Origin of the sequence: Corynebacterium sp. H113, assembly GCF_037572315.1 — a bacterium.
GTDB lineage: Bacteria > Actinomycetota > Actinomycetes > Mycobacteriales > Mycobacteriaceae > Corynebacterium.
Genome location: NZ_JBBHKZ010000002.1, coordinates 1,095,761 through 1,153,431 on the forward strand (window position 1 = coordinate 1,095,761; position 57,671 = coordinate 1,153,431).

A 57,671-nucleotide genomic window follows, 5' to 3' on the forward strand; every position below is an offset into this window, starting at 1 on the left:
ATGAAGGTGATGTCGTGGGTCGCGAGTCGGCCAAAACTGGCAAGTCGGTTCGAGACATTGTCCTGGAACGCAAGTTGCTGGACGAAGCAGAGTTGGATCAGATTCTGTCCGCTCACAACCTCATGCATCCCGAGTACAGAGGCAAGCGCTACATCGATGGCGAGACCCGACTTGGTGCACTCGGCATTGAAGCACCAAACAAAACCACGTAAATCCGTGTGACAGCATGAGCGCAGCGAAGGGCCTTCCCAGGGTAAACAACCCGGGGGAGGCCCTTTAGCGTTGGTGCATTCCCCACCAAAAGTAAATATAGATTCATAATCACCAATTCCCCAGAGAGGAACTGACATGTTGCTTACCCTGCAGATTGTCATCGTTCTAGCAGCCATCATCATTGGCGCACGTCTCGGGTCGATTGCGATCGGCCTCGCAGGCGGTCTCGGAGTCTTACTGTTGGGCCTCACCGGCATCCCAGTAACCCGAGAAGACATCCCATTCGACGTTATCGGCATCATCATGTCGGTCATCGCAGCGATCGCCGCTATGCAAAAAGCTGGCGGTATGGACTATTTGGTCCACGTCGCGGAGAAACTACTACGCAAGAACCCACGCCACATCACGTACTGGGCGCCCATCGTGACCTACTTGATGACTTTGCTCGCAGGCACCGGCCACACCGCCTTTTCCACGCTGCCGGTCATCGCAGAAGTCGCAAAGGAAGGCAAGGTCCGCCCATCACGACCACTATCGATCGCAGTTGTCGCCTCCCAAATGGCCATCACTGCTTCACCTATTTCAGCGGCCGTTGTGTTCATGGCGAGCCTGCTGGAGCCGAAAGGCGTCGGCTATCTGTCCCTGCTTGCCGTTGTCATCCCTTCAACATTCCTCGCGATTCTGCCCACCGCACTCATCACGAATCATTTGGGCAAAGAGCTTGCCGACGACGAGGTCTACCAAGATCGCCTCGCACGAGGTTTGGTCAAGCCCCCGCAAGGCCAGCTCGCAGAATATGTCGCCCCAAAGGGCAGCAAGCTGTCGGTTGGCATTTTCCTTGGTGCGATTCTCCTCGTCATGGCATACGCCACCATCAGTGCGGAACAGGTAGGTCTGATCACCGATCCAACGTTGCCTCGTAACGAGGCAATCATGACCATCATGTTGAGTGCTGCGACATTCATCGTCTTGGCCTGCAAGATCGATGCCGCAGAAATTCTGAATACTCCAGTGTTCAAGTCTGGTATGTCCGCCAGCGTCTGTGTCCTGGGTGTGGCATGGCTCGGAACAACCATCATCAACGAGCACATCGATGCAATCAAGAGTGGCTCCGGAGAACTGCTGAAGGAATCCCCGTGGATGCTCGCCATTATTCTCTTCTTCGCCGCAGCGCTTCTGTACTCGCAGGCTGCCACGTCGAAGGCTCTGATGCCGGCCGCTCTGGCGGTAGGCGTATCGCCTTTAACAGCCGTCGCATCGTTTGCAGCGGTTTCAGCACTCTTTATCTTGCCGACATACCCAACATTGCTTGCCGCAGTCGAAATGGATGACACTGGCACGACTCGCATTGGCAAGTACGTATTCAACCATTCGTTCATCATTCCGGGCACAGTGTGCATCGTGCTTGCCGTGATGTTCGGCTTCGCCATCGGCAGTGTGGTGCTCTAGCAACAAGGACGAACTGGATGCCGATCAGTCGCCGAAGGAACCAGGCCAGCCTGGATACTCCGGAGTAACCCCTCCGAATGCTGGGCACAATTCCTGGAATGAGCACCAACCACATAGTTTGGATTTCTTCGGAACAAAGTCACCGAATTCGCCATCCCTAACAATGTTTTCCCACAACGTCGCGAGCTCAGCCTCAAACTGGATGAGCTCCGATGTTGTTGGACTATGTACCAGGTCATCTGCAACCTTCAGGTACATCAACCTAAGTTGCGTTGGCACCCGACCCGTCAGGCGCCACCACACGAGCGCATAAAAGCGCATTTGGAAGAGCGCATCATCCTGGAAACGGGGATGTGGCTTCTTTCCCGTCTTGTAGTCAACGATTCGAACTTCACCTGTTGGCGCGATATCTACGCGGTCAATGAAACCGCGAACGGGCACGGTGGTGCCCACCGACTCGTCGCCAAGAATGAGCTGCACGAATTTCTCGGTCTCTGACGCATCGAAACCGGCTGGGTTTTCCATGAAGAAATACCCCTTGAGAAGGGCACGACACTCGACCAAAAACTCCATCAAGTCGTCTTCTGGCACCAGCTCATGCAGCGACTCATCCTTCGCTTTCATCTCAGCCCAATGTGGCTTCAGGCGCAGGACTGCGCCTGGATAGGTGCGCTCCTCACGCGGCCAACTATGCATTTCCTCCAAGACAGCGTGAACCAGCGTGCCCTTGACCTGAGCAACCGTGGACGGCTCCGGCAACTTATCAATGGCACGAAATCGATACTTCAGCGGGCATTGCTGGTAGTCATTTGCACGCGACGGCGATAACGCAAGCTTGCTTACCTTGCGCTTCGGAGCGGACTCAGCGCCGGCGCTAGCTTCAGTTCCAGAATATCCACTTACCTCAGGCATACTGTCTACGTTAAAGCACGACCCGGATTGCCTCCGCGTAGCCCGGCATCTCAACTCACAAGGAGCTTGTATTCCACATGGCAGATAGCGGACCATTTCAGGTAGGCGACAGGGTTCAACTGACAGACTCGAAGAACCGCCATTTCACAATCATTCTTGAAGAAGGCGGCCAATTCTTCACCCACCGTGGTGCCATTGCACACGACGATCTCATCGGCGCTGCCGAAGGCACCACGGTGACATCAGCGGAAGGCACCATCTACCTGGCGCTTCGCCACCTCATGGTCGACTATGTCCTGTCGATGCCGCGAGGCGCAGCCGTCATCTACCCAAAGGATGCAGCTCAGATCGTCATTGAGGGAGACATCTTCCCAGGTGCCCGCGTCCTGGAAGCCGGTGCCGGCTCCGGTGCGCTGAGCCTCAGCTTGCTCCGCGCTATTGGCCCAGAGGGACAGCTCATTTCGTACGAGGTTCGCGAGGATCACATCGAGCATGCCGAGCGCAATGTCGTCGACTTCATGGGCGAGAAGCCTGCAAACTGGGATCTACGGCTCGGTGATCTGAATGAGGCGACCGTCGAAAAGCTCGGAGGCCCAGTTGACCGCATTATTTTGGACATGTTGTCGCCATGGGAATGCCTCGATACCGTCAGCTCGGTACTGCAGCCAGGTGGTGTGCTGATGGTGTACGTGGCGACGGTGCCACAGCTCATGAAGGTTATGGAAGGTATCCGTGAGCAGAAGTGTTTCACGGAGCCTCGCGCGTGGGAGTCATTGGTCCGGGATTGGAACGTCAAGGATCTGTCGGTTCGCCCAGCACACCGCATGCAAGCGCATACTGCTTTTCTCGTGTGGGCGCGTCGCTTGGCTGATGGCACGGTTCCGCCACGTCCGCAACGCCGTAACCAGCGGTAGTTACGTGACTCACACCCGGGTGACGGTAACCTAAGTGTATGACCAACCCCGCAGAACAAATCCGTGACTTAGAGCACAAGAATCATACGTTGGGGATCCGCAATAACCGGCTTGTCCAGTTGCTGCGGGACTCTCGAAATCAGCTCGAACTGCTGCGCCAGGACATCGAGCAGATGATGGAGCCGCCCTCGACGTATGGCATTTTCTTGGAGCCCGGCGCGCAAGATGGCTCTGCAGAAGTTTTTGCTGGTAATCGACGGATGCGCCTGCAGGTGCTGGCATCGATCGATGTGAAGTCTCTTGTTCCGGGAAGCCTGGTTCGGCTTAACGACGGCTCGTTAGTGGTCGAGGACTGTGGTTATCCAGATCATGGTGATTTGGCGCTTGTGCGTGAGGTCCTCGCGGATAGGCAGCGTGTTCTTGCGACGGATCATCACGGGGAAGAGTTTGTGCTCCGGTTGGCGGGGAATCTGAACGCCAAGGTCGGTGACACGGTCTTGATTGACCGTAAATCAGGTCACGCCTTTGAGGTCATTCCGAAGGCCGAAGTTGAGAACCTGGTGCTGGAGGAAGTCCCTGATGTCGAGTACACCGACATTGGCGGTTTGGATAAGCAGATCGGCCAGATTCACGACGCCGTCGAGATGCCATTTTTGCACCCTGAGCTTTTTACTCGGTATGACCTGCGCCCGCCTAAGGGTGTCCTGCTGTATGGCCCTCCAGGCAACGGTAAGACACTGATTGCGAAGGCCGTGGCGAATTCGCTAGCTCGCAAGATTGCATTGAAGAGCGGCAAGAGCGAGAAGGAAGCAGCCCGCGCACAGTCGTACTTCCTTAATGTCAAGGGCCCGGAGCTGTTGAACAAGTTCGTGGGCGAGACCGAGCGTCAGATTCGATTGATCTTTGACCGTGCCCGCGACATCGCGGAAGATGGTCGCCCGGTCATTGTCTTCTTCGACGAGATGGATTCCATTTTCCGCACCCGTGGCTCCGGTGTGAGCTCCGACATGGAAAATACTGTGGTGCCGCAGCTGCTCGCTGAGCTCGATGGTGTCGAGGGACTGGAAAATGTCATCGTCATCGGCGCCTCGAACCGCGAAGAGATGATCGACCCGGCCATCCTGCGCCCTGGTCGTCTCGACGTCAAAATCCGCATTGAGCGCCCGGACATCGACGGCGCTCGCGACATTTTCGGCAAGTACCTCACTCAGGAGCTCCCGTACCGCGAGGACGATATTGCCCGCCACGGTGGAGTAGAGCAGAACATCGCTTCGCTTATCGACGCCGTCGTGGAGCGTATGTACCGAGCAACGCCAGATAACGAGTACGTGCGTATTCGCTACGTCGATGGTTCGGCGGAAACGTTGTACTTCCGTGATTTCAACTCGGGCGCCATGATTGCCAACATTGTGGATCGCGCAAAGAAGTCCGCAATTAAGAGTGTCATTGCTGGTGGACCTGACGGTATTTGCGAGCAGCATTTGATGGACGCTGTCGCTGAAGAGTTCATGCAGAACGAAGATCTCCCGAATACGTCGAACCCAGACGAATGGGCGCGTATTTCCGGTCGTCCTTCCGGCAAGGTAGCCGCTGTGGAGGTCGTTCACCATGACCACTAATGCTCAGCAGACCAACGGGGGCGAGCGCCGTATTTTTGGCACCGAGGTCGAGTACGGCATCTTGTCGCCGGAGGATCCCACGGCGAGCCCTATCGTGACCTCAACGCAAGCGGTGCTGGCATACGCCAAGGCACATGAGGGGGGCTTGGATCGGCGCACCCGGTGGGACTACGCACCAGAGTCGCCTCTGCGAGATAGCCGTGGCTTTGATCTGCGTCGCTATCACCAGACTCCGATCATTGCCCCCAATGCAGTGGGTGCTGCCAACCTTTTGCTGCGCAATGGTGCGCGTTTCTATGTTGACCATGCGCACCCTGAATACTCCGCACCAGAGACAACATCAGCGTGGGATGCTGTTATTGCTGACCGCGCAGGTGACCACATCATGCTGGAAGCCGCAAAGCTTGCAGCGCAAGAAATCGATGACGAGGGCAATCCAGGCCCAGTACTGAAGATCTACCGCAATAATGTAGACGGCAAGGGCGCAAGCTACGGCACACACGAGAACTACTTGTTCCGTCGCGAGACAGATTTCGCCAACATCGTTGTCGGTCTCACTCCGTTTTTCGTGACTCGCCAAATCTTCACTGGTGCTGGACGAGTAGGTCTTGGCCAGCGTGGCCAAGAAGCTGGTTTCCAGATTTCCCAGCGCGCCGACTACATCGAGACGGAAGTTTCTCTGGAGACGACCCTGAACCGTGGCATCATCAACACCCGCGATGAACCACACGCGAATCCAGACAAGTGGCGTCGCCTGCACGTCATCATTGGCGATGCGAACATGAGCGAGTACGCAACGTTTTTGAAGCTCGGCACCACTGCGTTGGTTCTCGACGCTATCGAAGACGGCGTTGACTTCTCCGACCTCGCACTGCGAGAACCCGTAGCAGAAGTACACCGCGTCTCACATGACCTGACGTGTACGCACAAACTGGAACTAGCCGATCACACGACTCACCTCACCGCCATCGACATTCAGCGCGAGTATCTCCGCCGAGTGAGCGTGTACGACACCGAGGGGACCGTCGTAAAGCTGTGGGCACAAGTTCTTGATCTACTTGCCGACGATCCGGTGAAGACTTCACACCTGTTGGACTGGACTGCGAAGTTGAAGCTCATGGAAGGGCTGCGCAGTCGCGCCGGTCTTGGTTGGGATCATCCGAAGTTGGCATTGATTGATTTCCAGTATTCGGATATTGATCCGGCGCGTGGTTTGTATCATGCACTGGTTCGTCGTGGGGCAATGCAGACGCTGGTTCCGGAAGAGGACGTACTCCATGCTGTGACGCACGCGCCGACCACTACTCGTGCGTATCTACGCGGTGGGTTGTTGCGCAGGTTCTCGGATGACATCGTGGCGGCGAGCTGGGAAAGCGCAGTCGTCGATCGATCGGGCACGTACAAGCAATCCGGTGACATCAATGACGCGGATCTTGTGCGCCTGAGTTTCAGTGAAGTGGATGGACTGCATGAGGATGAAGTCGGCGACATTATGGAATCCGCATCGGGCATCAGTGATCTTGTCGATGTCCTCTCTGAGCGAGGGCTCGCAGGGCTCGGCGCGCAGGAGTAACGCGACCATCGCGCACTGCGCCGTGCTCACGCAAGTAGCAGCACCTGCGAACTAGCATATGAATAACAAACATAATTTTTGAGGAGTGAAGAATATGGCTGATATGAAGGGCACCCAGATTTCCGGTGGCGGTTCCGGCGGTGGCGACGACGATGTCCTCGGCGACGTCTCCGGTGGCGGTCAGGCGCAGGCTCATGTGAGCTCGACTGACGATCTTCTCGACGAGATCGACGGCCTGCTGGAAAGCAACGCTGAGGAGTTCGTCCGTTCGTACGTTCAGAAGGGCGGCGAATAGGCCGTGACCGGGGACGCTTCTACCGTGCCCGCTGCCACCGCGCCTGCTGCTGCTCTTGTCCGTCGTATCAACGGCATCGAAACCGAGTATGGAATCACCTGCACAGTCGATGGTTCACGGCGGCTAAGCCCGGATGAGATTGCTCGCTACATGTTCCGCCCAGTGATTGAGGAATATGGCGCGACCAATATCTTCACCGCGAATTCCGGTCGCCTGTACCTCGACGTGGGTAGCCATCCTGAGTTCGCGACCGCTGAGTGCGACTCGGTGAGCCAGCTCATTGCGCATGACAGGGCAGGAGAGAAGCTTCTCGACGATCTCGCCGTCACAGCGGAAGATGCCCTGGCGAAAGAGAACATCGGCGGCAAGGTGTTCTTGTTCAAGAACAACGTCGACTTCGCCGGCAATTCCTACGGTTGCCACGAGAATTATCTCGTTGGTCGCGACATGGGGCTGAAGGCACTGTCAAAGTTGCTGCTGCCGTTCCTGGTTACGCGCCAGTTGATTTGTGGTGCCGGACGTATTTGGCATCCGTACCCGAATTCTCCGCATGCTGATGATCCTGTCCAGTACTGCTTCTCGCAGCGCGCAGATCACGTGTGGGATGGTGTCTCATCTGCGACGACGCGTTCGCGGCCAATTATTAATACCCGCGATGAGCCACACGCGGACTCGACTCGTTTCCGTCGTCTGCACGTCATCGTCGGCGATTCCAACATGAGCGAGACGACGACTGCCCTCAAGGTCGGCTCGACCCAGCTGGTGTTGGAAATGATTGAGGCAGGCTTTGCACTGCCGGATCTGGAAGTCGCAAACGAAATCAAGGCGATTCGCGCAGTGAGTCGCGACCTGACAGGCACCACCCCGATTGCGCTGCGCAACGGGGAAGAAGCGACAGCGCTGGAGATCCAGCTTGCATTCTTGAACGCGGCGAAACAGTGGTTGCAGCAGCGTCCAGAGTTCAGCCGCGTTGAAGGCATTCCAGGTCGAGGCACACCGAACGTGGATATGGCTCGCATTATCGAGCTGTGGGGACGAGTACTGGATGCTATCGAGTCGGGCGATTACTCAACCATCGACAAAGACATCGACTGGGCTATCAAATGGTCTTTGATCAAGCGCTATCTTGATCGTGGCCTGGCCATCGATGATGCCAAGCTCGCACAGATCGATCTCGCGTATCACGATATCCGCCCTGGTCGCGGTATTTTCCGAATGCTCGAAGCAAAGGCCGCCGTAACCCGGTGGATTGACGATGCTGCTATCGAAAGTGCCGTCGCAAAGCCTCCGCAGACTACGCGAGCAAAGTTGCGCGGTGAGTTCCTCGCCGCGGCGCGTGCATCGAAGGCGCAAACCGTTGTGGACTGGACGCATTTGAAAGTCAGCGGCGATGAGCCAGAGACCGTCGTTGTCGATGACCCATTTGAGGTCGACAACGCTAAGGTCGCAGCTCTTATCGAGACGATGGTCGGACGCGAAACCTAAGACCGGAAGACAACACCGAACTCTCACTCGCGAGAAGGAGATCTTTTATGGCGACGGAAGTCACAGACGCAGCTCGCTCCCGTATGGCCTCATTGGTCATTGCACTTGCCGACGATCCCGGCTGGATCTCCACCGACTGGATCGGCCACAACGTCGACGGGTATACAGGTATCAAGCGGGAGAGTGTCGAACGATATTTGCGTACCGACGTCGCCATGCTGCAGGACTACGGTGTGCCCATTCAAGAATCTGGTGGTCGTTTCCGTCTTGACGATGCCATGTGGCGTCTGAGCGACCCTGAATTCAGCGAAGAAGAAGCAGCAGTCATCGCTATGGCTGCCCGTGTTGCTTTTAATAGCCCTGACCTCGCGCAGTTCGCGAAGTCGGGTTGGGGAAAGCTCGCCTCTGTGGCTCGGCGCAGTGACCTACGCGGTAGCGAATCTACAGTCGTCGTTGCCGACACCGTTGACCTTGACGGTGCGCATTTTGAGCTTCTGTTGGAGGCTGCTCAACCGCCACGTCGACAAGTGCAGTTCTGGTACGCCAAGCAGCACGGTGCCGATGACGAGCTGCGCACGATCGAACCGTGGGGGATCGCCAATTTGCGCGGTCGCTATTACCTCGTCGGCTTCGACTTGGACCGCAAGGACGTCCGTACGTTCCGGCTCACGCGCGTCCACGATGTCGTTGATACCGGCACCGAAGCAATGTACCCGCGTGAGAAGGGTAATCTGCAAGACATCGTGGAACGCACCCTGTCGCGTGGCCAATCGCCCGTGGTCGGCGTGGTTCGAGTCGCGCCAGGCCGATGCCTCGACCTCACCCGTCATGCGGAACTGCTTCACGACGATGTCTGGAAGCTCCCACCCGTGCCTGAATGGCAGTTGGTCGAACATGGGCTTCACTACGCGGGGTTCCTCGAAGTAATCGAGCCAGTGAGCGTGCGGGAGGCCGTCGTCAAGCGTTTGCAGAACATCATCGCGGCGGATGCTGCCGGGGAGGACAACTAAATGAAGCCTCAGAATGATTCACCAGACCTGACGCTGCCACAGTTATTGAATCTGGCACCGTACTTTGAGGAGCCGAAAACTTTCACAGAGGCAGCGACCGACTTGGGGCTTACCGTTGCGCAAGTACGCGCCGGGCTGGAGCAGTTGGCGAATCTCTCTAGGCCGGGATTGACTACCCGCAATGCATACACGGTGACTTACTCGGGACCGTGGACTGCTCAAGTCATCCCGGCTGTGGAAGCACTGGCGCAGCCGATGAAACTCACTCCAGCAGAAGCTGCGACGCTGCTGCTTACGTTGGAGACGTTGGAAACATCGGCAGCTTTGAATGATCCGGAAGTGGTGCGGTCGGCGGCCGCGAAGCTGCGGGAGATTAGCTGGACCTCTGGTGCGATCGTGGATACGACTCCAGCGACGGCGGGCAACATTGAGTTTGCACAAGTCATTCAGTCAGCAATCCGGGACCGGAACGTCATCGAAGTCGAATACCGCAATGCCTCAGACGAGCGATCAGTTCGATTGCTGGATCCAGTTCAGGTGATGGCGGTAGAGGACATCACCTATCTGCAAGCGGCTGACCATGACGACGATGCCAAGACAGTCAAGACTTTCCGTATCGATCGCATCGAGTCTGTGCGCGCCACGGACGCTCAAGCTCGATGGATTGCCCCTCGAAGTGTGGACCCGCTCGACCCGTATGGTTTCAACGAGGATGAGACTCCGGAGAAGTGGGCAAGCATTATGGTGAATGCCGATGCGACCTGGGTATCGGACTACGACCCAGTGTTCTGGTCGGACGAAGAAGACGATGGTGAACAGGGGTACCCAGCGTTTATCCCGATGGGGAATGTTGACCAGGCCGTTTCTTTTGTCCTGCGGCGTGCGCCAAGCGTAGAGGTTATAGAACCGGTATCGTTGCACAAGGCCGTTATCGCTCGCGCACGCGAGGGTCTTGAAGCGTATGGTTACCAACCACAGACTTCATCTGCACGATAGTGGCAGAGTATTTCTTAGTCTTATCGTTCCCGTGAAAGGTGAATAAGCGAATGCCAAATCTCGGACCTTGGGAAATCATGGCTATCCTCGTCGTCATTGTGTTGCTCTTTGGCGCGAAGAAGCTCCCAGACGCTGCACGTTCACTGGGTCGTTCCATGCGCATCTTCAAGTCTGAAGTGAAGGAAATGCGTAACGACGACGAGCAGCCACAGGCAATTCAGCAGGCTCCACAGGCACAGCCACAGTCTTACTGGGATCAGCAGGCTCAGCAGGCAGTTTCTCCACAGCAGCCACAGGCACAGCCAATGCAGCAGCCTCAGGCACAGCAGCCTGTCCAGCCGGCTCAGCCGATCCAGCAGCCACAGCAGGACCAGAACCCAGGCTCTGGCCAGCCACAGCAGTAGGCGCCAGTAGGGACAGTGACTTCGCCAACTAAACCTTCGCGATCCCGTAAGAAGAGGGAGCGGGATCCCGAAGGCGTAATGACGATCGTTGAGCACATCCAGGAGCTTCGCTCCCGGCTGCTAAAAGCTATAGCCGGCTTGTTGATCGGTACTATTTTGGGCTTCATGTGGTACCAAGCGGCGTTCACTCTTGGCCCCTGGAAGATTCCGTTCACGGGAGCCTCGACTGGCTCGCTGCATTTCAACTCCCTCGGCGAGTTGTTGAAGGAACCGTATTGCGCGCTGCCAGAGGAGCAGCGTTTTGGCAATGACGGTGAGTGCCGTTTGCTTGCTACCAGCCCATTCGAGATGTTTATGCTGCGCATGAAGGTCGGCGCACTTGCCGGCCTCGTTCTTTCATCTCCGTGGTGGCTGTACCAGATTTGGGCTTATGTCACGCCTGGTTTGGTCCGCAAGGAACGACGCTTCACGCTTCTTGCTGTCTCCGCAGCTGCGCTGCTTTTCGCCGCTGGTGCGGTTCTGGCGTACTTCGTTGTTTCGTATGGCCTCGAGTTCTTGTTGCAGATGGGCGATAACGCACAGATTGCAGCGCTCACTGGCGAACGGTACTTTAACTTTTTCCTCGCATTGATCCTCATTTTCGGCGTGAGCTTCGAGCTGCCGCTGTTCATCATCATGTTGAATGTGGCGGGCGTTCTTCACTACGAAACGATGAAGGATAAGCGACGCATCATCATTTTGCTGCTGTTCCTTTTCGCAGCATTCATGACACCAGGCCAGGATCCTGTTTCCATGCTGGTGCTAGCGCTGTCGCTGACGATCCTCATGGAAGTCGCAATTCAATTCACGCGTATCAACGACAAGCGTCGCAACCGGGAACGACCAGAATGGCTCGACCTTGACGACGAACAAGCATCGCCTCTCGCCGGTAACGGCGGAATTGGCGCACCAACGCCAGTTGAGGGAGCAAGCCCAATTACGACGTCGCAAAGCCCAATGAATTCGACACCACCGGTAGCGGGACCGATCGCGCCTCCGGCACCAGTGCAAACAGAACGGACAGATCTCCGACAGCGCCCCGCTTCAGACTTCGATGACGTTTTGTGACACCCTATATCTATGACACTTCTTGGTGACTTCGTCTCCGACTTAGGGTTCGAACTCGATGAGTTTCAGCTCCGCGCTTGCCAATCAATTGAGGCAGGGCGGGGCGTTCTCGTGTGTGCACCCACCGGCGCGGGTAAAACCGTGGTTGGCGAATTCGCAGTGCGCGCAGCGCTCGACATGGGTGGAAAGTGCTTTTACACGACACCAATCAAGGCTCTGAGCAACCAAAAGTACCATGACCTCGTCGATGTTTATGGCGAGAACAAGGTCGGACTGCTCACTGGCGATGTATCCATTCATGGAGATGCGGACATCGTCGTAATGACAACCGAAGTGCTGCGCAACATGCTCTATGCAGGCTCACCGACGCTGCGCCGGCTTTCGCATGTGGTCATGGACGAGATTCACTATCTCGCAGATAAAGAACGCGGTGCGGTCTGGGAAGAGGTCATTTTGAACCTCGACCAGGCGGTGTCCGTAGTTGGGTTGTCAGCGACGGTGTCGAACTCCGAAGAGTTCGGCAACTGGCTCACGACGGTTCGTGGCAAGACCGACGTCGTCGTGACGGATTTTCGCCCAGTTCCGCTGACACAGCACATGCTGGTGGGCAATCGGATGTACCCGTTATTCGAGGCAGGCGGCACCGAAGTCAACCGTGATCTAGCCGAAGCGTGTCGACGAGCCGAAGGCAACTACGGTGACGCCGGCGGCAGAGCTCGGTACGAGTACCAAAAGCGTCGGCAATGGGACGATGAGAAGAAGCCACAGCGCTTCCGCCCGGCGCGTCGCGGCGATGTCGTTCGCATGTTGGGTGGCGCGTCGATGCTGCCTGCGATCGTGTTTATCTTCTCGCGTGCGGGCTGTGAGGGTGCTCTGCAGCAGTTGTCTGCCTCTCGGATGGAACTCACCACGCCCGAGGAGCAACAGGAGATCGCGCAAATCATGGACGCGGGTGTCGCGGACATTCCCGTCGATGATCTGCAGATTCTTGGCTACCGTCGCTGGCGTCGCATCGTGATGCGCGGTTTTGCTGCGCACCATGCGGGGATGTTGCCGGCGTTCCGGCACATCATCGAAAAGCTCTTTAACAAGGGTCTGGTCAAGGTCGTCTTCGCGACGGAGACGTTGGCGCTAGGTATCAATATGCCTGCGCGCACCGTCGTGTTGGAGAAGCTCGTCAAGTACAACGGTGAGGCTCACGTTGATCTTACTCCGGGCCAGTACACGCAGATGACGGGTCGTGCTGGTCGTCGTGGCATTGATACCGAAGGCCACGCGCTGGTGCAGTGGGCTCCAGCAATGGATCCGAAGTGGGTGGCAGGTCTTGCTTCGACTCGAACCTATCCGTTGATTTCGACGTTCGCGCCAACCTACAACATGTCCATCAACTTGCTGCGCACCCTTGGGTACGAGGACGGCAAAAAGATGATGGAGCGTTCCTTTGCCCAGTTCCAAACTGACGGCGATGTCGTTGGCGATGCTGCTGAGCTCGACCGCGCCCGCGCGAAGGTCGCTGAGCTCACCGCAGGTATCGAGGCTCTGGACAAGTCCGGCGATCAGACGGACCGCATGGATGCCATTCTCGAGTATTTGGATATCCGCGCGAAGCTGTCCCAAGAAGAAAAGAACGCCAAGCGTCGCAATATTGAAGACCGTCACACTGAAACGGTTGTTGCGCTGCGACGACTCCGCCGTGGCGAGGTCATTGCCATCCCATCGGGGAGGAAGGCTCAGCTGGCCGTCGTCACGCGTGAAGATACGTCGGCTAAGAACCCACGGCCATCGGTTTTGGGTGTCAGTGGTTTCACAGGCAGGGTAGAGCCGGACTGGTTCCCGTCTGCTCCGACGGTGGTAGGCCGGATTAAGGTGCCACATGACATTGCGCGAAAGCCACGGAAGTCGCTGGCGATTGTGAAGTCGGAGATGGCTCGTCAGAATTTGCGTGCGCCGAAGCGTTTACAGCGTCGCAGTGCGGTGAAGTCGCCTGCAGTGAAGAAGTTGCGCGACGAGATGCGCCGTCATCCATTGCACAACGATCCTGCTGTCGAGGCAGTGGCAAAGGATGCCGCTGCGTTGCGTCGTGCGCGTATGAAGGTCGCTGCTTTGGAGCGTCGGGTTGAGCAGGCAAACGACTCGTTGGCACGGATGTTTGACCGCGTACTGGCTTTGCTCGGCGAGCAGAGTTACGTCGAATGGGATGACGCGGGCAAGCCAAGTGTGACGGAGGAAGGCGAGCGTCTCGCACGTATCCACAATGGCTCTGATTTGTTGGTGGCGCAGTGTTTGCGTCGCGGTATCTGGGACGGGCTTGACCCGGCGGAGCTTGCAGGTGCTGCTTCGTCGTTGACGTTTGAAAACAGGCGCGCTAATCAAGGCTCTGACGAGGTACCAACCGAGCCACTCGCCGACGCGCTCGGCCACACCTACCGGTTGTGGGAAGAGCTATCGTCCGACGAGCGTCGCCACCGCCTGCCGATCACGAACATGCCGGATATTGCGTTTGCTACGGCCATTCACCAGTGGACTGCAGGAGCGCCGCTCGGGTACTGCATTCAGGCTGCTGCAGAAGCTGGTGCAGAGCTCACCCCGGGCGATTTCGTGCGTGCCTGCCGTCGCGTTATTGACCTTTTGGAACAGATCAAGCAGACCGGATATTCCCGGGAAATCCGCGACCATGCGACCGAAGCTATTCAAGCGATTCGCCGTGGAGTCGTGGTGCTCGGAAACTAATCCACAACAGGTTCTACTGTAGAGGGTATGAGTAATCAGCTTTTCGACGTATCCGTCTACGCAGCTCGTCTCTCCAAGGCAGCTCGACTAGCCGCTGACCGCGGCTTAGGAGGACTAGTCTTCGGGACCGGGGCTGACTTGCAATACCTGATCGGCTCAACAGTCAGCTCTCACGAACGACTCACTGCTTTAGTCGTGCCAACCGTCGGTCGCCCCACGTTGGTGCTCCCTGCGGTCGAACGCGGTGATCTTCCTGCCTGCGCAATCGGGGATCTCGACGCTGACGTCGTGCTCTGGGAAGACGGGGAAGATGCACACGAGATCGTCGCAAAGCTTCTGGCTGGCGCTGACACCATTGGTGTTGGCTCATCGCTGACGGCTGATCATCTGCTGCCAATCATGGAACTGACCGGGGCACAGCTCGTGCTTGCCACTCCTGCATTGCGGGAGCTGTTCATGCGCAAGGATGAGGCGGAGATTACGCAGCTGCGCGAAGCCGGAGCAGCCATCGACCGGGTTTTCGAGCGCGTACCGGAATGGCTTGTCGCAGGTCGCACGGAGCGAGACGTGGCAGCCGATATCGAGCGCCAGATTTTGGCTGAAGGACATTCTGCGGTGGACTTCATCATCGTGGGTTCGGGGGAGAATGGCGCGAATCCGCACCACGACTTCTCGGACCGAGTGCTGCGCAACGGGGACATCGTTGTTGTTGACATCGGAGGCACGTGGGGCGCTGGCTATCATTCCGATTGCACACGTGTTTTTGCTGTTGGTGAGCTTAGCGACGACGTCGCCGAGGCATGGAGCATCCTCCGTACTGCGCAGGAAGCTGCGAAGGCTGCGGTGCGTCCGGGTGTAACGGCGGCACACATTGATGCGGTTGCTCGGGAAGTTATTACGCAGGCTGGTTACGGCGAGCAATTCATTCACCGCACTGGTCACGGCATCGGGTTGTCCACGCATGAAGAGCCATTCATCATGGCCGGCAACGATCTGGTGTTGGAACCAGGCATGGCCTTTTCCATTGAACCGGGCATCTATGTGCATGGGGATTTCGGCTTGCGGCTGGAAGACATCGTGGTCGTGACAAGCGATGGCTGCAAGTCCATGAATAATGGTTCGCATGAGTTGTTGTGCGCGAACGGCAGCACAAGCGCAGCAGACGTAGAAGGGAAGTAGTCGGTCAATGGGACACGTACTCATTCTGGGTGGCACCAGCGAGATCGGTGGCGAGGTTGCGGCGAGGTTGGCGAATCATAACGTCGTCACGTTGGCAGCTCGGCGGATCGACGCTCTCGATGAGGTTGCTCAGCGCATGACCGACGCGGGAGCAACCGCAGTGCATCGTCTGTACTTCGATGCGGACGATATCGAAAGCCATGCTGGAGTGTTGGAAGAAGCATGGGCTATCGCACCTGTCGATACTGCGGTGATTGCTTTCGGCATTCTCGGTAACCAGGATGAGTGCGAGCGCAGTGGAGTTGCTGTGGCGAAGGTGATTCACACCGACTTCACTGCACACGCGGCGATTGCCACAGAGCTGGTAGTGCGAATGGAAGAATCCACCGCCAACGGTGATCTTCCTGTCCGCGATGGAGTGTCCGGACGTATTCTCGCATTTTCTTCTATCGCGGGAGCGCGAGTACGTCGCCCCAATTATGTGTATGGCTCTGCGAAGGCAGGTGTCGATGGATTCCTGCAGGGCATGCAGGATCGTCTACATGGTTCATCTATTCAGCTGACCATTGCGCGTCCTGGTTTCGTAATCGGAAAGATGACAGAAGGTATGGATCCTGCGCCGATGTCGTCCACTCCCGATGTCGTTGCTGAAGCCGCCGTGACAGCGCTCGACGGTGGCAAGCCACACGTCTGGATTCCAGGCCGACTATCCGCATTGGCAACAGCAACGACGTTTGTACCTCGCGGCATTTGGCGACGGATGCCTCGCTAATTCAATGTCCTCTCAATACATGACAGACCCAGGATTTACATCCACAATTCCCGTCGTCGGCATCGGCTGCGACGGATGGCAGGGGCTCAGCCCCCACGCGCAGGCTGCGCTTACCTCGGCGAAACGTATCCATGGTTCGCCTCGTCAGCTGTCTTTGCTTGACGACGTTCCCGAGATCAGTGCACAACTCCTACCGTGGCCAGAAAAGTTTTGGGCCAATTGGGATGACGTACTCGCGCCGTTCGTCCCCGGTGAGGATTGCGTCGTCGCCAGTGGTGATCCCATGTTCCATGGCATCGGCACGTCGCTGGTCCGAGAACTCGGTGCACACGCCATTACCGTTATTCCGGCACCGTCGTCAGTGTCGCTTGCTTGCGCTCGGCTTGGTTGGGCTCTCAATAGCACTCCGTTGATTTCGCTGGTGACGGCACCAGCTGGTCTTGCAGGTGCTGCCGAAGTAGTGCCAGTTGCTGACTCCGGGCAGCGTTTCCTGGTGTTGTGTCGAAATGCTGCTTCGGTCGCTGACATCGCCCGTGTGCTGGGCGACCGACCAGACACCACACTCACCGCGTTAACTAATCTCGGCGGTCTACCGGGCACAGACCTGGCTGAAGTCATCGTGACTGGTACCGTCGCCGATCCTCCGGTTCCAGCTGGAGACTTGACCGTCCTGGCCGTTGAACCACGCGGAGCACGTCGTGGTTGGCTCCGCGATACTGATTTCGACACCGATGGTCAGCTCACCAAATCGCCCATCCGAGAACTGTCTGTGACGGCATTAAACCCGCAGCCAGGCGCACTCCTGTGGGACATCGGTGGTGGCACCGGCTCCATCAGTATCGAGTGGGCTCGCCATGGCGGTCGGGCCATCACGTTCGAACGCAGCCAAGAACGCGCGACGCGTATTCAAGGCAACGTCGACAAGCTCTCCGGCAGAGTACAGGTCATCTGTGGTTCGGCTCCTGAGGTCTTGAGTGCTAGCGATCTGGGACCAGCACCTGATGCCATCTTCATTGGTGGTGGACTGACCGCTGACGGCATGATTGACGCATGCGTCGCAGCTCTCGCGCCGGGCGGCACGCTCGTGGCAAACACGGTCACTATTGAGTCAGAAGCGGTGCTGTGGGCGTCGCAACGTCGTTTCGGTGGCACCGTGACTCGACTGAGTGTGGAACGCGCTGGTGAGGTCGGTAAATTCACAGCGTGGAGGCCAGCACTTCCTGTCGTGCAATGGGTGCTGACGAAGCCATCCTGAGCGCGGCTAGAATTGCCGATTGTCGTTCGAAAATAGAAAACATCACAAAGGGGAACACACGTGACCGTCTATTTCATTGGTGCTGGTCCAGGTGCAGAGGATCTGCTGACTCTGCGAGCTGATCGGCTCATTCGGTCATGCCCGGTGTGCTTGTATGCGGGCAGCATTGTGCCACCTGAGGTTTTAGCGAATTGTCCTGCCGACGCGGAGGTGATCAATACTGCGCGCATGCCGTTGGATGACATCATCGCGGTGATCACCAAAGCTCATGCGGAAGGCAAGGATGTCGCTCGTCTGCAGTCCGGCGATCCATCAGTGTGGTCGGCGCTAGCGGAACAGGCACGACGCTTGACCGCCGCGGGAGTTGACTATGAAATCGTTCCAGGTGTCGCCTCGTTTTCGGCAGCAGCTGCAGCCCTTGGCCATGAGCTGACGGTGCCAACAGTCGGGCAGTCCGTGATTCTGACGCGTGTGTCAGGTCGGGCATCCAAGATGCCGGTGGGGGAGACCCTAGACAACTTCGGTCGCACTGGCGCAACGTTGTGCATCCACCTGGCGGCACATGACATTGACCGTGTCGTCGCAGAATTGACCCCCAACTACGGCGATGACTGCCCAGTTGCCGTCGTTGCTTTTGCATCTCGCCCAGAACAAGTCGTCCTCCGTGGCACGCTGCGGGATATCGCGACACAGGTCAAGGATGCAGGCGTGACTCGCACCGCTGTGATTATTGTAGGGAAAGTACTCGGAGCTGACGCGTTCCCTGATAGCTACTTGTACAGCGATGATCGACCACGAGATGAACACGGAAGGACCATTCCATGCGCGCACTAATTCTCGGTGGCACGGGCGAAGCCCGAGCACTCGCCTCCAAGTTGGTGCAGGCGGGATGGCACGTCACATCGTCGCTTGCGGGTCGGGTGTCAGAACCAAAGCTGCCAGAAGGCAATGTGCGCATTGGCGGTTTCGGTGGTCCAGCTGGTTTGGCAAAGTGGCTTCTTGCCGATGCCACTGAGGTCATCATCGATGCCACTCATCCCTTCGCAGAACGTATCAGCGAATCAGCAGCCGAAGCTGCTCGGGCCACAGGCATTCCGCTGGTCGCGCTGCATCGACCTGCATGGGATGAGGTTCGTGGCGATCAGTGGCTGCACGTCGCCAACATGCAGGAGGCAGCGGAGCTGGTCCGCCGCCGATTCCGCGCGCCGTTTTTGACCATTGGACGTCAGCAACTTGCCCATTTTGCAGATGACCGCGAGGGGCGTTACCTCATTCGGAGTGTCGAGACTCCATCTGGGCCGCTTCCGCGCAACCGGCGGATCGTACTGTCCCGAGGTCCGTTCGATGTACCTAGTGAGCGGAAAATCATGCGGGATTACGCTGTGGACTGCGTCGTCACGAAGAATTCCGGTGGGCCACAGACGTACGCGAAGATTGAGGCAGCGCGCGATCTGAAGAAGCCTGTCGTAATCGTGGATCGCCCAGCTTTGCCTGGAGCAGACATCGCCACCGTGACGCACACGGTGGACGATGCCTTCGATTACATCCGCCGGAATTTCATGTAGCTGCTGCCACGACGGCCTTAATTACGGCTACAGCAATGCACCTGTGCCGTTGGTACCGCCACCGGCATAATGTCGCGCAGTGTACACGCGCTCACTGCCATCGCCAGCGGTATAGCGCTGCGTGGACGAGGCACCGAAAATCAACATGGTTCGCATGTCCACGATGTCAGGATCAAAGTCACCCACAGTAGTGATGGTGACCTTCTCCTGATCCGACCCCACCGCACGCGCAACAATCACCGGAGTCTGCGGATCCTGATACTCAAGCATGATGTTCTTGACATCAACCACCTGCTGACGACGTGACTTCGACGCCGGGTTGTACACCGCAAACGCCATGTCCGCACCTGCCACCGCACGGATTCGCTTCTCGACGACGTCCCACGGCTTCAACCTATTTGACAGGCTAATCATCGCGTAGTCATGACCCAGTGGAGCACCGACTCGCGATGCCACAGCTTGCGCAGCGGTCATACCTGGGACGATACGAACGGGGATGTCACGCCAGGCGTCATCGTCAGCTGTCTCCAGAACAGCTGAGGCCATAGCGAATACTCCCGGATCACCAGAACTGACGACAACCACGCGCTTGCCGGCCTTCGCCAAATCCAAAGCCAGCGCCGATCGTTCAGCTTCCACCCGGTTATCTGACAAGTGCTTCGTCTGACCGGCGCGATCGGGAACTCGATTGACATACGTGGAGTAGCCAACGATATCCGTCGCAGCAGCCAACTCGGCTGAGACCTCTGGCGTCGTCCAACGCTCGGCGCCCGGGCCCAGCCCGACAACGACGACTTCACCGCGTGGGGCCTCATACGAAGACTCACCTGACGCATCATTATCCGCTGTATGGCTACCAGGACTGACAGTGTCGGCCTCATCCTGCGCCAAATACCCAGTACGCTGCGTGCCGACGACCGCCACCGAGAAATACGGCACTGCATCAGCGTCGACGTCGGCAAGCGCAGCTATCGACGAGCCGTCCATGGTCGCACGCACGACTACCTGTGCGCGATCAAGTTTTCCGGCTTCATCCAGAATGCTACGGATCTTTTCGACGTGACCGCCGAGCTTCATAATGACCAGACAATCAGCAGCCTGCGCCGCAGCCAGCAATTGGCCGCGATCTGCGGTTGCTGGCAGAACGGTCAAAATGTCGGTGGCTTCTGCCAGCGGGTGGCGCAGCTCCGCGGCAGCAGCTGAGACGCTGGAAATACCCGGCACGATGTGTGCAGGGAACTCCGTTTCTAACGCACGGTGAAGATGCTGGTAGGAGCTGTACAACATGGGATCACCCAGGGACAGCACAGCAACGCTGCGCCCGGCGCGCAAATGTTCTGCCAGCCGCTGGGTGGCCTCTGTATAGAACGCTGCCATGCGCTCTGCATAATCTGCTGAGCCACCGGTCGTCACAGGGTAGCGAAGGAGTTCTTCAATCGCTGGGGTGTCGCGGGAATCAAGGAGGTCGCCGGCGATCTTTCGTGCAGTAGATCGACCATGCGTACCGGCGTGATATACAACCACATCAGCGTGACGAATAATCGAGGCACCGCGCAGGGTAATCAGCTCGGGGTCGCCAGGCCCCAATCCCACTCCGTACAGGTGACCAGCAATGACGGAGGCGTGATCGGTCACTTCAGGATCTCCTGCTTCGTAGCCAATGCGTTGATAGCTGCACATGTGATAGCCGAGCCGCCACGACGGCCAGTCACCGTGAGGTAATTCAACTCAGGCAGATGGTCAGGCCATTCGGCAGCAACATCGATGGTCGCTTGCTTCGACTCTGCTGCGCCAACGAATCCGACCGGGATCGCAAGAATCGCAGCGGGCATCGGCAGCTTTCCTTCGCGCAAGCGATCGAGCAGGTGGAACAGGGCGGTAGGGGCATTACCAATGGCGACGACAGCGCCTTCTAGCTGATCGCCCCACAGATCAACAGCAGCCGCAGTTCGCGTGGTGCCAAGCTCGGCAGCGAGCGCTGGCGTGCGCTCGTCGGCAAGCGTGCAAATGACATCGTTGTTTGCCGGCAGTCGACGGCGGGTGATGCCTGCCTTGATCATGTTGACATCGGTAAAGATGGGCTTTCCAGCATCAAGTGCGTCACGAGCAGCGCTTACCAGATTCGGAGAAAAGACAATGTCCTGCGCCAAATCCGTCTGACCGGCAGCATGGATCATGCGAACCGCAACTACCTCTTCATCAGGGCTAAACGCCGAGAGGTCAGACTCAGCGCGAATAATGGAAAAGGAGTTGCGGTAAATCTCCGCACCATCCGTGATGTACTCGAAGCTACTCATGGAATTGAGAGTAGCCGAAAGCTCAACGCCGTAATCAGTCGACCGAGGTCACGTCATACTCGCCATCGCCGGTGGCCAGGTAGTCAAAGTAGCCACCTTTCGGACGCCCACACCTGCGCTCACAACCAGAGAAGTGAACCCGACCATCCGGGAGCTTTCCGGCGGCGATTGCATGCGCCGCGTCGCCGCGCGTATCAGCCAACGACTTCTCGCAACCTGGACGGCCAGTGCATGCCGTGACCTTGAGCCACGAGGACTTCCGATCGAAGATCAACCCATTGGGGGCCATCACTCGAACGACCTGCTCAGCGACCTCTTCCTGCAGGTCATGCATGATGAGCGAATACCACGGAGTGACATGCACCGTCGTCTGAGTCTGTGCAATCGCACGAGCCAGGCGCGCAGGCAAAATACCGAATCGCAGGCCTGCAGCAAGGCTAATCAAGCCATCTGGCTGTTCAATCCATCCCACGGGCTTCTCCGGACGCCCCGCCGGCGAGAAATCCGCCAATGTCGACGGTTCACGCCACTGAGCGCCGTCGCCAAGCGCATCCACAACTGCGCCCGCGAGATCGACCGTCGCATCAGCCTCAGCGACCCGCCACGCAGTTCCTCGTTGCTGCGCCCATTGACGGGTCGCCTCCATCACTGCATCGACCGCATGTTCTTGCGTTACGACGACACCGGATGCAACACCGCCAATAATGAGCTCGACTTCGTCGTCTCCTAGAGCGACGAGCCCCAGGTCCGGGGCTTCTGCAAGCACATCGCCGCGGCCATCGTCGAACGCAAACAAGGTTCGTCCAGGCAGGGAGGCGAGTGACTCGTCTGCGCACAATGCCGCATCGAAATCCTTGACCATTTGCGAGACATCCGCGCGACCGCCGACTCGGCCAGTCATGGGCGACTGAAGGATATTGCGGACTCGATCGTGGCTTGGATACGGAACGAGCTTTTCTTCTGCAGCAGCGTCCGCGAAACCACTGGCATTGCGAATACCGCGGATCTGCAGGTTTCCACGAGACGTGAAGTGAATATCGCCATCACCGAAGTTGTCCGCCAGGTCTGCTAGCACGGCAAAGCCTGGTGCGGGAAGCAGACCACCAGGGAAGCGGAGTCGGCCAATTGCACCGTCAGCAGCGATGTGGACGCGACGCGAACCCGGGCAACCGTCGACACGGTCGCGCTGTCCTGGTTGGGCCTCAGAAATGTCATCGGCGTCGGACTGAGAAGGCTGGCCATTAAGGGTGTTCATACTTCAATCATACGTTGGAAAACAGGGGATTTTCCGGAGGTGAGCACCACCGACTTACGAAACCCGTCGGTTCTGAAACACGCGGAAGTGAATCAAATGCACCATTTTCTGGGAATTTTCACAAAACTAACTAAAAGCCACACTTTCGGTGTTAAACAGTTACAAACATATTTTGATTTCGGTAGGTGAGTGACATGAAGAGAATTCCCCGCACAATCGTGGCCATAGGCGTTGCGGCTGCCTGCGTTGTCTCAGGCAACCCAGCGCTTGCGACTCCGCTGACAGTTCCTGGTTTGCCGGCCCCGGCATTGCCAGCAGAACTTCCAACTGAGCTGCCGTCGGCAACTGCACCAACGGACACGCAGCAGGCTCCAACGACGCCAGACCCACGCTGGACGACGATCACGCCAGGAGGCATGGGAGACTTCCCGCTCAAACCCACCCGTGATGCCAACGCTGGGCAAGTTGTCAGCTCTGAAGATGTCGAGCTCATGGCCACAAATGCGCTATGGCAGTCCACAGCGAAACGCTTCGACTACTCATCGACCGACTCCATGGGGCGCGCTAGTGTAGATCGCGCACTCTACATCGAACCAACGGCCCCATGGCGTGGCGACGGCCCTCGTCCGCTTGTCGCCATCGCGCCGGGTACGCAGGGAACAGGCACATACTGTGATCCATCACAGTCCACTGTTGCAGGCCCAACATTCCACACGAATCCACCAGACATTGTGGTTCCGTACGAAACCATTCCTATTGCAGTTCATTTGTCGCAAGGTGCAGCCGTCGTCATCATCGACCACCACCGAAATCCAGAAACAGGCGCCCAGGAGTATGTAGACAACATCTCATCTGGCCAGTCTCTTCTCGACGCTGCTGAGGCCACCCAAGATTTTGGCGTTGATCCAGCCGCTCCAATTGCGACATACGGCTACTCGCAGGGTGGCTCAGCCTCCGGTGCCGCAGCACAGATGGCCGGATACTATGCTCCGCATTTGAATATCGCAGTCAACGCTGTAGGTGGACCACCGTCGGATCTTATGGATGTGCTGGACACCGTTGAAGGTGGCATGTTGGCAGGCGTGCTCGGCTTCGCCATTGATGGGCTGCTTTCCAAGGATCCGGAGCTACGTGACCACATCTACGAAAGCGAAATGTCAGAAACTGGTCGTGAGGTGGTCACCAAGAATAACTCCGGCTGTATGGGTAATGCCATCCTGACCACGGGTTTCCGCTCCACCTCTGAGTTGACGAAGTCAGGTGAAACTCTCAAGCAGATCATTGAAAAGTACCCACCGATCGTTGAAGAGATTAAGCGCCAGAAGCTCGGTCACACCGCGCCAACCGCGCCGACACTTGTGTGGGGTGGCATTGGCGACGATGTCATTCCAATCGGCCAGATTCGTCGCCTTCGGGACGATTGGATCGCAGCCGGTGGAGATATTCACTACTTCGAGAATGAGGTGCCACCAATCCCAGGCAATCTCGGCATTGGGCACGCGTTGCCGATGCTCGCGCACATCGACTACATTGCACAGTTCATTTGGAGCGAACTCGATCCGCACGGAAGCCGATTCGCAAATGTAGTACCACCAGAGATCAATGCTTCGGCGCTGACCAACCGAGCTAGCTAAACCCACTAGCGGTAGGATGAACTCTACTTTTGTTAAGAGTTCATCCTTTTTCTTTGTTTATTTCTCGGGTCGGGGAAACCGGTGCAAGTCCGGGCGGTCGCGCCACTGTGATAGTCAGACCTTCGAGTCGAGAATGCGGCACCAATGTTTGGGGCGCGTAGTTCCCCAGAAAGGTCTGGCCACCAGTGATTCTCCTGCTGTCCACGTCTGACACCGATCTCTTGTGCGCTCGCAGCGCAACCCAGAAGTCAACAGACGTTGAGTTCCGATGGGCGAACCCAACCCGGCTTTTGGACGGCGATCTTCAAGTTCTCGCAGACGGAGCCGATATCGCCGTCGTTCGTCTGCTGGGTGGTCGCCGTGCGTGGGAAGAGGGCATCGATTGGCTCGTCAATTCGGGAATTCCGACAGTGCTCGTGTCCGGCGAGCAAGCCCCTGACGCTGAGTTGACGGAGTACTCGACTGTCCCAGCAAACGTTGCGACGACCGCGCATACGTATCTCGCCGAAGGCGGCACATCTAACTTCGTGGAGCTGCACAACTTCCTATCAGACACGCTCCTACTCACTGGTTTTGGTTTTGGTGAGCCAACGCGGATGCCGACGTGGGGCTTCTTGGATCGAACAGCAGCGCCACTGCCGGATGATGCTCCGACCATCGGTGTCGTGTACTACCGCGCCCAGCATTTGGCCGGTAACACTAACTATGTCGAGCTGTTGTGCCAGGCCATCGAAGCCAGGGGAGCAGCGGTCAAGCCGATTTTCGCTGCTTCCTTGCGTACTGCTGGAGACGACCTGCTCGCGGAACTCAGCACCTGTGATGTGTTGATCACGACGGTCCTCGCAGCAGGTGGCACCCGTCCGGCAACTGCGCAGGCTGGTGAGCAAGACGAATCATGGGACGTGGCCGCACTCGCACAACTCGATGTGCCTATCATCCAGGGCCTCGCGCTGACGTCACCGCGCGCTGCTTGGGAAGAAAACGATGAAGGCCTTACGCCTTTGGACGTCGCCACGCAGATCGCGGTGCCGGAGTTTGATGGCCGTATCATCACGGTTCCTTTTTCGTTCAAGGAAATCGACGATGACAATCTGATCGCGTACGTTGCAGACCCGGAGCGGTGTGCTCGTCTAGCAGGCATTGCGGTTCGCCATGCTGCGCTGCGCCATAAGGCTAATGCCGATAAGCATGTCGCCGTGATGTTGTCGGCGTACCCAACCAAGCATGCGCGTATTGGTAATGCTGTCGGATTGGATACACCGGCGTCGACTCTGCGGGTGCTTCATGCGCTCGCGGATGCTGGTTATGATCTGGGAGATACCACTCAGATTCCAGGATATGCATCCGCTGCAGATGGCTCCGACGAACCTGACGCATTCATGCACGCCATCATCGATGCCGGCGGCCAGGATCCAGATTGGCTGACCGAAGAAGTCATGGAAGCCAATCCGCTGCGGCTGCCAGCAGCGACGTACCAGACACACTTCAATACGTTGCCCGCCGATTTGCGCGACGACATGGTCGAGCATTGGGGACAAGCACCAGGGCAGCTGTACGTCAACCCGAACACGAGTGACATCTATATTGCGGGACTGCGTTTCGGCAATGTCGTCGTCATGGTTCAGCCACCACGTGGCTTCGGCGACAATCCAGTGGGGATTTACCATGATCCAGATTTGCCTCCGACGCACCATTACTTGGCGTGCTACCACTGGATCGCCCTGGCTGAGGCCAATGGTGGTTTCGGCGCCGACGCGGTTATACACATGGGCAAGCACGGCAACATGGAATGGTTGCCAGGCAAGACAGCTGGACTATCGGCTTCGTGTGGCCCGGATCAGGCTATTGGCGAGTTGCCACTGATCTACCCATTCCTCGTCAATGACCCAGGTGAAGGTACGCAAGCGAAGCGACGCGCCCATGCAACGCTTGTCGATCACTTGATCCCACCTATGGCGCGCGCTGAATCGTACGGCGATATCACGCGTTTGGAACAGCTTCTCGACGAACACCAGAACATTTCCGCGATGGATCCGGCGAAACTGCCGGCAATTCGACAGGAAATCTGGACGCTATTGTCGGCAGCGAAGATGGACCAGGATCTTGGTTGGGACCAGCGCCCAGACGAAGATGTCTTTGATGACATGCTTATGCATGTTGACGGATGGCTCTGCGAGATCAAGGACGTGGCTATCCGCGGTGGCCTGCACATTCTTGGAGCTGCGCCAACTGGCGAGCAGCTCGTAGGCACGGTCGCCACAATGCTGCGCGCCCGCCAGCTGTGGGGTGGAGAGCACACATTGCCGGGCCTTCGCGAAGCTCTAGGCCTTCTCGAAGACGGCTCCGATTCCCGTGATCACCTCGATAACGTCGATGCGATTGCCACGGCACTGGTTGCAGCTCTCGTCAACAATCCAGCAGCTAATCTCGACGAGCTCGCTAGCCGTGCCATCGCCGAAACCTCTAAGCATGCATCGACGCAGGCTGACGTTGCGACCATCGTCAAGCTTCTCGAGTTCACACGCGATGAAATTCTGCCACGTCTGGCGCGGACGGATCAGGAGATTCCTATGATCTTGCATGCGCTGAATGGTGGTTTTGTTCCTGCGGGACCATCGGGGTCGCCACTGCGCGGTCTGGTTAATACGTTGCCGACCGCCCGAAACTTCTATTCGGTCGATCCGAAGGCGATTCCATCACGACTGGCATGGGAGACGGGCCAGAATCTCGCAGATGGTCTCATCGAGCGTTACCTCGCTGACCACGACGGCGAGTACCCGAAGTCTGTCGGTTTGTCGGTATGGGGCACCTCGGCGATGCGTACTTCCGGCGATGACATCGCGGAAGTACTTGCGCTGATGGGTGTGCGTCCACAGTGGGATGAAGCATCGCGCCGCATTGTCGGCCTCGAAGTCATTTCGATCGAAGAACTCGGTCGCCCCCGCATCGATGTCACTGTCCGCATTTCTGGCTTCTTCCGGGACGCATTCCCGCATGTCATCGCGCTTCTCGACGACGCCGTGCAGCTCGTTGCCGCACTCGACGAATCGGATGCCGACAACTACGTCCGCGCTCATGCTCGCGCAGACAAGCAGGAAAAGCCACGTCGTATCTTCGGCTCCAAGCCAGGCACGTACGGAGCGGGATTGCTACAGCTAATCGACTCTGGTTCTTGGCGTGACGACGCCGACCTCGCCGAGGTCTACACCACGTGGGGCGGGTATGCGTATGGTCGCAACGTGGATGGTGTTCCCGCCGCTGACGATATGCGCACTGCCTACCGACGCATCCAAGTTGCAGCGAAGAACGCCGACACTCGCGAGCACGATATCGCCGACTCGGACGATTACTTCCAGTTCCACGGCGGTATGGTGGCGACCGTTCGTGCGCTGACTGGTAACGATCCGGACGCGTACATTGGCGATTCAACGCGCCCAGATTCAGTTCGTACCCGAACGCTGCACGAAGAAACTCGTCGCGTTTTCCGCGCCCGAGTTGTGAATCCGCGCTGGATGGCTGCGATGCGTTCGCATGGTTACAAGGGTGCGTTCGAAATGGCTGCGACCGTCGATTATCTCTTCGGCTACGACGCAACCACGGGTGTCATGGATGATTGGATGTACGAAACACTGACGGATACGTACGTTGCGGACAAGGAAAATCGCGAATTCTTCGATGCTTCGAATCCATGGGCGCTGCATGATATCTCGGAACGACTGCTGGAAGCCGCTGACCGAAAGCTGTGGGAAAATCCGGACCAAGAACGACTCGATATCCTTCGCCAAGCGTTCCTGGAAACCGAAGGCGACCTGGAAGATCGCTAGGCGCTAGAACCGCACGCTGCGACCTGCGTGCGCGTCAGGATCAATGAATCCGGGCAGGGCAGTAGGGTGAGCACTATGTCATCCTTTCTAAAAGTCGCCTACGTGGTCATTGAGATCGTGGCTTTTATTGCCGTGGCTCAGTGGCTGGGGTGGGGCTGGGCTTTTGTTGCCTTGCTCGGATTGTTCATTGTCGGCACGGCTATCTCTGCTTTTGAGATGAAGCGTGTCACCGAACGTGCCTTGACTCAGCAGATGCACGAAGGTCAGGCCATTATTGAGGGTCGCGCCGAAGCTGATCCCGAACGTGCTATCTCTCGCGCTGGCACCGTGATGGCTGATTCAGCGATGCTCATCGTCGGCTCTGTTTTGATGGCCATCCCCGGATTCGTCACATCAATCTTGGGGTTGTTCCTTATTCTTCCGCCTACTCGCTGGGTATTGCGCAAGGTCGGCAGCATGGCAATGCTGAAGTGGTTCACCAAGATTGGTAACGAATCGTTGTTCAAGGTTCAACAGTACGGTGTCCGTTACCCAGAAGGCTTCAACAACGGATCGCCACAAGACGGCTCTGGTGCGCCGGGGACTTCACGCCCCGCAGACGTTATCGATGAGATGTCAGACGAAGAATTCTTCAAGAATTTCGTGGTTCCCGATGATGCCCGCGAGCTCACTGATCCGACCCCAGATTCTGACGACGAGTCTGACGAATCTGGCTCATACGACCCATCTGACAAGCCGAAAGACTAACTAACTCGAATGTGGAAGGTGAACATCCTCAGGCTTGGCGCTGCCATTGCTGCAGGCGTTGCGCAATTCTTGTCGTATCAGCCTATTGGCCTGTGGTGGGCTGGGTGGTGTGCAGCTGCACTACTGATTGCTGCATTGTTGCCAGCTGCCCAGCCAACCCACGACAGCGAGAACGACCAGCATAATTATTCCCAGCAGCTTATCCGCCCCCGATGGTGGATAATTCTCCTCGTTGGTTTTCTGTGGTCAGCAGCCACAGCGTTGACATCTCTGCCATGGATCGCATCGTTTGTCGGTAATCTTCCGTGGCTTGCGTTGGCAGTTCTTCTCGGCCTTCTTGCCATCCCCACGTCGTTTGGTATCGCCTGGATTCTTGCTTCACGGCTTCCGATGACGCTCCGCCTCGTAGGAGCTGCAGCTTGGATTACCGCCATTGAAGCTGTTCTGTCGTATTGGCCTTTCGGAGGTTTTCCGTGGCTTCGTCTTGCGTGGGGGCAGATCGGTGGTCCGCTCCAGAACTTGGCGGTCGCCGGCGGCGCTCCAATTGTCAGCCTTGCTACCGCATTGCTTGGTGGTGCCGTGGTGGCCTTGGCTTTACGACGATTCCGTGCAGCAGCAAGCCTCACTATCGCAGTCGCCTTGGCAGCGATCGTCGTAACGCCATTTGTATCTGGGGAAGGGGATAGCGAGCGGCGCACTGTGCGCGTCGCGGCTGTGCAGGGAAATGTTCCTCGGTTGGGGTTGGATTTCAATGCGCAGCGCTTGGCTGTCTTGGAAAACCATGTGCACGCTACGAAGATGTTGGCAGCACGGGTCAAGTCGGGTGAAGAACCGCAACCGGATGTTGTGCTGTGGCCTGAAAACTCCGCAGACGTCAGTCCTTTTGTGGACTATTCGGCGCAACGGCTTATCGATGACGCGGCGACGGCCATCAACGCCCCCATTGTCGTCGGTACTTTCACGTACGACCACGGCACGCAGAACACCATGATTGTGTGGGATCCGGAACTGGGTGCGGTGAGTGGGCCAGATGGTCGACACGAGAAGATCTATTTGCAGCCGTTTGGCGAGTACATGCCTCTGCGCGATCTCCTGCGGAACGTGACTGAACTGGTGGATCTCGCCGGTGACATGACTCCGGGTGCGGGAGACGGTGTCATTGTTGCCAATAGAGCCAAGATAGGTGTCGCTACGTGTTACGAAGTTGTTTTCGACCGTGCCTACCGGAATGCTGTGAACAATGGTGCAACACTGCTGGCCACACCGACAAACAATGCAACGTTCGGGTTCACTGATATGACGTACCAACAGCTTGCTATGAGCCGAATGCGTGCGATCGAGCATCAGCGTGCTGTCGTAGTATCCGCAACCAGTGGTGTCAGCGCCCTCGTGACTCTAGATGGCACGGTGCAGTCGGAGACTGAAATTTTCACTCAGGAAGTGTTGACTGCCACGTTGCCATTAAATACTGAGCGCACATTGGCTACTCGTTTTGGCGGGGTCATTGAGTGGTCAATCGCCGCGTGCGGTGTAGCCCTCCTCGTACTTTCAATACTGGGAACTTTCCGGCGTTCAGATAGAATGCCAGGGAAGTAGCACAACGTATAAGGAGCTTCAGGTGTCGCAACCAAGCGAGAGCACCCTCGTTATCATTCCAACGTTTAACGAGCGCGAAAACTTGCCAGGTGTTATTGCCCGCCTCCGGGAATCTGAACCAAACGTTCATGTCCTGGTTGTCGACGATTCGTCGCCAGACGGCACCGGCGATGTTGCAGATGACATTGCCGCGAAGGACACCGCAGTCAACGGGGTCGAGCGAATCTTCGTCATGCACCGCGAAGGCAAGGGTGGCCTCTGGGGTGCCTACCGCGCAGGCTTTGCATGGGGTTTGGAACGCGACTACCAGGTTCTCTGCGAGATGGATGCCGACGGTTCGCATGCTCCAGAACAGCTCCGATTGCTTCTCGCAGCAATCGACGAAGGCGCTGACCTGGTTATTGGTTCTCGCTACGTGCCAGGTGGCAAGACCGTGAACTGGCCAGTTTCTCGCCAGGTTCTGTCGCGTGGTGGCAACATCTACATTTCTATGGCCCTCGGCGCTGGCGTTTCCGACATCACCGCTGGTTACCGCGCGTACCGTCGTGAAGTTTTGGAAACACTGGATCTGGAGTCGATCGGCAAGGCTGCGTACCTGTTCCAGACCGAACTGGCGTGGCAGTCAGTCCAGGCTGGTTTTGATGTCCGTGAGGTGCCAATTACGTTCACCGAGCGTGAGCACGGCGAGTCGAAGATGGACGGCAGCTTCGTCAAGCAGTCGTTGGTTCAGGTCACGAAGTGGGGTGTCGTCCACCGTTACACCCAGGTCAGGGATATTGCGACGGAATTTGGCAAGCTCGGTGCGCACGAGGTCAAGACTCGTGTCCGCAATACTCGCAAGAAGTTTGGCAAGTAATAGGGCCATTCAGTACACAGGTCGCTGATACTCAGTATCTGTACTGAAAGTTGCCTACCAACACAATGAGGACCAGTAGCAATTGCTACTGGTCCTCATTCGTTTTGTATTTAGCTTGGCTAGCTTTTATTCTGCTGCTTTAGCCGCTTCTTCAGCTTCCTGCTGCTGCTTGAGCAAACGGGCAGCGTTACGACGACGCTTGCGCAGAAGATCAACACGCTCGTCCAAAAGAACATCGAGTTCTTCCAACGAACGGCGCTCGCGCAGCATATCCCAGTGGGTGCGAGGTGGCTTGACTGGCTTAGCTTCGGTACCTTCGCCTTCCAGAAGCTTGCCTACCTGGCCGTTCTTGCATAGCCATTCACCTGGGATTTCGGCATCGTTAGCAAACGGAACTTCGAAAACCTCGCCGCTCTCGGTCTGGTAACGAACCATGTTCCGCGGAGCCAGGTCATGGTCGCGGTCAGTTTCATAGGACACAGCGCCCATGCGGCTACCGCGCAAAACTCGATCTGCCATGTGGTGGTTGCCCCTCTTTCATTATCAGCTGACCCCCTATTATAACGTTGCACCTCACGACGTGCCATAATCGTCGCTAATGTCCCAGAAACCAGCTCCCTTGTGCACGCATTGTGGAAACGAGATCGCATATTCCGGGCGTGGCCGACGCCCAAAATTTTGCTCTCAGTCCTGCCGCCAACGCGCGTATGAAAAGCGTATCGGTGCGCGCCAACCTATCGCGCTGGACAATGCAGATCACGCCAAGCTAGGGCAGAAGCGTCTCGACCGTCTCAACGACGGACTATACGAGCTTCGATGCGCTGCCGAAGATGTCGAACTTGCAGCCCAAGAAGGAGCTGACCGCTCTGAAATCATTGAGCTGTGTCACGAGGTCGTCGCAAAGGCTCGTGCTGTGGAAAAGATGACCTAGACTAAAATAAACGGGCAGTGTGATGCAGGTTTTAACTCCGAATCCGACTTCATTAATAACAACGTAAAGGGATACTATGGTGGGTATGAATTCCGGCATGAAGAAATCCCTCATCACGTTGGTCGCAGTCGCGGTCGTAGCAATGGCTATCGTCATTGTCGGCCCCGTTATTTACCGCATTTTCACAGCAGAAGGTCCGCGCACCGGCGAGATCGATATGTCAGTCGCGGAACCAGCAACAACTGACCGAAATGGTACGTGGCATGTGGCCGCAGGCGATTACACAAACAACACTTCTGTGGGATTCACTTTTGCCGAACTTCTCCCAGGTAGCGAACGCGTGACATCCGGCTCCACGCATGATGTCACGGGTGAGTTCATCGTGAAGAATGATGAGCTTGTCGACGGTCAAGCAATCGTTGATATGACAACTTTGAGGTCGGATATTGAAAAGCGTGACATCAATGTCCGCATGAAGATCTTCAGCACGGATGTTTACCCGGAAGCGAAATTTGAGGTCGACGGCAAGACTGACCTTTCCGTCGTTCCTGATTCCGGCGAAGCTGTTGATATTAAGGTCCCAGGACGCCTGACCATTCGCGGCGTGACCAATGATGTCGAAGTGCCACTTAAAGTGATGCGATCCGCAGATAGGTTCATGATGTCGGGTAACTTGAAGATCAACAGGTTGGACTACAACGTGCGCACTCCAGACTTTGTCGCAGCTTCGGTTGATGAAGAAGGCGAAGTAAATTTGCGTTTCGTACTTACTAAGGACGAGCAGTAGCCAACCCTCAACTCCATTACATTTCGTCACAGTGACGAAATGATTGCGATTAGAAGGACAGTAGAAGAGTGACAGTTGAAGACAAGAATACGAATGTCTATGACAGCATGTTGCTCGCACGGAAATTCCGACTCGTCCTTTTGGTCGCTTTTTGCATTTTCATGGCCTACCAAAAGTTATGGATCTTGCTAGCGATCGGCGTAGCGCTCATCGTATTGACCCTGTGGCAAAACAAGCGACTCAAAGAAGAGATCGCCGTTCGCCAGGCCGAGATGGTCGCCGAAGCGTCAGCGGCAAAAACGCGCAATAAGAAGTAGTCGACTGAGTCGACCGTGCCAGCAAGGCGGCATACAGCCAATCCACATATCGCCAGGTAGTCGCGACCACTGCCGTTAATTGTCCGATAATATACATTATGACATTTCGCCGCGGGATCCCGCTCCCCATGTTTTACCGCACTGCCCGCCCAAAGCTTTTACGCTCATCGCTTGGCGCCAGTTGTCGCAATCGCCCGCGTTTTGACCGGCCGCCCCGCTGACATAATCGGTTGACACGCGTAACATGAGCAACACGCCTAACATCTCTCACATTTGTTTCAGCTTGTAAGAGGCTTAGACGTTATGTTTATAGAGTACGTTTAAACGTCAAGCGCCCAGACTTGGGCATTCAGGAGTTATCATGACACCACCGATGAGTAAGCGGCTGTGGGCCGAGTTCCTCGGTACATTCTGGCTGGTATTCGGCGGCTGTGGTTCGGCTGTATTGGCTGCAAAGGTAATGGCAGACAACACGGTCAATATGGGCATCGGCTTCGTAGGCGTTTCGCTCGCTTTCGGTCTGACCGTTGTCACTGGCGCATACGCACTAGGCCACATCTCGGGTGGCCACTTCAACCCTGCTGTGACCTTGGGCTGCGCCGTCGCAAAGCGCGTTGAATGGTCTGCAGTTGTTCCATACTGGATTACCCAGATCATTGGCGCCACTGTTGCTGGTGGCGTCTTGTACGTCATCGCATCCGGCAAGGAAGGCTTCGACGCTGTCGAATCCGGCTTCGCAACCAACGGCTACGGCGAACTGTCCCCAGACGGCTACTCGCTGATGGCTGTCGCAGTAACCGAAATTGTTCTCACTGCTGTGTTCCTGTGGGTCATCCTTGGCACCACTTCGAAGAAGGCTCCAGCTGGTTTCGCACCACTGGCAATCGGCCTTACCCTGACCCTCATTCACTTGATCTCAATTCCTGTATCGAATACCTCTGTCAACCCTGCTCGCTCACTGGGTGTTGCATGGTTCGCAGGCGGCGATCCGCTGGCTCAGGTGTGGCTGTTTATCCTGGCTCCTCTGGTAGGCGCTGCGATTGCAGGTATCTCCTACAACTTCCTTACTGGCGATGATGATCCAGAGCCGGCTGAAGCTGAGGCTCGCGTTGGCGCTGATCTGTAAGCGTCGCTAAGTTCCACGCACACGTGCTATTACGTAGCACCAACCCCGCTTTCCTCCTGGTGAGCGGGGTTTCTTCTATATCCTGGGTATTAGACACGGCAATTATCTGTTCGATGTTTCTGTGTGTCGTGAGTTGCGTATTTAGTAGTCAATTCCCAGAAAGCTGCAAGCCATGCGTACCGACGGCCTCACTATCGACCACCCCACCCAAGAAGTCACTAAAGAGCGCCCCGTCATCCGGCACCCGCTCATTCGACTGCTGCTTTTCGTTCTCTTGTTCCTCGCCTGCAACGCCGTGGCATTGATCCCGGCTATGCCTTTCCTCGAGAAGCTGTCGGAAACCGGAGAAGCAAGCGTATCCGTCGGGACAGCGATCATCGCAGCACTAGTCGCCTACTTTGTACTGGTCAGGTACATAGAAAAGCGACAACCGACTGAATTAACCGAGAAGATCCTCTCCGGAACCCTAGTCGGACTTCTCGCTGGTTTAGCACTGATTTCAGCGGTCGTCGGCATAGTGTGGCTCCTGAACGGCATCGAGTTTACGGGTACCCAAACTCCGACTGGCTGGGCAATGGTGTTGATCGTGACAGGATTTCAAGCTGGCATTATCGAAGAGATCATTACCCGTGGCGTTCTCTTTCGATTGATCGAAGAACTCTTGGGTTCGTGGGGATCAACTGCGCTCAGCGCATTCATCTTCGGTGCCTTGCACCTTGGCAATGACAACGCCACTTTCGCAAGCGCCATGTCGATTGCTGTCTCCGCCGGTCTCCTCTTTGCTGCTCTTTACATGCTCACCCGAAATTTGTGGGTCTGCATCGGCACACACTTTGCATGGAACGTCGCACAAGCATTGCTATTCGACATCGCAGTGTCAGGCAACGACCACTCTGGTTTCTTCGCATCTCATCCCGTCGGCAACGACCTGATTTCGGGCGGTGCGTTCGGTGTTGAAGCAAGTATTGTCACCCCGATTGTCGTCGGACTTGTAGCAGTCGCGCTATTTGTTCGCGCTGCACAGGTCGGAAATGTCGTTGCGCCGAAATGGATGCGAGCGAAAGCATGATGGCTCTGTACATATGGTGAAACTCCACTAGATTTGATTCCATGAGTAACGACCAAGACTCGCTAGGTTTACCTCAGCTCGACGAGGTGCCCGCTCCCCCTGCGCTGGATTCCATGTTGCAGTCCGTGTTCGACGCACCTGCCGATGATTCGTTGTCCGACATGGTTCCTACCGACTCCGATCTCGCGCCGGACGAGGAAACTGTCCTCGAAGACATCGATATCGCAGATGTCGACGATCTCGATGACGATACTGCTGATACTTATGCAGATGCCGATGTCGCTGACACAGCTGATCCCGACTCGGAGCTGATCAGTGACATCGAGTTCGATACTCCTGAAGCTTCTAATGTTGATTCCGCCTCGGGATACGAGTTCGATGATCCGCACCTGGATTCCCCTGAACTTTACGACGACACCACCGATGTCAACACCGACGACTGGGGTGCTGACGATGTCTTCTAACCAGCAGGAACTGCTAACGCAGGCTCAGGCCGGCGACCAGCGTGCTTTCGCTGAGCTGGTCAACCAGAGCTACAACCACCTGTGGGCTGTGTGCCTCCGCATTACTGGCAATCACCACGATGCAGAAGATGCGCTACAGAATGCATTGACCGCTGCTTGGCAGAATCTTCATAAGTTCAATGGCACTGCAAAGTTCTCGACGTGGGCACACCGTATTGCCACTAATGCGGCGTTGATGCTGGTACGGAGTCGTCGTGAAGTTGCGGATGACGATGATGCCCTTCAAGACGTCGCGGACCTTTCCCCTGCCTTGGATTCGGTCATTGCGACGCAGAGTGTAGTCGGGCAAGCATTGGAGAAACTACAGCCAGATTTCCGTGAAGCGATTGTTTTGCGTGAGTACGGCGATTTGACGTACCAGCAGATTGCCGAGTTCCAGGGAGTTCCGGTGCAAACTGTTCGCAGCCGGATCAATCGAGCCCGGAAGAAATTAAGGGAAGAATTAGCGCCGCTGCTTGCCTAGTTCCGAGACCGGCGGTCGGACCTTATCTTCATGCCTGTTGCCACGGATTCATTCCTGGTAGCAGGCGTTTATGCATTAACAAGCAGAGTTTACTATTTGGTGCTAAAAGTAGGTGACCGCGTTTACATTTGGTGCCTACGACACGTGGCTGTTTTCCAGCAAGAAAAGATTTTTAGAAAGTTTTCAAACTTTCGGGAACCTTTTGGAACTCCCGCTGCATCCAATAACCGAAAAGCAAACAGCGAGTGGGAAACCACAGCGACATTACGAAAGCAGGAAGATCATGAAGTCCACGTCCAAGAACCCATTGAACACCAACTCCAACGACACCACCGCTCCACAGAAGCCAGGTGTAGAGGACGCAACGTCGCCAAAGACCACCGGCGCAGAAAGCACCGGATCTGAAACTTTGATGGACGACCCAAACGTCGAGGTTGTGCACTCCAGTGACATGGACAATAACGGTCAGACTGATGTTGTTCAGCTGGATACGGATGGCGACGGCGAAGCTGATGTCATGGTCGCAGACTTCGACAACGACGATGTCATCGACACGATGGTGTACGACACCAACGGTGACGGCCAGTACGACTACAACGAGTACGACTTCGACAATGATGGCACGATTGACTCGACGTCTGCAGATGCAGATTCGGACACGTCGGCTGACATCATCAAGGAAAGCATGATTGGCGATGATGTCGATGAGTTGTCGGGAGCATCGGCTGATTCCTCATCTTCGGATGTCACCGCTGGTGGTGCCGCGAAGTCGGACATGACCAAGTCTGACTCGACCAAGCCTGACACCACCGAAACCCCAGACAAGAACGCACCAGCAGATTCCACCACCGCACCAACGACAGGAGATTCGGACATGATCAAGGGTGACGCAGCATACGACATCAACGGCGACGGCGTTGCAGACATCGTCGACGTGGACACCGACGGCGACGGAATTGTTGACCTCTCCGTAGTCGACGCAGATGGCGATGGCCGTATCGACGGTGCCGTCTACGACACCGATGGCGACCAGATCCCAGACCTCGTAGAAGTCGATGTTGATGGCGATGGCAAGGTTGACTCCTCTGCCGAGCTGACTCCAGGCGCTACCCCGACCGCAGCCCAGCAAGACGCGACCGTAAATGGTGTTGACGCCACGGGCTTGCCAGTACAGGATGTCGACATCTCGGATATTCCAGCTCCTGGTGATACCGGTGCGCCAGCTACCCCGGATGCATCTGCCGCACAGGGTGCTGCAGCACCATCTGCCCCAGCGACTCCAGACGCTTCTAATCCTGCCACCCCAGACGCTTCTGCTCCAGCAACCGATGGTTCGTACACTGACTTGACTGAAAACCTGGTCGACGCCCAGGACCTGGACGGTGACGGAATCGAAGAGACCCTGTCCTTCGACATGGACGGCGACGGAATTGTTGACGCGCAGGGTATCGACGCAGATGCTGACGGTTTGCTTGAGTCCCTCGAAATTGACACTGATGGTGACATGACCGGCAACGTCATCCTGACGGACACCAACCTCGACGGCAAGATGGATACGTACGAAGAGGACACCGACAACGACGGAGTCACCGACGTACTCATCGAAGACACTGACTTCGATGGCGAAGCAGACAACATTGCTTACGACACCGACGGTGACCACTACTACGACTACGAAGAGCCATACGAAGGCTCTGACCTCCAGTCCGAAATCGAAGGCGACCTCGGCGCTGGCGACGGAGACGCAGACGCTGGCCTCGACATGGTCTAGTCACTAGGACTACCCCACTCGCTGCTTTACATACTGCACAGACCCACCATGAGCTTTCTGCTCTGGTGGGTTTCGTCGTAAAGAGGGAACTTTTTCCGACGCTGCCGCATCTAACCAATAGGCCAACGTGAACCCACGAACGAATGGATAATCATGACTACTACCCCGCCCCCAATCGATCTCCGCTGCACCGATGATCCGGATTTCCTCGACCTTGTGACACTCGATGATGGACTCGTGCCACCAGTTCTCGATGACCTTTTAGATCCGGTGTTTGCAGAGCCGATCATGGAGGCACTCACAGATCTTCTACCGGACGAATCGACAGTTATCGATAGCCTCGTAGATTCGCTGGGCGAGGCCGATCTAGCCGAATTTGATGCCACCGAAGAGGATGTCAGCGAGGGAGAAGCAATCGATGACTATGAGTGGACCGACCTAACCACGGAGCACCCTACCGACTACGACGACACGGAGAGTGATCCCCTAGCCGATCATTGGGGTTCTGACGACATGTTGTAACGCGAAGACCTACTACGCGAAAAGGACAAGCCCACCACATGTTGTGGTGGGCTTTTCGCGTACTACTAACCGTTCACAATCAGATCATCGACGAACTGATCGGCCGCAGCTGCAGTCGTCACTGAAGTTGCGACAACCGCAAGACCTTCGTCCGGCTTCGCGACGACAACGTCCGAGTAGCCACCGCCTTCCAAGGACTTCCGAATGATGGTGTAGCCCTTCTCGTTGCGCTCCTCGACCTCATAGAGTGAGGACTTGCTCTTCAACTCATCGATCATGCCCTGGACAGCCGCCTGGTCCTTCACGAAGTTAGGGCGAATGACCTGGTAGGTGTCTTTACGAGACTCATCCATCCAGCTGCACGACAGCGCCGAGCCTGCAGGTGCTGGATCGTACGTAATAGGGAATGAACTCGACTCAGAGCAATACTCCACCTCAAGCAAACCGGCGGGGAATGCGCTACTGAATTCTGCAGGCAAGGTCGGGGTATTAGTCGAATCACTACCTGACGACGTCGTCGTCAAAGGCGCAGTCGACGACTGAGGTGCAGAACTCTTAGGAGGTGCAGCTTCCGTCGAGGTTTCTTCTGGTGGAGTCTCTTCGCCACCCGACGTCAATGCATATGCGCCACCGCCGATTGCAAGGAGTGCAACTGCGCCAACACCAGCAAATACCAAGCCCTTGTTACTACCGGACTTTTTCGTACTCGCTGGTGCACCATATGGATTCGAGGACTGCTGATCACCCATCGCGGACCGATACGCATCGGCACTATTCGAGCCTTGATTCGTTCCTACACCGTTGGATGACGCACCATTGTTTGGCATTCCAGCGCCTGGAGCACCGAACGCGCTCATCGGTTGCGTACCTGAAGGCTGAGAGGTCGGAGGAGTCATCAGCCGTGCCGATGCTAGTCCTCCCTGCGTCTGAGGCTCAGGCTCGTCAGCATTACTATTGGCTACTCCCCAGTCATTCCCGCTATTCATAGCTGCTGCAGCAGCACCGCCGGCAGCTGTTCCACCGCCAATTCCCGCGAATGGATCATCTACAGCAGCTGTCGATGCTGCTCCCTCGGTCTGCTTCATGGTGCTGTAAAGAGCACCACGAGCGACGACAGTTTTCGGATCATCAAGGCGAGCAACCTGAGCGACTTCACCAAGTCGGTCCTGAACATATGGAATTCGCGACGATCCACCAGTCAGGTACATCGTGGTAATGCCCTTATCTGCCCCGGCATCACGCAACGTCGCGCGGGTGAGGGCGACAGCTCGGTCGATGTCCGTCACCAAGAGATCATTGAACTCTTCACGAGTAAGAAGGAGGTTTGTTTCACCCTCTGGCGTCGACACAGTCACCGTTGCCGACGGAGTATCCGAAAGGATTTCCTTTGCAGTACGGATCGAGTGATCCAAGCTCGTATTTACGCTGGAGGGAGCATCCTGGAGGTAAGTAGCAAGTGCTGGGTTTTCATCTTCGAGCTGGGTGATAACCCACTTACGAATCAGCGTGTCGACGTTTCGTCCACCAAGGCTGTTATCTCCGCGAGCAGCGACAACCCGAAAATCTCCTGATGCATCGGCCTCGAGAACTGCAATATCCAACGTGCCGCCACCAAAGTCAAACACTGCGACCCGATCGCCAGCAGCGACTGGCTGAGATTCCGAGTAAAAGCGGGCAGCCGCGCGCGGCTCAGAAATAAGGTGCAGGTCGTCCATCGAAATTCCTGCTGCCTGAGCACCTGCCTTAAGATTCGAAATCGCATGATGCGACCAGGCTTCAGGGTGTGTCAGCGTCACAGTTGTCGGTGGCTGATCGTTGTGCTGAGACTTACCGATCTGAACAACGCGAGCCAATACTGCAGCCACCAACATCGATGTCTGAGTTTGCTTGCCACCCAACGTCACGGTCGAGTGCTCGATTACACGCTTCGGTGAACCCAAGAACGCGTCGGGCCGAGCCGCCGCATGATTGAAAGCAGAGTACCCAACGTAGATTCCGTTGTCGTCCACGTACACAGCTGATGGCATCAAGTTGCCCTGGTGTGTCAACGCTAGGGTCTCGATATCGCCACTAGAAGCAGAGGTGTGTGCTGCGGCAGTATTCGATGTTCCGAAGTCAATTGCTAGATGCCAATCGGCGGTCATTGTGCTGTGAGCTTTCTGTTACTTCTTCCCGGAGGAAGTTTTCATGTCGCGCCCGCGTCAATCACGGACCCCAAGTCTTACTGTGTTTAATTTTTACCCTGCGAAGCATTAGCAGTAAACAGCCCACGCTCTGTCCATTGCGTAGCACTGCCTCCCATAGTGGAACGAATTACGCCTGAATGCTTTGCATTATGGATCGCAGCGTCAAAATTGACGCTGTTCGCGCGTCCTCTTCGGCAGCCGACAACGTCGACATTGCCATCGTTTGCAGACTAGCTATTAACTCTTGACACCGCAGGACAACGTCGTCCGGCGACGCATCGACCGCAGCCCCAACTCGCTCCCCAATTGATCCCGTACCCAGGAGCTTTGCGACGATCGTCACCAATCGAGAATCCGGAGACGATAACAAAAGCCCCCGGAAACTACGGAACAAATTGATCCGATACATCTCTGGTCGAGTGGTCAATATATGAAGTACTTGTCGAATATGGTCGCGCTGAGGGTGCGTGTAGGCCAGCCTGTCGAGCTCGTCGATAAGCCGAGCGGATCGCTGCAGCACCGCCTGCGGGAGCACTTCCGTGTGTAGTTTCTCTTCGAGAGCGCCGATTCCAGATTGTGTCTGCATCCAGTTGGCAAGACCGATTGCACCCGATTCGGCCGCAACTCGAGCACCATAGATGACGCCGTATTCGCCGAGGATATCGAGCAACATGTCGCGGTCGGTGCCAGATATGGTGGTCGGTTCCTCCGACTCCAGTTCTTCGAGCATGGACTCGCGATCGAGATCAGCCAGCCGAACCAGAAGCCTTGATACAGCTTGCGTTACCGAGCCACTTCGGGAGGACTCCGCCAGCAAACCTGCCATGGGGATAACTGTGTAGACGGAATCCGCCAATTCGCGGGACATGTGGTGGCAGTGCGAAGCTGCATCCTGAATCGGATCCGTCCGCCCCATTGCACCTTCCCCGAAGGAGTCAGCTCGGTTCAGTACACCGATGGAGTTCAAGGGCGTAAAACCGAGTTTGTTCAGGAATTCCAGCTCATCCTTACGTGGCGCAGTATCAAACAGGAAGACAACTGCATCTGCATCAACTGCTGCCTCTGCAGTTTGATCAAAACCATCAATGAGGGCACGGTGAGTTGCGTCTGCGTTGGCTGTCGTCAACGTCGCTAAGCCCGGGGTGTCAATGAGGCTGATCCCTTCCAGAGCACGCGAGGGAAGGAAACGGTCGACATACGCTACGCGTTCTACCGGCAAGGGAAGCTCCGTGAGCATTCCGCCCACCAGGTCTTGTCGCAGTCGCTGCCCATCGATACCAACGACTTCCGCGCGAGATGGCGAACCATTGCGATAAATGGACACCGCATTCGTGCATTCCAACGCCGCCGTCGCAGCGACTTTACTGCCAGTTAAAGCGTTGACCAGCGTTGATTTACCGGCTTTCAAACGCCCCACGATGACAACTTGCGGTGGCGACAGCAATACCGAACGCATTGACTCCGCACGCTCTGGCAGATCCCCACCGCCTCGGGCTAACGCATCGAGCGCCTGGTTAAACAGCCGAGTTACAGAATCACTCATTGCTTCCCACCTCCCCAGTTGCTGCCGAGGCGAGTGGCACGGCAGAGCGCATGGACTTAATGTCCTGACCCAATTTATCGGCTACTTGGTCCACGATTTGTTTGTTCTTTTCTAGCTTCGCAATCTTTCGCTGACGCTGGTCGGCACTTGCCTTTGCGTTACGACGAGTCTCTTCAATCAGCTGCGCAATTTCTTCCGACTCAGTCCTGATCTTCGACCTGTACTTGATGATGAGCTCTGGCCGCACAGCTGCCATTGCCGCATCCATCATGCGAGCAGTGGACACCCGAGTGGTGCTGATGGTCTCCCGAAGCCACGTCAACAGCGCAGTTCGACCATTGCGCATTGCTCGCCAACCGATATTCACGGCAATCCAGGCAGCGCCAGCGACAGGAGCGACAACAGTAATCGACGCGAACAGACCGGCACCGACGACGCCCATCGTCAACAAGCCCGGATCAAAGAGATTCTCTGTCTTCTTCCCCACCGCCTTTGATACGACTTCGGGTGGCGCAATGGCGTTGAGACCGAATTCTGCGATTTCAGACCACACGGCTGCGTCGTCGTCGAAAAGCCGAAGTGTTTCCTGTTCCAGAGCGCGCATTGTCGCAGTCAGCGTTTCTGACATTACTTCGTGGAGCTCACCCTCAATATGGGCAGTAAAGGCCTGTGGCTTCTGGGTAAGGGCTTTGATTCCGCTGCTACGGATTTCCTCGGACCATCGCTGTTGAATACCGTCCATTCGAGAGTCAAGCTCATTCAGGATCTCAGTCCGGCGGAGAGCAAGGTTTCGCTGCAGGTACTGTTCCCACTCTTGTCCATGTTCCTTGAGCTCCCTGAGCTCCTCGCGCTTCTGCTCTAGCTCAGACAAAGTCTGGGTATCGGCAGCAGCAACCTTCAGATCCTTTTCGATGCGCTCTTGCACCGCCCCTAATCCGTCGCGTGCAGCTTCCAACCCTGCAATCTTCGGAATCGCATCGCCCAGCACAAGAGCTGCGTTGATCTCTGCCTTCAGATTGTCAATTCCGCTATTTTTCTTTACGACGGCCGCCCGCTTCGGATCCGACACTTCCATGTCAACGGCATCCACGGCCCGGAGGCTAGAGACACCTACCACCGGTACTGTTTTGCCCAAATACTGTGCGATCAAACGTTTATCGTCTTCGACGATCGCTCGCCAGCGACGGAGATTCTTGTCTATCTTCGTCACAGCAACGATGACTTCGCCGCCCTCTTCGTCGACCCGCTTCAGGATGTCCATCTCAGGACGAGTGATTGGGGTCGAGGCATCGCAGACCATGATCAAAACGCCAGCATTCTTACATTCCCGTAGCGCCAGGCGCACAGCATTTTCGTCAAGGCCTCCGACACCAGGCGTGTCAATGATGGTGACATCCGCAAGAGTGCAGTTCCCTACATCGACTGTCACCGCATTAGGCAGATCGTCCACGGCATTGGCCACGTGAGTTCCAGAGAATGAAGCCCAGTCGTGAAGCTCATTGCGGGGAACAGTCTTGCTGTTTTCTCCGGCATGCAGGTGTATCACTGATTCATCGACTGATCCTGCGGAGGTGAGAATACGGATGGGTGCCGAGGTACAAAGATTGACGCCAACAGGAAGTAGCCCTCGGCGCCCGATGAGAGCATTGACGAGCGCTGACTTCCCTCTTTTTACTTCACCAACGATGACAACTTGTCGTACGCGAACCGCATCATTGAATCTTTTGTCAGCGATATCAGCAATGGAGGTGTACCCGTAGCGACGCAAAATTGTCAGCGCATTGTTAAAGGAACTCGCAGGTGGGAGGGGTGAATTGCTGGTCATTCGCGTGCTCGCTCGGCAGTGCTTTCTGTGATGGTTCGTAATTGTTAGCGTCGCTAAAGTAGCGTGCTCAGCCTATTATCACCGCATAGTGGGAACTTTTCAGCAGGACCCGTGCATCTCATTAGTGAATCACCAGGGACGGCCCCTGAAGGTGACACGAGACAAGGAATGGAAAGCACAATGAACACCTCATCCCAGCCAGAGAAGCCAATCATCAACGTACAGGCTGATGAGCCAACCCTGATCGGTGCGGCAGATACCGATGGAGACGGTCGCGTCGACATCGCTCAGTACGACAGCACCGGTGACGGTCGCGTCGACACCACCTTTGTCGACACAGACGGAGACGGTTCCATCGATCGCGTCGAACTCGATACCGATGGCGATTCTATTCTCAACGAGGTTCACACCGATACGGACGGCGACGGCCTCGTAGACCGCATCGTGGAAGATCTCGATCTCGACGGTTCACTAGAGTCCGTAACTTTGGATTCAGCACCTGCTACCCCTGCAGCACCCGTTCCCACCCCTGATGTGGCACCAACGCCTGATGTGGCACCAACGCCTGATGTGGCACCAACGCCTGAGGCAGCACCGTCTGACCAGCCAGCAACCGCAGCTTCTGCGGATGCAGGCACCGACGCTCGCATTACCGATGCATACGACCACGACAACGATGGTCAGCCAGACTCCTTGTACATTGACTCCGATGGCGATGGAGAAGCTGACATCCGTATCGCGGATTCGGATAAAGACGGTGAAGTCGACTCGGTATCGTACGACACCAATGGCGACGGCATGATGGATCACCGCGAGTACTCATACGGTGACGACCCAAGCAACTCAAGCGTGCACCGCGATGGCGATGCCCTGCAGCCCACCGAGGCACAGCGCGACATTGTCGACGCTAACCAGGACCTCAGCGATCTGTCGATGGACGAAATGAATGTCAAGCTGTCCGATGCAGCTAGCAACGGTGATGATTCGGCTGAATCTTCTGACGATTCTTCCTCGGACGACAACGCCACGGACAAGAACGCGCCGGGCAACGCGGACTCATCGACTGTTTCCCTGCCAGGTTCAGAATCTCAGGACATCTTTGCAGACGGAACTGTGCTGTCGAGCGAGGACACGGACAGCGATGGTGTCCTGGACTCCTACGTGATCGACACCGATGGAGATGGTGTTGGCGATACCGTTGCCCTCGACGAAGATAACGACGGCAACATCGATGTCGCTGAAATCGATACCGATGGTGACGGTGTCACCGACGTCGCAGCGATTGACACCAATGACGACAACGTCGCTGACCGCTACGAGTACGACACTGATGGCGACCGTGTCGGCGACTATGCGCTGTCCGATACTGACCTGGACGGATCTCTTGACACCGCCGAGTACGACAGCAATGGCGATGGCTACTACGACCGGACTGAAGCCTACAACGATTCCGCTGCGGGCGACCCAGTAGACGGTGGCGACTACTCGGGTATGTAGTTCGCATACTCATCGGCGACGCACAAAGCCTCGGCTCTTCCTCATTCCACGGAGGAAGAGCCGAGGCTTTCACAGTTGAGCGACAGTTGAGACACAGCCGCTATGAATCCGTGAGCAACTGCTTTTCTACAACTTCTACTTCAGCGCTGCCAACGCTGCGTCGTAATCAGGTTCTTCGGTGATCTCTGGAACGAGCTGGGTGTATACGACATTGCCGTCGGCATCTGCGACGACAACGCTACGAGCAAGAAGACCCGCCAGCGGGCCGTCTTGCTGCACGACACCAAGCTGCTCGCCAAAGCCGTGGCGGAAGTCAGAAGCTGCCTGGACGTTTTCGATGCCCTCGGCACCGCAGAAACGAGCCAATGCAAATGGCAGGTCACGAGATACGTTCAGGACAACCGTGTTGTCCATTTCGGCTGCGAGTTCGTTGAAGCGACGCACGGATGCAGCGCAAACACCGGTATCAACCGATGGAAAAATATTGAGAACAGTGCGCTTACCAGCGAAATCGCTATTGGTCAGGGATGCCAAATCGGTGCCCGTAACCTCGAATGCAGGCAGCGATGCGCCCTGTGCTGGGAGGTCGCCGGAGATCTGTACTGGGTTTCCTTGAAATGCAGTGTGAGCCATGTCTCCATTTGTACCCGTGGTTGGCTGATGGCACCAGGGGTCGTCGTAAAGTGGCACCTACCAAGCGAAGTATTAACCCCATAGCTCTACCACCCACACTGTCAGAGCAGCGCCAATGGCCACCGTAAACAGCCCAAAATTGCGCCACGCGAGAAGGACAGCGACAAGAAGTGCGGCAAGGCCCGAATACCACAGGCTTGTCGAATGAATAACCGCTGGCACTGTCATCGCAGTGAGTACTGCATATGGCGAGAAAGCAAGAAAAGCCCTCAATCGGGCATTCGTCAATTCCCCGCGAACGAGGACAAGCGGAGCGGCACGAAGCGCAAACGTAATGGCAAACATAATGCCAACCGAAACCCAGATACTCATTCTGCTACCTCGATTGCTGTCGCTTTGGCTGACATGTTCTCGGGACCTTGAGGGAACAGGGCTGCGCCAATAGCCGAGGCAATCGCTGTCGCGATAATGATTCTCCAACCCGCCTGAATTCCCGATGCTGCTGGCGTGTAATACAGGACAGCACTAACGATGCCAGCAATCATCGCGACTACAGCGATTGACGACGATCGTCGTAACGCTGGCACCACCACAGCGGTGAACATGGCATACAGCAGGACCCCCATCGGCCCCAGCAGCGATTGGAGGAAGGTCTCGCCTGCAACCGCGCCAACCACGGTGCCAGAGGTCCAGCCCACAATCGGCAGCAGCATCAGGCCAAGGGCATACTTCGCGTTAACGGTGCGCTGGTTCAATTCGAGCGCGAAAATTTCATCGGTCACTCCATACGCAATGATCAGGCGCCCCATGATCGGCGTGCCCGGCGCGATGCGCTGCGATAGGGACATGCTCATGAGCAGGTACCGCAGGTTGACGAGGAGCGTTGTCATGGCAAGCTCGAAAAGTGTTCCACCAGCGATCACAGAGACGCCCGCGAACTGGCCCGAAGAGCTCAGGTTGGTGGCGGACATGATGGCGAGGCCGAGGGTCGGCAAGCCAAGTGACGCAGCTGCGAGGCCGAAAGCGACGGATACCGTGAAGTAGCCCAAAGCGATGGGAATACCGTGGCGGAGGCCTGTTAAGAACCCTGAAGGAACATTAGTCACAATGCGGAATTCTAGCGCTCGGTGTTTTCCGTAAGCTCATGGGTAGTGATGAACGCTGGTGCCTGCTCAGGTGCCTGCGCGTGGCCGTGGTGTCGCGGCCCCAGAACTAAGAGAGGAAATACTCATGTCTATGACGACGGCGATTGTCCATATCGATGTTGAATCTGACCGTATCCCTGAGGCAGCGGAAGCAATTGTCAACATCAAGGGTGTCACTGAGGTCTATTCGATCACCGGCGAATGGGATTTGATGGCAATGGTTCGCGTCCGTGATCATGAGCAATTGGCCGATGTCATTCCGAATAAGGTCAACAAGGTTTCCGGCGTTATTCGTACGGAAACGCAGCTAGCGTTCCGCACGTACTCGCAGCATGACTTGGAAAGCGCGTTTTCGCTCGGTTTGGACTAAGTCTGCGACTAGTTCCGCGCCGTGTTCTTCGCCATGGCGCGGCCTGCTTGGCGGCCGCTGAAGATGCATCCTCCGAGGAAGGTACCTTCCAGCGCATTGTTACCGTGGACACCACCTCCACCGAAACCAGATGCTTCGCCCGCAGCGTAGAGGCCATCGAATACTGAGCCATCCGGGTGCAAGGCCTGACCATCTAGGTTTGTCTCGATGCCGCCTAGCGTCTTGCGGGTCAACATGCGCAACCGAACCGCGATGAGTGGCCCCTGTTGCGGATCGAGAATCGGATTTGGCGCGACTGTGCGAATCAACTTATCGCCCATGAACTTGCGGGCAACGTTGATGTAATTGACCTGGTAATCCTTGGAAAAAGGATTTCCCGTCTGGCTATCACGCGTCTCGATCTGCTCTCGCAGTTCGGCTGCCGAGATCTGTGGCGCAGCATCTCCCTTTTCGTCAGCAACCAGGTTGTTCATGCCCTCAACCAGGTTGTCCAGGGTGTCAGCCACCACCCAATCTTCGCCATTGTCCATGAACGCTTGTACGGGCGCGGGGATTCCCGAGGTCACCTTGCCCACCAACTTGCGGACTTCTTTATCCGTAATATCCGGATTCTGTTCCGATCCAGAGAACAAGAACTCCTTGCCTGCGATGGCCGCATTCAGCACAAACCACGAGTAGCTATGCCCCGTCGACAAGATGTGCTTCATCGTGCCTACCGTGTCCGCACCAGGGATAAACGGCGCCGGAAGCCTCTTTCCTTCCGCATCAAACCACAACGAGGATGGCCCTGGAATGATGCGAATACCGTGGTTCGGCCAAATCGGATCCCAGTTCTTCATGCCTTCGGTGTAATGCCACATGCGATCACGGTTGATGAGATTCGCTCCGGCTGCCCCTGCAATATCAATGCCACGACCGTCAACGTGAGCTGGTACTCCGCACACCATGTCGTCCGGCATCGCGCCGAGTCGCTCCTCCGGCCAACTACGACGCACTGCCTCCAAGTTGCCTCCCACACCACCGGTCGCGATCAGAACGGCACCGGCGCGAAATTCAAAGTCCTCGCCCGTTTCTTCGCGTGACGACGCCACTCCTCGTTCACAATCGTCGGAAGGGGTAAGAATGCGACCACGAACACCCACTGCCTTTCCGTTGTCGACAATGATCTCATCAACACGGTGGCGATGCCGGAACTCTACTCGCCCCTCGGAGGCAGCTGCTTTCACGGGCTCTGCAAAAACGCGGACGATCTCGGGACCGGTGCCCCACGTCAAGTGGAAACGTGGTACGGAGTTGCCGTGGCCGTCAGCGCGCCCATCTCCACGTTCTGCCCACCCGACGACAGGAAGGAAACGAACTCCGAGAGAGCGCAAGTAGTCTCGTTTCTCCCCGGCCGCAAAATTGAGATACGCAGTAGCCCACTTGCGTGGCCACTCATCTTCGGAACGCTCAAACTGGGCAGAGTTGAACCAATCGCGCGTCGCCAAGTCAAGGTTGTCTTTAACACCGAGCCTGCGTTGTTCTGGCGAATCGATAAGGAAAATGCCACCGAGGGACCAAAATGCCTGGCCACCAAGATTGGCTTCATTTTCTTGGTCAACCAGAATGACCCGTCGACCAGCACGCTGCGCTTCATACGCAGCAACAAGGCCCGCTAGTCCTGCACCGACGATGATGATATCCGCATTATTGTTCACATGAACAAAGCTAATGCTTAACTATCGACGTCGCTTAGAAACCTTCACAATTTCCAGCTGAACCATATTCAGTCGGCCGGTATCTACCAATGCTTGTTGCAACGCGAGGTGATAATCCCACAGCCGACGATAAACACGGTCATATCCTAGACCCGCAGCTTTGCGTGAGCACGCAGCGAAGAAGTCGCGATTTAGTTTGAGCGTCTCGCTGTAATGACCTGGATAGTGGGTTTCCGCAGCGATCCGCATACCAGTGTCACGGTCAACGATACGTCGCAAGTTCTCCATCGTTGGGTAATACAGGTTTGGCCAGATATAGGAACGCACGATATCGGTGGCCGAATCCGCTGCCTCATCGAATGTGTCCGTCGCCACAGCCATTTGGACGACGATGGTGCCTTCCGGCGTCAGAATCCGCTCGGCATTGCGTAACCAGCTACGCAACCGCTCTTTACCGAAAGTTTCCAGACGCTCGACATTGATAATCGCTTCGTAGTCACTATCGAATTCACGTGGTGAAGGCACCTCATTATCAGCACGCAACACCTGAACGACACCACCGAGGCCAGCTTCCTCCGCGCGATCAAGAATCGTCTCCGCGTGATCTTCGCGCACTGCAAGCACATCAACTCCTGCACCACGATCAGCGGCACGCAACGCTACCTCACCGCCAGTAGACGGCCACACCAACACGTGGTCACCAGCTCGCACCCGACCAGCGTCAAGCATGGCATCGATGCGTCGCAGCTGAGCCGTCGCAAAGTCAACGCGCGCAACGTGCTTTGGAGGATCAATATAGGTGACGTGAACTGGCCACTTACTAGGAAAACCAGAACGCCCGGCGCCCGGCGCATGGTTGGTTTTCATCTCCTGGACAGTCGTGCGGACACCAGACGCAAATAGAGCTGAACCTGTGGCCAGATTGGGGCCAGCGATCAAGCCCAGCAGAGTCGTTGGTAGTTCCGCGCCACCACTAATGGCTTCGGGCTGCGGACGACTCCTAGCTAGAGTGCGCATACTCCGCAGCATTGATCCTTTAGGGCCGCCATCGAGGCCCTCATCGAGAAGTTTGGAGAGCGCTTCAGGAAGACGCTCGCAGTCCCATTCCCCCGCAAGGTAAGACTCACCGAGGCCTAACCAATCTGCCTCGGCGATGCGGTCGAACAACATTTCATCGCGAACTTCAATACGGAGCTCATCGGTGCCCTCCCTCGAAGTTTCGCGAGCGATACCAGCGCGAGCACACGTAGCAGCGAAAGCGTCAGCAGCCCATTTCGAGCGGTTATCCAGCATGAATCCGTCGGGAGTACGCGCGACACGGGGCCACCGAGATGCATCGATTGATGAGCGCTCTCCGCTTTTCACGTAGCTCCTTCAGTGAAGAATGACGGGGCGTTCCACCCAGTCATGACAGACCTTGAACCAGGAAAAGACTACCGGGAAAACTCGCAAAATATGCGATGGCTCACCGGGGTACTATCATGTCTGCGTAACCCATACATTTGCAGCCTTGTGAGGAGAATTTACATGACCGAGACGCCGTATCGTCCGAATACCGGCCGACCACACGTCGTGATCGTCGGTTCGGGCTTCGGTGGCTTGTTCGCCGCTCGAAAGCTCAAGGACGCTGAGGTCGACGTAACCCTCATCGACCGGACCAATCACCACCTGTTCCAGCCACTGCTCTACCAGGTAGCAACCGGCCTTCTGTCGTCTGGCGAAATTGCTCCCCCAACCCGTCAGATCTTCGACGGCATTCCTAACATCCGTGTTGTTAAGGGTGTCGTCACTGATATTGACGAGGATGCGCAGACCATCACTTCGCACCTCGGCGAATCCACCAACGTGTGGTCGTACGATCACCTCATTCTCGCTACTGGCGCTGGCCAGGGCTACTTCGGCAACGACCACTTCGCTGAGTTCGCGCCGGGCATGAAGACCATCGACGATGCTCTCGAAATTCGCGCTCGCATTATTGCCGCATTCGAGCGCGCTGAGGTCACCGAAGATCCAGCAGAACGCGAGCGCCTGCTCACCTTCGTGATCGTTGGCGCTGGCCCAACGGGCGTCGAGCTTGCCGGTCAGGTCGCAGAGCTGGCAAACCGTACTCTCGCTTCCTCGTACCGCTCGTACAATCCTCACTCCGCTCGAGTTGTACTTCTCGACGGCGCGAATCAGGTGCTCCCACCATTCGGTAAGCGTCTGGGTCGTAATGCTCAGAAGCAGCTGGAGAAGCTGGGTGTCGTCGTCAAGCTCGGTGCAATGGTTACCGATGTCAACGACGAGGGCGTTACCTACAAGAGCATGGCGGATAACACCGAGACGTTCATCCCGTCGTACTGCAAGATTTGGTCTGCAGGTGTTGCAGCATCCCCACTTGCAAAGCTAGTCGCCGACAAGTGTGGAGCAGAGGTAGACCGCCCAGGTCGTGTCATTGTGAACGATGACTTGACCGTTGGCACCTACAAGAACGTCTACGCCGTTGGCGATATGGCTAATGCAAACAACTTGCCGGGCGTCGCTCAGGTCGCAATCCAGGGTGGCGAATACGTCGCCGAAAACATTGCTGCCGAGGCGGAAGGTCGCGACGTTTCCGAACGCACGCCGTTCGAGTACTTCGACAAGGGCTCCATGGCAACTGTTTCCCGCTTCTCCGCTGTGGTGAAGATGGGCAAGGTCGAGGTTGCAGGCTTCATTGGTTGGCTGTTGTGGCTCGCTGTTCACCTGATGTTCCTGGTTGGCTTCCGCAACCGCCTGGTCTCCGTGGTCAGCTGGGGCCTCAATGTCATGAGCCGTGACCGTTGGCAGATGGTGGCAACCCGCCAGCAGATGTTCGCTCGAAATGCGATGAACCGTTTGGCTGAGTTGTCCGAGGACTCGGATGACGCACCTGCCGAGATCCGCGAGGCACATCGCAATAACAGCTAGTCCTGCTCTAGTGGCGCACTAGGCGCACAAATAAAGACTGCCCGTAGCAATCAGCTGCTGGGCAGTCTTTTTCTGTTAGCGTCCGGCTTGGCTACTTGGCTTCTGCAGGCAAGATTGCGAGACGAAGATTCGTGCGACTGAGGAGTTTTCCGTCAGAGTCTCGCGTATGCCGAATTTCCCACACCTGGGAAGTACGTCCAAGGTGCACCGGGGTCGCCGTTGACACGACGACATCACCGGCTTGCGCTGAGCGATAGAAGTCAGTGCTGTTATTGACACCCACTACCGGCTGTTTTCCACCCACCGCGATGAAGCCGGCAACAGATCCAGCAGACTCTCCCAGCGTTGCAAACATGCCACCATTGGCTAATCCCCACGGCTGCAAATGACGCTCGTCCACGGTCATTTCCATGACGAGATGGTTTGGACCCAATTCGCGGTATGACGTTCCGATCGTTGCATCCAGACCAGCGATTTCTCGAATTGCCATCGAGTCGTTCAACGATGCGATTTGCTCACTGGTCAGTGGCGACTGAGCAGCCATGCGCAACATGCTGACATACTCGCGAAGTGCTGCTGACCGGTCAGTCGACGACTCGTTGGCTTGAGGTGTGGTGTCGTTGTTCTTCATGTGCGCGTTTCTCCAACCATTGCGTGTATCTAGCTCAAAAGCCTGATCGACAGGCCCGTACGACAATCGCACGTGCACTGATTGCAACAAGTGTAGATATCAACAGAAACTATTGTGGGCACTCTCTAGGAATATCCACGCACGTTTGCAAAATAGTTCTAAACTCATAGCTCGGATACGTAGATTTACGGGCCCAGGCTGCACGTCAATGGCCGAGCAGGGACTAGTCTGGTAACCGTTTAACCGCGCACATCGCTGCGCATACATTCTCGATGGAAAATGGTGAACACTTCAGAATGACGAACGCAGAAAACACGAATGCAGTCGCGGAAACCGGTAAGGCACAGATTGGTGTCGTTGGGCTTGCAGTCATGGGTTCCAACATTGCCCGCAATTTTGCTCGTAATGGCAATACGGTCGCAGTGTTCAACCGTAGCCCGCAGAAGACGCGCGACATGATGGCGAATTACGGCGACGAGGGTGCTTTCATCCCGTCCGAAACCATCGAAGACTTTGTTGCTTCACTGGAGCGTCCTCGACGCGCACTCATCATGGTGCAGGCAGGTGCGGCAACTGATGCGGTCATCAACCAGCTTGCAGATGCGATGGATGAAGGCGACATCATTATCGACGGCGGAAATGCGCTGTACACCGACACGATTCGTCGTGAAGCTGAAATCCGCGAACGCGGCTTGCACTTCGTCGGCGCAGGTATCTCAGGTGGCGAAGAGGGCGCTCTCAATGGCCCGGCAATCATGCCTGGCGGACCAGCCGAATCCTACGAATCCCTCGGCCCGCTGCTCGAGTCCGTGGCTGCTGTTGTCGATGGCACTCCCTGCGTAACCCATATCGGCCCAGATGGTGCGGGACACTTCGTCAAGATGGTCCACAACGGCATCGAGTACGCCGACATGCAGGTCATCGGCGAGGCCTACCAGCTGCTCCGTTACGCAGCAGGTCTGGAGCCAGCGGAGATCGCTGACATCTTCCGCACCTGGAATGCTGGCGACTTGGACTCCTACCTCATCGAAATCACGGCAGAGGTTCTCTCCCAGGTTGATGCTGAAACCGGCAAGCCACTTGTCGACGTCATCGTCGATGCTGCAGGCCAAAAGGGCACTGGCCGCTGGACCGTCAAGGCTGCCCTCGACCTGGGTATCCCAGTAACGGGCATCGGTGAGGCTGTGTTCGCTCGTGCCCTGTCGGGTGCACGTGACCAGCGCGCTGCAACTATCGACAACCTCCCCTCGGGCGACGTCACCACGCTGGAGGCGCTCGGCGTCGACAAGCAGGAGTTCGTTGAGGATGTCCGTCGCGCACTGTACGCCTCCAAGCTCGTTGCGTATGCGCAGGGCTTCGATGAGATCAAGGCTGGCTCGGCTGAGTACGACTGGAACGTTGATCCACGCGACCTCGCTACGATTTGGCGTGGTGGCTGCATCATTCGTGCGAAATTCTTGAACCGCATTCGCGAGGCATACGACACCAATCCTGAACTGGAATCGTTGCTACTTGATCCTTACTTCAAGGGCGAGTTGGGCGACTTGATGGATTCTTGGCGTCGAATTGTTATCTTGGCAACGCAGTTGGGTCTGCCAGTACCGGTGTTCTCGTCGTCGCTGTCGTACTACGACTCCTTGCGCGCACACCGCCTGCCAGCGGCGCTCATTCAGGGTCAGCGTGACTTCTTTGGCGCTCACACGTACGAGCGTGTTGATAAGCCAGGCAAGTTCCACACCCGGTGGTCCGGCGACCGTTCTGAGATTGAAGCGTAGTGCATCTCTCCCGGTAATCTGGTCTTCATGCCAGACTTTGCAACGCTAGGTGTTGCCGACCCGCTCATCCGTGCCCTACGGGGAATGCGGGTCACTTCGCCGACTCCGATTCAGTCCCTCGTCATTCCGGATGCTCTTGCTCGCCGGGATGTCATGGCGCAGGCACCCACGGGTTCCGGTAAGACAATCGGTTTCGGCGTCCCTTTGGTTCAGCTGCTATCCGGTGGTGCTTCCAAACCTGGTCGGCCACGAGCAATCGTGCTCTCCCCGACTCGTGAATTGGCAGACCAGATCGCCGACGTTTTGGCTGATCTGGGCACCAGTTTCGGGCTTCGTGTGTTGTCACTGGTCGGTGGTGACAATGTCCGCAAACAACAAACGCTGCTCGCTGCTCCCGTTGACATCGCCGTTGCCACTCCAGGTCGCGCCCATGACCTGAAGCGACGTGGTTTGCTGCATTTCGACGATGTGCGCATCGCCGTCGTCGACGAAGCTGACCAACTCGCGCATTTAGGCTTCTTCGCAGATGTCTTGGGCTTGTTGCGAGCATGTCCGCATGATGCGCAACGGCTCTTATTTTCCGCGACGCTTGACGATGCAGATGAGCCGGAAGCATCGGAGGCGCTCGTCGCAAAGCGTAAGCACCGTGACCAAGGTGAGCATACAGTTGCGGATCTGATGGAGGGGCGAGATCCGTCGGTTCATCGGACGGAGACATCTGTGGTGTCGGTGGATGCGATGCATCATGTGTTGTTGCGTGTGCGGGATAACGAGCAAGCGGATGCCGTGATTCCGTGGATTGCGTCTCGTAAGGGACAGTGCGTGATTTTTGCCAACTCGAAGGCGCGTGCGGTGTCGATGTTTGAGGCTCTCGCTTATTACGACATTGATGTCGACGTGTTGCATGGTGATCGCGGGCAGACTGCACGCCGGAAGGTGCTCGCAGATTTTACGGCAGGTACGACAAGGGTCTTGATTGCGACGGATGTTGCAGCTCGAGGTATCGATATTGATTCGCTCGAGCTTGTTGTTCATGCCGATCCGCCATTGGATTCCGCAACCTATGTGCATCGATCCGGTCGTACTGCGCGTGCAGGAAAGACCGGCACGGTTGCGATGATCGTTCGTGACAGGCAGTACGAGCAAGCGAAGAACATGCTGGCTGGGGCCGGCGTCACTGCTATCGAGGTGCTGGGAACACCTCACAATGACGAGTTCATGCATTGCACAGGTGCTCGGAAACCTCGGGTTGCGGCACGCTTCCAGGAACGAGACCGCGACGAGGCAGGATCGCGCACACCTGGTAACCGAGGCGCGTTTGGTCGTGGCCGAGGCTCCGGCGGGCGCAGCGGTGTCGGTTCCAGGCAACATCGCCCAAAGCGAACAAAGCGATCTGGCAAAAAGGGCCGTTAGTGCGAGCTATTTCCTGCTAGAAGAAGTAAGATAACGGCCTAATCATGGAAATATTGCTTAACGTCATTGCAGTTCTGGGTTTCATAGCCTTGACTGCGGGTACGGGTCTCTTTGTTGCGTTCGAATTCGCACTCACGGGTCTCGAACGCTCCACCATCGAAGCCGATGTAACCAAGCGGGGTGACGGCCAGGCAAAATCCGTGCAAGATGCGCATAATCGCCTGTCGTATCACCTGTCCGGCGCGCAGCTCGGCATCACATTAACCACTCTGGCCACTGGTTTTCTGGCCGAGCCCATTCTGTCCAAGTACTTCACCCCCATGCTGGAGTGGGCTGGACTTTCTGAGTCCGCAGCGACTTCGACTGCACTTATTATGGCGCTGATTGTGGCCACCGCGTTGTCAATGATTTACGGCGAGCTGGTGCCAAAGAATCTGGCCATCACCAAGCCGCTGCCTGTCGCCCGGACAACCGCACGCCCAGTGATGTGGTTTAACTGGGGTTTCTACCTTTTCATTCAGGCGATGAATGCCACGGCCAATTGGTTGGTCAGCAAGTTGGGTATAAAGCCTGCCGACGAGCTGGCGTCGGCACGCTCCCCTCAAGAATTGGAAGCACTCGTCCGCAATTCGGCGCAGGCCGGTGCGATGGAAAAACCGAAGGCGCAGATGCTGGAAAGCTCGTTGCGTTTCGGTGAAACGTCCGCAGAGGATTTGATGACGCCTCGTTCGACGATTCTGTCGCTCGATGCCTCGTCCACTGTCACGGATCTATTGAAGCTGTCGCTCGAGTCTGGTCGCTCGCGGTTCCCGGTTACCGACGGGGATTTGG

Annotated in this window: 51 protein-coding genes (2 of these 51 running past the window's edge); 37 read left to right on the forward strand and 14 right to left on the reverse strand. The window is 56.6% G+C overall.

Annotation, left to right across the window (positions count from 1 at the left end; all coding sequences use genetic code 11):
• Together aspA and WG938_RS06140 are read left to right on the forward strand one after the other, a co-directional pair.
• Positions 1-212, forward strand: the 3' portion of a protein-coding gene (gene aspA / locus WG938_RS06135; protein WP_339978530.1) for an aspartate ammonia-lyase. It extends 1,261 nt beyond the left edge of the window; the window shows 212 of its 1,473 coding nt (coding positions 1,262-1,473); its start codon lies beyond the left edge, outside the window; the stop codon is at positions 210-212.
• 136 nt (positions 213-348) lie between these two features.
• A complete protein-coding gene (locus WG938_RS06140) occupies positions 349-1,662 on the forward strand; it encodes an anaerobic C4-dicarboxylate transporter (protein WP_339978532.1) in 1,314 nt (437 codons plus the stop codon).
• Between the two features lie 24 nt (positions 1,663-1,686).
• Here WG938_RS06140 and WG938_RS06145 read toward each other — a convergent pair whose 3' ends face one another.
• Positions 1,687-2,574, reverse strand: a complete 888-nt coding sequence (locus WG938_RS06145) for a RecB family exonuclease (protein WP_339978533.1) — start codon at positions 2,572-2,574, stop codon at positions 1,687-1,689.
• A 77-nt stretch (positions 2,575-2,651) separates the two neighbouring features.
• On the opposite strand from WG938_RS06145, the gene WG938_RS06150 reads away from it, so the two are divergent.
• From WG938_RS06150 to WG938_RS06220, 15 genes are all read left to right on the forward strand, one after another.
• Entirely contained in the window at positions 2,652-3,488 is an 837-nt protein-coding gene (locus tag WG938_RS06150) for a tRNA (adenine-N1)-methyltransferase (protein ID WP_339978534.1), read from the forward strand.
• A 38-nt stretch (positions 3,489-3,526) separates the two neighbouring features.
• Positions 3,527-5,107: a proteasome ATPase gene (gene arc / locus WG938_RS06155; RefSeq protein WP_339978536.1), complete on the forward strand. Its 1,581-nt coding sequence runs from the start codon at positions 3,527-3,529 to the stop codon at positions 5,105-5,107.
• Positions 5,097-6,680, forward strand: a complete 1,584-nt coding sequence (gene dop / locus WG938_RS06160; RefSeq protein ID WP_339978537.1) for a depupylase/deamidase Dop — start codon at positions 5,097-5,099, stop codon at positions 6,678-6,680. The genes arc and dop overlap by 11 nt, the downstream gene beginning before the upstream one ends.
• Positions 6,681-6,783: 103 nt before the next feature.
• The gene (locus WG938_RS06165; RefSeq protein ID WP_445292899.1) at positions 6,784-6,975 is read left to right on the forward strand and encodes a ubiquitin-like protein Pup; all 192 of its coding nucleotides are present in this window, start codon (positions 6,784-6,786) and stop codon (positions 6,973-6,975) included.
• Between the two features lie 3 nt (positions 6,976-6,978).
• A complete protein-coding gene (gene pafA / locus WG938_RS06170) occupies positions 6,979-8,460 on the forward strand; it encodes a Pup--protein ligase (RefSeq protein ID WP_339978541.1) in 1,482 nt (493 codons plus the stop codon).
• Between the two features lie 47 nt (positions 8,461-8,507).
• Entirely contained in the window at positions 8,508-9,470 is a 963-nt protein-coding gene (locus WG938_RS06175) for a helix-turn-helix transcriptional regulator (protein ID WP_339978542.1), read from the forward strand.
• Positions 9,471-10,466 (forward strand): WYL domain-containing protein, encoded by a 996-nt coding sequence (locus WG938_RS06180; RefSeq protein WP_339978543.1) that lies wholly within the window; start codon positions 9,471-9,473, stop codon positions 10,464-10,466.
• 50 nt (positions 10,467-10,516) lie between these two features.
• Positions 10,517-10,870, forward strand: coding sequence for a Sec-independent protein translocase subunit TatA (gene tatA / locus WG938_RS06185; protein WP_339978545.1), 354 nt, complete (start codon positions 10,517-10,519; stop codon positions 10,868-10,870).
• 78 nt (positions 10,871-10,948) lie between these two features.
• Positions 10,949-11,977 carry a twin-arginine translocase subunit TatC gene (tatC, locus tag WG938_RS06190; protein WP_339978547.1) on the forward strand — a complete coding sequence of 343 codons (1,029 nt, stop codon included), beginning with the start codon at positions 10,949-10,951 and terminating at the stop codon, positions 11,975-11,977.
• A gap of 12 nt (positions 11,978-11,989) precedes the next feature.
• Positions 11,990-14,707 (forward strand): DEAD/DEAH box helicase, encoded by a 2,718-nt coding sequence (locus WG938_RS06195; RefSeq protein WP_339978549.1) that lies wholly within the window; start codon positions 11,990-11,992, stop codon positions 14,705-14,707.
• A gap of 27 nt (positions 14,708-14,734) precedes the next feature.
• The gene (locus tag WG938_RS06200; protein WP_339978551.1) at positions 14,735-15,886 is read left to right on the forward strand and encodes a M24 family metallopeptidase; all 1,152 of its coding nucleotides are present in this window, start codon (positions 14,735-14,737) and stop codon (positions 15,884-15,886) included.
• A gap of 7 nt (positions 15,887-15,893) precedes the next feature.
• The gene (locus tag WG938_RS06205) at positions 15,894-16,658 is read left to right on the forward strand and encodes an SDR family NAD(P)-dependent oxidoreductase (RefSeq protein ID WP_339978553.1); all 765 of its coding nucleotides are present in this window, start codon (positions 15,894-15,896) and stop codon (positions 16,656-16,658) included.
• Between the two features lie 19 nt (positions 16,659-16,677).
• Positions 16,678-17,913 (forward strand): precorrin-6y C5,15-methyltransferase (decarboxylating) subunit CbiE, encoded by a 1,236-nt coding sequence (gene cbiE, locus WG938_RS06210; protein WP_339978555.1) that lies wholly within the window; start codon positions 16,678-16,680, stop codon positions 17,911-17,913.
• Between the two features lie 60 nt (positions 17,914-17,973).
• Positions 17,974-18,747 carry a precorrin-4 C(11)-methyltransferase gene (gene cobM / locus WG938_RS06215; RefSeq protein ID WP_339978557.1) on the forward strand — a complete coding sequence of 258 codons (774 nt, stop codon included), beginning with the start codon at positions 17,974-17,976 and terminating at the stop codon, positions 18,745-18,747.
• Complete coding sequence (locus WG938_RS06220; RefSeq protein WP_339978559.1) at positions 18,735-19,478, forward strand: cobalt-precorrin-6A reductase; 744 nt, start codon at positions 18,735-18,737, stop codon at positions 19,476-19,478. The genes cobM and WG938_RS06220 overlap by 13 nt, the downstream gene beginning before the upstream one ends.
• Positions 19,479-19,505: 27 nt before the next feature.
• Here WG938_RS06220 and cobJ read toward each other — a convergent pair whose 3' ends face one another.
• From cobJ to WG938_RS06235, 3 genes are read right to left on the reverse strand one after another with little or no spacing between them, the layout of a single operon-like run.
• Complete coding sequence (cobJ, locus tag WG938_RS06225; RefSeq protein ID WP_445292886.1) at positions 19,506-21,158, reverse strand: precorrin-3B C(17)-methyltransferase; 1,653 nt, start codon at positions 21,156-21,158, stop codon at positions 19,506-19,508.
• Positions 21,110-21,775: a precorrin-8X methylmutase gene (locus WG938_RS06230; protein WP_339978562.1), complete on the reverse strand. Its 666-nt coding sequence runs from the start codon at positions 21,773-21,775 to the stop codon at positions 21,110-21,112. The genes cobJ and WG938_RS06230 overlap by 49 nt, the downstream gene beginning before the upstream one ends.
• 34 nt (positions 21,776-21,809) lie before the next feature.
• Positions 21,810-23,030: a precorrin-3B synthase gene (locus WG938_RS06235; RefSeq protein ID WP_339978563.1), complete on the reverse strand. Its 1,221-nt coding sequence runs from the start codon at positions 23,028-23,030 to the stop codon at positions 21,810-21,812.
• A gap of 194 nt (positions 23,031-23,224) precedes the next feature.
• Here WG938_RS06235 and WG938_RS06240 point away from each other — a divergent pair, with 194 nt between their 5' ends.
• The 5 genes from WG938_RS06240 (at position 23,225) to WG938_RS06260 (ending at position 31,687) form a co-directional block, all read left to right on the forward strand.
• Positions 23,225-24,664 carry a lipase family protein gene (locus WG938_RS06240; RefSeq protein ID WP_339978564.1) on the forward strand — a complete coding sequence of 480 codons (1,440 nt, stop codon included), beginning with the start codon at positions 23,225-23,227 and terminating at the stop codon, positions 24,662-24,664.
• 185 nt (positions 24,665-24,849) lie between these two features.
• Positions 24,850-28,488, forward strand: coding sequence for a cobaltochelatase subunit CobN (gene cobN / locus WG938_RS06245; protein ID WP_339978565.1), 3,639 nt, complete (start codon positions 24,850-24,852; stop codon positions 28,486-28,488).
• 75 nt (positions 28,489-28,563) lie between these two features.
• Positions 28,564-29,235, forward strand: coding sequence for an FxsA family protein (locus WG938_RS06250; protein ID WP_339978566.1), 672 nt, complete (start codon positions 28,564-28,566; stop codon positions 29,233-29,235).
• Positions 29,236-29,244: 9 nt separating this feature from the next.
• Entirely contained in the window at positions 29,245-30,831 is a 1,587-nt protein-coding gene (lnt, locus tag WG938_RS06255; RefSeq protein ID WP_445292887.1) for an apolipoprotein N-acyltransferase, read from the forward strand.
• Between the two features lie 22 nt (positions 30,832-30,853).
• Positions 30,854-31,687 (forward strand): polyprenol monophosphomannose synthase, encoded by an 834-nt coding sequence (locus WG938_RS06260; RefSeq protein ID WP_339978570.1) that lies wholly within the window; start codon positions 30,854-30,856, stop codon positions 31,685-31,687.
• 126 nt (positions 31,688-31,813) lie between these two features.
• Here the strand turns inward: WG938_RS06260 and WG938_RS06265 are convergent, their stop codons facing one another.
• On the reverse strand, positions 31,814-32,206 hold the full coding sequence (locus tag WG938_RS06265) for an RNA polymerase-binding protein RbpA (RefSeq protein WP_339978573.1): 393 nt from the start codon (positions 32,204-32,206) through the stop codon (positions 31,814-31,816).
• 79 nt (positions 32,207-32,285) lie between these two features.
• Here WG938_RS06265 and WG938_RS06270 point away from each other — a divergent pair, with 79 nt between their 5' ends.
• The 9 genes from WG938_RS06270 (at position 32,286) to WG938_RS06310 (ending at position 39,197) form a co-directional block, all read left to right on the forward strand.
• The gene (locus WG938_RS06270; RefSeq protein WP_339978575.1) at positions 32,286-32,618 is read left to right on the forward strand and encodes a hypothetical protein; all 333 of its coding nucleotides are present in this window, start codon (positions 32,286-32,288) and stop codon (positions 32,616-32,618) included.
• Positions 32,619-32,703: 85 nt separating this feature from the next.
• Positions 32,704-33,405: a YceI family protein gene (locus WG938_RS06275; RefSeq protein WP_339978577.1), complete on the forward strand. Its 702-nt coding sequence runs from the start codon at positions 32,704-32,706 to the stop codon at positions 33,403-33,405.
• A 68-nt stretch (positions 33,406-33,473) separates the two neighbouring features.
• Positions 33,474-33,722 (forward strand): hypothetical protein, encoded by a 249-nt coding sequence (locus WG938_RS06280; protein WP_339978579.1) that lies wholly within the window; start codon positions 33,474-33,476, stop codon positions 33,720-33,722.
• Positions 33,723-34,083: 361 nt separating this feature from the next.
• Complete coding sequence (gene aqpZ / locus WG938_RS06285) at positions 34,084-34,848, forward strand: aquaporin Z (protein WP_339978581.1); 765 nt, start codon at positions 34,084-34,086, stop codon at positions 34,846-34,848.
• Between the two features lie 172 nt (positions 34,849-35,020).
• Complete coding sequence (locus tag WG938_RS06290) at positions 35,021-35,917, forward strand: CPBP family intramembrane glutamic endopeptidase (protein ID WP_339978583.1); 897 nt, start codon at positions 35,021-35,023, stop codon at positions 35,915-35,917.
• A 41-nt stretch (positions 35,918-35,958) separates the two neighbouring features.
• Complete coding sequence (locus WG938_RS06295) at positions 35,959-36,381, forward strand: hypothetical protein (RefSeq protein WP_339978585.1); 423 nt, start codon at positions 35,959-35,961, stop codon at positions 36,379-36,381.
• The gene (locus WG938_RS06300) at positions 36,371-36,904 is read left to right on the forward strand and encodes an RNA polymerase sigma factor (protein WP_339978587.1); all 534 of its coding nucleotides are present in this window, start codon (positions 36,371-36,373) and stop codon (positions 36,902-36,904) included. Before WG938_RS06295 ends, WG938_RS06300 begins: the two co-directional genes overlap by 11 nt.
• 283 nt (positions 36,905-37,187) lie before the next feature.
• Positions 37,188-38,675, forward strand: coding sequence for a hypothetical protein (locus tag WG938_RS06305; protein WP_339978589.1), 1,488 nt, complete (start codon positions 37,188-37,190; stop codon positions 38,673-38,675).
• 153 nt (positions 38,676-38,828) lie between these two features.
• Positions 38,829-39,197: a hypothetical protein gene (locus tag WG938_RS06310; RefSeq protein ID WP_339978591.1), complete on the forward strand. Its 369-nt coding sequence runs from the start codon at positions 38,829-38,831 to the stop codon at positions 39,195-39,197.
• 65 nt (positions 39,198-39,262) lie between these two features.
• Here WG938_RS06310 and WG938_RS06315 read toward each other — a convergent pair whose 3' ends face one another.
• The 3 genes from WG938_RS06315 to WG938_RS06325 form a co-directional block, all read right to left on the reverse strand.
• The gene (locus WG938_RS06315) at positions 39,263-41,341 is read right to left on the reverse strand and encodes an Hsp70 family protein (protein WP_339978593.1); all 2,079 of its coding nucleotides are present in this window, start codon (positions 41,339-41,341) and stop codon (positions 39,263-39,265) included.
• A 169-nt stretch (positions 41,342-41,510) separates the two neighbouring features.
• The gene (locus tag WG938_RS06320) at positions 41,511-42,926 is read right to left on the reverse strand and encodes a GTPase (protein ID WP_339978595.1); all 1,416 of its coding nucleotides are present in this window, start codon (positions 42,924-42,926) and stop codon (positions 41,511-41,513) included.
• Positions 42,919-44,751 (reverse strand): dynamin family protein, encoded by a 1,833-nt coding sequence (locus tag WG938_RS06325; RefSeq protein WP_339978597.1) that lies wholly within the window; start codon positions 44,749-44,751, stop codon positions 42,919-42,921. Before WG938_RS06325 ends, WG938_RS06320 begins: the two co-directional genes overlap by 8 nt.
• 180 nt (positions 44,752-44,931) lie before the next feature.
• On the opposite strand from WG938_RS06325, the gene WG938_RS06330 reads away from it, so the two are divergent.
• Complete coding sequence (locus tag WG938_RS06330; RefSeq protein ID WP_339978599.1) at positions 44,932-46,248, forward strand: hypothetical protein; 1,317 nt, start codon at positions 44,932-44,934, stop codon at positions 46,246-46,248.
• A 135-nt stretch (positions 46,249-46,383) separates the two neighbouring features.
• Here the strand turns inward: WG938_RS06330 and tpx are convergent, their stop codons facing one another.
• The 3 genes from tpx to WG938_RS06345 form a co-directional block, all read right to left on the reverse strand.
• Positions 46,384-46,881, reverse strand: a complete 498-nt coding sequence (gene tpx, locus WG938_RS06335) for a thiol peroxidase (protein ID WP_339978601.1) — start codon at positions 46,879-46,881, stop codon at positions 46,384-46,386.
• 72 nt (positions 46,882-46,953) lie between these two features.
• Complete coding sequence (locus WG938_RS06340; RefSeq protein WP_339978603.1) at positions 46,954-47,253, reverse strand: AzlD domain-containing protein; 300 nt, start codon at positions 47,251-47,253, stop codon at positions 46,954-46,956.
• Positions 47,250-47,987 carry an AzlC family ABC transporter permease gene (locus WG938_RS06345; protein WP_339978605.1) on the reverse strand — a complete coding sequence of 246 codons (738 nt, stop codon included), beginning with the start codon at positions 47,985-47,987 and terminating at the stop codon, positions 47,250-47,252. Before WG938_RS06345 ends, WG938_RS06340 begins: the two co-directional genes overlap by 4 nt.
• A 124-nt stretch (positions 47,988-48,111) precedes the next feature.
• Between WG938_RS06345 and WG938_RS06350 the strand changes: the two genes are divergently transcribed.
• A complete protein-coding gene (locus WG938_RS06350) occupies positions 48,112-48,396 on the forward strand; it encodes an Lrp/AsnC family transcriptional regulator (RefSeq protein WP_445228191.1) in 285 nt (94 codons plus the stop codon).
• Between the two features lie 8 nt (positions 48,397-48,404).
• Here the strand turns inward: WG938_RS06350 and WG938_RS06355 are convergent, their stop codons facing one another.
• Positions 48,405-50,093, reverse strand: coding sequence for an FAD-binding dehydrogenase (locus tag WG938_RS06355; protein ID WP_339978607.1), 1,689 nt, complete (start codon positions 50,091-50,093; stop codon positions 48,405-48,407).
• A gap of 21 nt (positions 50,094-50,114) precedes the next feature.
• Positions 50,115-51,458 carry a class I SAM-dependent methyltransferase gene (locus WG938_RS06360; RefSeq protein ID WP_339978609.1) on the reverse strand — a complete coding sequence of 448 codons (1,344 nt, stop codon included), beginning with the start codon at positions 51,456-51,458 and terminating at the stop codon, positions 50,115-50,117.
• A 162-nt stretch (positions 51,459-51,620) separates the two neighbouring features.
• On the opposite strand from WG938_RS06360, the gene WG938_RS06365 reads away from it, so the two are divergent.
• Positions 51,621-53,021: an NAD(P)/FAD-dependent oxidoreductase gene (locus WG938_RS06365; protein ID WP_339978611.1), complete on the forward strand. Its 1,401-nt coding sequence runs from the start codon at positions 51,621-51,623 to the stop codon at positions 53,019-53,021.
• A gap of 91 nt (positions 53,022-53,112) precedes the next feature.
• Here WG938_RS06365 and WG938_RS06370 read toward each other — a convergent pair whose 3' ends face one another.
• Positions 53,113-53,652 (reverse strand): PaaI family thioesterase, encoded by a 540-nt coding sequence (locus WG938_RS06370; RefSeq protein WP_339978613.1) that lies wholly within the window; start codon positions 53,650-53,652, stop codon positions 53,113-53,115.
• A gap of 296 nt (positions 53,653-53,948) precedes the next feature.
• On the opposite strand from WG938_RS06370, the gene gndA reads away from it, so the two are divergent.
• The 3 genes in view from gndA to WG938_RS06385 are tightly spaced (at most 44 nt apart) and all read left to right on the forward strand, a layout consistent with a single transcriptional unit that may run on beyond the window.
• Positions 53,949-55,427 (forward strand): NADP-dependent phosphogluconate dehydrogenase, encoded by a 1,479-nt coding sequence (gene gndA, locus WG938_RS06375; RefSeq protein WP_339978615.1) that lies wholly within the window; start codon positions 53,949-53,951, stop codon positions 55,425-55,427.
• A 27-nt stretch (positions 55,428-55,454) separates the two neighbouring features.
• Positions 55,455-56,840 carry a DEAD/DEAH box helicase gene (locus WG938_RS06380; protein ID WP_339978617.1) on the forward strand — a complete coding sequence of 462 codons (1,386 nt, stop codon included), beginning with the start codon at positions 55,455-55,457 and terminating at the stop codon, positions 56,838-56,840.
• 44 nt (positions 56,841-56,884) lie between these two features.
• Positions 56,885-57,671, forward strand: partial view of a hemolysin family protein gene (locus WG938_RS06385; RefSeq protein ID WP_339978619.1) — the 5' portion only. The gene runs 599 nt beyond the window's last position; only the first 787 of its 1,386 coding nucleotides appear in the window; the start codon lies at positions 56,885-56,887; its stop codon lies beyond the right edge, outside the window.

Bases quoted from the DNA above. Each gene is read 5' to 3' on its own strand.
- WG938_RS06365 (WP_339978611.1), top strand. From the start codon at position 51,621: ATGACCGAGACGCCGTATCGTCCGAATACCGGCCGACCACACGTCGTG.
- WG938_RS06140 (WP_339978532.1), top strand. From the start codon at position 349: ATGTTGCTTACCCTGCAGATTGTCATCGTTCTAGCAGCCATCATCATT.
- WG938_RS06380 (WP_339978617.1), top strand. From the start codon at position 55,455: ATGCCAGACTTTGCAACGCTAGGTGTTGCCGACCCGCTCATCCGTGCC.
- WG938_RS06305 (WP_339978589.1), top strand. From the start codon at position 37,188: ATGAAGTCCACGTCCAAGAACCCATTGAACACCAACTCCAACGACACC.
- WG938_RS06320 (WP_339978595.1), bottom strand. From the start codon at position 42,926: ATGAGTGATTCTGTAACTCGGCTGTTTAACCAGGCGCTCGATGCGTTA.
- WG938_RS06275 (WP_339978577.1), top strand. From the start codon at position 32,704: ATGAATTCCGGCATGAAGAAATCCCTCATCACGTTGGTCGCAGTCGCG.
- WG938_RS06370 (WP_339978613.1), bottom strand. From the start codon at position 53,652: ATGAAGAACAACGACACCACACCTCAAGCCAACGAGTCGTCGACTGAC.
- tatA (WP_339978545.1), top strand. From the start codon at position 10,517: ATGCCAAATCTCGGACCTTGGGAAATCATGGCTATCCTCGTCGTCATT.
- WG938_RS06340 (WP_339978603.1), bottom strand. From the start codon at position 47,253: ATGAGTATCTGGGTTTCGGTTGGCATTATGTTTGCCATTACGTTTGCG.
- WG938_RS06165 (WP_445292899.1), top strand. From the start codon at position 6,784: ATGAAGGGCACCCAGATTTCCGGTGGCGGTTCCGGCGGTGGCGACGAC.
- WG938_RS06220 (WP_339978559.1), top strand. From the start codon at position 18,735: ATGCGCGCACTAATTCTCGGTGGCACGGGCGAAGCCCGAGCACTCGCC.
- WG938_RS06325 (WP_339978597.1), bottom strand. From the start codon at position 44,751: ATGACCAGCAATTCACCCCTCCCACCTGCGAGTTCCTTTAACAATGCG.
- WG938_RS06145 (WP_339978533.1), bottom strand. From the start codon at position 2,574: ATGCCTGAGGTAAGTGGATATTCTGGAACTGAAGCTAGCGCCGGCGCT.
- WG938_RS06330 (WP_339978599.1), top strand. From the start codon at position 44,932: ATGAACACCTCATCCCAGCCAGAGAAGCCAATCATCAACGTACAGGCT.
- arc (WP_339978536.1), top strand. From the start codon at position 3,527: ATGACCAACCCCGCAGAACAAATCCGTGACTTAGAGCACAAGAATCAT.
- WG938_RS06310 (WP_339978591.1), top strand. From the start codon at position 38,829: ATGACTACTACCCCGCCCCCAATCGATCTCCGCTGCACCGATGATCCG.
- WG938_RS06350 (WP_445228191.1), top strand. From the start codon at position 48,112: ATGTCTATGACGACGGCGATTGTCCATATCGATGTTGAATCTGACCGT.
- WG938_RS06300 (WP_339978587.1), top strand. From the start codon at position 36,371: ATGTCTTCTAACCAGCAGGAACTGCTAACGCAGGCTCAGGCCGGCGAC.
- tatC (WP_339978547.1), top strand. From the start codon at position 10,949: ATGACGATCGTTGAGCACATCCAGGAGCTTCGCTCCCGGCTGCTAAAA.
- WG938_RS06240 (WP_339978564.1), top strand. From the start codon at position 23,225: ATGAAGAGAATTCCCCGCACAATCGTGGCCATAGGCGTTGCGGCTGCC.
- dop (WP_339978537.1), top strand. From the start codon at position 5,097: ATGACCACTAATGCTCAGCAGACCAACGGGGGCGAGCGCCGTATTTTT.
- WG938_RS06265 (WP_339978573.1), bottom strand. From the start codon at position 32,206: ATGGCAGATCGAGTTTTGCGCGGTAGCCGCATGGGCGCTGTGTCCTAT.
- gndA (WP_339978615.1), top strand. From the start codon at position 53,949: ATGACGAACGCAGAAAACACGAATGCAGTCGCGGAAACCGGTAAGGCA.
- WG938_RS06295 (WP_339978585.1), top strand. From the start codon at position 35,959: ATGAGTAACGACCAAGACTCGCTAGGTTTACCTCAGCTCGACGAGGTG.
- WG938_RS06205 (WP_339978553.1), top strand. From the start codon at position 15,894: ATGGGACACGTACTCATTCTGGGTGGCACCAGCGAGATCGGTGGCGAG.
- WG938_RS06175 (WP_339978542.1), top strand. From the start codon at position 8,508: ATGGCGACGGAAGTCACAGACGCAGCTCGCTCCCGTATGGCCTCATTG.
- cbiE (WP_339978555.1), top strand. From the start codon at position 16,678: ATGACAGACCCAGGATTTACATCCACAATTCCCGTCGTCGGCATCGGC.
- WG938_RS06150 (WP_339978534.1), top strand. From the start codon at position 2,652: ATGGCAGATAGCGGACCATTTCAGGTAGGCGACAGGGTTCAACTGACA.
- WG938_RS06230 (WP_339978562.1), bottom strand. From the start codon at position 21,775: ATGAGTAGCTTCGAGTACATCACGGATGGTGCGGAGATTTACCGCAAC.
- cobJ (WP_445292886.1), bottom strand. From the start codon at position 21,158: ATGTGCAGCTATCAACGCATTGGCTACGAAGCAGGAGATCCTGAAGTG.
- WG938_RS06315 (WP_339978593.1), bottom strand. From the start codon at position 41,341: ATGACCGCCGATTGGCATCTAGCAATTGACTTCGGAACATCGAATACT.
- WG938_RS06250 (WP_339978566.1), top strand. From the start codon at position 28,564: ATGTCATCCTTTCTAAAAGTCGCCTACGTGGTCATTGAGATCGTGGCT.
- tpx (WP_339978601.1), bottom strand. From the start codon at position 46,881: ATGGCTCACACTGCATTTCAAGGAAACCCAGTACAGATCTCCGGCGAC.
- WG938_RS06195 (WP_339978549.1), top strand. From the start codon at position 11,990: ATGACACTTCTTGGTGACTTCGTCTCCGACTTAGGGTTCGAACTCGAT.
- WG938_RS06290 (WP_339978583.1), top strand. From the start codon at position 35,021: ATGCGTACCGACGGCCTCACTATCGACCACCCCACCCAAGAAGTCACT.
- WG938_RS06235 (WP_339978563.1), bottom strand. From the start codon at position 23,030: ATGAACACCCTTAATGGCCAGCCTTCTCAGTCCGACGCCGATGACATT.
- WG938_RS06270 (WP_339978575.1), top strand. From the start codon at position 32,286: ATGTCCCAGAAACCAGCTCCCTTGTGCACGCATTGTGGAAACGAGATC.
- lnt (WP_445292887.1), top strand. From the start codon at position 29,245: ATGTGGAAGGTGAACATCCTCAGGCTTGGCGCTGCCATTGCTGCAGGC.
- WG938_RS06200 (WP_339978551.1), top strand. From the start codon at position 14,735: ATGAGTAATCAGCTTTTCGACGTATCCGTCTACGCAGCTCGTCTCTCC.
- aqpZ (WP_339978581.1), top strand. From the start codon at position 34,084: ATGACACCACCGATGAGTAAGCGGCTGTGGGCCGAGTTCCTCGGTACA.
- WG938_RS06180 (WP_339978543.1), top strand. From the start codon at position 9,471: ATGAAGCCTCAGAATGATTCACCAGACCTGACGCTGCCACAGTTATTG.